The organism is Magnetospirillum fulvum (assembly GCF_900108475.1).
In the GTDB taxonomy this organism is placed as follows: Bacteria; Pseudomonadota; Alphaproteobacteria; order Rhodospirillales; family Magnetospirillaceae; genus Phaeospirillum; species Phaeospirillum fulvum_A.
Window position 1 is genome coordinate 57,672 of sequence record NZ_FNWO01000006.1, and the last position, 57,671, is coordinate 115,342.

General features: G+C 67.4%; 45 protein-coding genes (1 of these 45 only partly in view). 22 read left to right on the forward strand and 23 right to left on the reverse strand.

Annotated elements, in window-relative coordinates; translation table 11 throughout:
• Positions 1 to 255: 255 nt before the first annotated feature.
• From BLW40_RS08510 to lpxC, 16 genes are all read left to right on the forward strand, one after another.
• Positions 256 to 729 carry a division/cell wall cluster transcriptional repressor MraZ gene (locus tag BLW40_RS08510; RefSeq protein ID WP_074767566.1) on the forward strand — a complete coding sequence of 158 codons (474 nt, stop codon included), beginning with the start codon at positions 256 to 258 and terminating at the stop codon, positions 727 to 729.
• Positions 726 to 1,697 (forward strand): 16S rRNA (cytosine(1402)-N(4))-methyltransferase RsmH, encoded by a 972-nt coding sequence (rsmH, locus tag BLW40_RS08515; protein ID WP_074767568.1) that lies wholly within the window; start codon positions 726 to 728, stop codon positions 1,695 to 1,697. The genes BLW40_RS08510 and rsmH overlap by 4 nt, the downstream gene beginning before the upstream one ends.
• The gene (gene ftsL / locus BLW40_RS08520) at positions 1,694 to 2,302 is read left to right on the forward strand and encodes a cell division protein FtsL (RefSeq protein ID WP_074767570.1); all 609 of its coding nucleotides are present in this window, start codon (positions 1,694 to 1,696) and stop codon (positions 2,300 to 2,302) included. Before rsmH ends, ftsL begins: the two co-directional genes overlap by 4 nt.
• Entirely contained in the window at positions 2,299 to 4,083 is a 1,785-nt protein-coding gene (locus BLW40_RS08525) for a peptidoglycan D,D-transpeptidase FtsI family protein (protein WP_074767934.1), read from the forward strand. Before ftsL ends, BLW40_RS08525 begins: the two co-directional genes overlap by 4 nt.
• Positions 4,067 to 6,934 carry a UDP-N-acetylmuramoyl-L-alanyl-D-glutamate--2,6-diaminopimelate ligase gene (locus BLW40_RS17930; protein ID WP_074767572.1) on the forward strand — a complete coding sequence of 956 codons (2,868 nt, stop codon included), beginning with the start codon at positions 4,067 to 4,069 and terminating at the stop codon, positions 6,932 to 6,934. The genes BLW40_RS08525 and BLW40_RS17930 overlap by 17 nt, the downstream gene beginning before the upstream one ends.
• Positions 6,924 to 8,012, forward strand: coding sequence for a phospho-N-acetylmuramoyl-pentapeptide-transferase (gene mraY / locus BLW40_RS08535; RefSeq protein ID WP_074767574.1), 1,089 nt, complete (start codon positions 6,924 to 6,926; stop codon positions 8,010 to 8,012). The genes BLW40_RS17930 and mraY overlap by 11 nt, the downstream gene beginning before the upstream one ends.
• A 7-nt stretch (positions 8,013 to 8,019) precedes the next feature.
• Complete coding sequence (gene murD, locus BLW40_RS08540; RefSeq protein WP_074767576.1) at positions 8,020 to 9,417, forward strand: UDP-N-acetylmuramoyl-L-alanine--D-glutamate ligase; 1,398 nt, start codon at positions 8,020 to 8,022, stop codon at positions 9,415 to 9,417.
• A gap of 124 nt (positions 9,418 to 9,541) precedes the next feature.
• The gene (ftsW, locus tag BLW40_RS08545) at positions 9,542 to 10,672 is read left to right on the forward strand and encodes a putative lipid II flippase FtsW (protein WP_074767578.1); all 1,131 of its coding nucleotides are present in this window, start codon (positions 9,542 to 9,544) and stop codon (positions 10,670 to 10,672) included.
• Entirely contained in the window at positions 10,669 to 11,784 is a 1,116-nt protein-coding gene (gene murG, locus BLW40_RS08550) for an undecaprenyldiphospho-muramoylpentapeptide beta-N-acetylglucosaminyltransferase (RefSeq protein WP_074767580.1), read from the forward strand. The genes ftsW and murG overlap by 4 nt, the downstream gene beginning before the upstream one ends.
• 4 nt (positions 11,785 to 11,788) lie before the next feature.
• Entirely contained in the window at positions 11,789 to 13,225 is a 1,437-nt protein-coding gene (murC, locus tag BLW40_RS08555; RefSeq protein WP_074767582.1) for a UDP-N-acetylmuramate--L-alanine ligase, read from the forward strand.
• Complete coding sequence (gene murB, locus BLW40_RS08560) at positions 13,225 to 14,142, forward strand: UDP-N-acetylmuramate dehydrogenase (protein ID WP_074767584.1); 918 nt, start codon at positions 13,225 to 13,227, stop codon at positions 14,140 to 14,142. The genes murC and murB overlap by 1 nt, the downstream gene beginning before the upstream one ends.
• A complete protein-coding gene (locus BLW40_RS08565) occupies positions 14,139 to 15,056 on the forward strand; it encodes a D-alanine--D-alanine ligase (protein WP_074767586.1) in 918 nt (305 codons plus the stop codon). Before murB ends, BLW40_RS08565 begins: the two co-directional genes overlap by 4 nt.
• Positions 15,044 to 16,048, forward strand: coding sequence for a cell division protein FtsQ/DivIB (locus BLW40_RS08570; RefSeq protein WP_074767587.1), 1,005 nt, complete (start codon positions 15,044 to 15,046; stop codon positions 16,046 to 16,048). The genes BLW40_RS08565 and BLW40_RS08570 overlap by 13 nt, the downstream gene beginning before the upstream one ends.
• 1 nt (position 16,049) lies before the next feature.
• Positions 16,050 to 17,300, forward strand: a complete 1,251-nt coding sequence (gene ftsA / locus BLW40_RS08575) for a cell division protein FtsA (RefSeq protein ID WP_074767589.1) — start codon at positions 16,050 to 16,052, stop codon at positions 17,298 to 17,300.
• Positions 17,301 to 17,363: 63 nt separating this feature from the next.
• The gene (gene ftsZ / locus BLW40_RS08580; protein ID WP_074767591.1) at positions 17,364 to 18,914 is read left to right on the forward strand and encodes a cell division protein FtsZ; all 1,551 of its coding nucleotides are present in this window, start codon (positions 17,364 to 17,366) and stop codon (positions 18,912 to 18,914) included.
• A gap of 235 nt (positions 18,915 to 19,149) precedes the next feature.
• Positions 19,150 to 20,133, forward strand: a complete 984-nt coding sequence (lpxC, locus tag BLW40_RS08585) for a UDP-3-O-acyl-N-acetylglucosamine deacetylase (RefSeq protein ID WP_083386703.1) — start codon at positions 19,150 to 19,152, stop codon at positions 20,131 to 20,133.
• Between the two features lie 340 nt (positions 20,134 to 20,473).
• On the opposite strand, the gene BLW40_RS08590 is transcribed toward lpxC, so the two are convergent.
• On the reverse strand, positions 20,474 to 22,327 hold the full coding sequence (locus tag BLW40_RS08590; protein ID WP_074767593.1) for a lytic transglycosylase domain-containing protein: 1,854 nt from the start codon (positions 22,325 to 22,327) through the stop codon (positions 20,474 to 20,476).
• A gap of 266 nt (positions 22,328 to 22,593) precedes the next feature.
• Between BLW40_RS08590 and ahcY the strand changes: the two genes are divergently transcribed.
• The gene (gene ahcY / locus BLW40_RS08595; RefSeq protein WP_074767595.1) at positions 22,594 to 23,994 is read left to right on the forward strand and encodes an adenosylhomocysteinase; all 1,401 of its coding nucleotides are present in this window, start codon (positions 22,594 to 22,596) and stop codon (positions 23,992 to 23,994) included.
• A gap of 96 nt (positions 23,995 to 24,090) precedes the next feature.
• Here ahcY and BLW40_RS08600 read toward each other — a convergent pair whose 3' ends face one another.
• Complete coding sequence (locus BLW40_RS08600) at positions 24,091 to 25,353, reverse strand: methyl-accepting chemotaxis protein (RefSeq protein WP_074767597.1); 1,263 nt, start codon at positions 25,351 to 25,353, stop codon at positions 24,091 to 24,093.
• Positions 25,354 to 25,730: 377 nt separating this feature from the next.
• Here BLW40_RS08600 and mutS point away from each other — a divergent pair, with 377 nt between their 5' ends.
• Entirely contained in the window at positions 25,731 to 28,343 is a 2,613-nt protein-coding gene (gene mutS, locus BLW40_RS08605; protein ID WP_074767938.1) for a DNA mismatch repair protein MutS, read from the forward strand.
• Between the two features lie 132 nt (positions 28,344 to 28,475).
• On the opposite strand, the gene BLW40_RS08610 is transcribed toward mutS, so the two are convergent.
• The 7 genes from BLW40_RS08610 to BLW40_RS08640 form a co-directional block, all read right to left on the reverse strand.
• Positions 28,476 to 29,921: a cobyric acid synthase gene (locus BLW40_RS08610; protein WP_074767940.1), complete on the reverse strand. Its 1,446-nt coding sequence runs from the start codon at positions 29,919 to 29,921 to the stop codon at positions 28,476 to 28,478.
• Between the two features lie 20 nt (positions 29,922 to 29,941).
• The gene (gene nth, locus BLW40_RS08615; protein WP_074767599.1) at positions 29,942 to 30,571 is read right to left on the reverse strand and encodes an endonuclease III; all 630 of its coding nucleotides are present in this window, start codon (positions 30,569 to 30,571) and stop codon (positions 29,942 to 29,944) included.
• Positions 30,568 to 31,344, reverse strand: coding sequence for a histidinol-phosphatase (gene hisN, locus BLW40_RS08620; protein WP_074767942.1), 777 nt, complete (start codon positions 31,342 to 31,344; stop codon positions 30,568 to 30,570). Before hisN ends, nth begins: the two co-directional genes overlap by 4 nt.
• 81 nt (positions 31,345 to 31,425) lie before the next feature.
• A complete protein-coding gene (gene dnaA, locus BLW40_RS08625; RefSeq protein WP_170834549.1) occupies positions 31,426 to 32,874 on the reverse strand; it encodes a chromosomal replication initiator protein DnaA in 1,449 nt (482 codons plus the stop codon).
• A 580-nt stretch (positions 32,875 to 33,454) separates the two neighbouring features.
• A complete protein-coding gene (gene rpsT, locus BLW40_RS08630; protein WP_002725347.1) occupies positions 33,455 to 33,727 on the reverse strand; it encodes a 30S ribosomal protein S20 in 273 nt (90 codons plus the stop codon).
• Between the two features lie 92 nt (positions 33,728 to 33,819).
• The gene (locus tag BLW40_RS08635) at positions 33,820 to 34,278 is read right to left on the reverse strand and encodes a Spy/CpxP family protein refolding chaperone (protein ID WP_074767600.1); all 459 of its coding nucleotides are present in this window, start codon (positions 34,276 to 34,278) and stop codon (positions 33,820 to 33,822) included.
• Between the two features lie 14 nt (positions 34,279 to 34,292).
• Positions 34,293 to 34,973, reverse strand: a complete 681-nt coding sequence (locus BLW40_RS08640; protein ID WP_074767602.1) for a thiamine phosphate synthase — start codon at positions 34,971 to 34,973, stop codon at positions 34,293 to 34,295.
• Positions 34,974 to 35,038: 65 nt separating this feature from the next.
• Between BLW40_RS08640 and BLW40_RS08645 the strand changes: the two genes are divergently transcribed.
• On the forward strand, positions 35,039 to 35,704 hold the full coding sequence (locus BLW40_RS08645) for a YggS family pyridoxal phosphate-dependent enzyme (RefSeq protein ID WP_074767604.1): 666 nt from the start codon (positions 35,039 to 35,041) through the stop codon (positions 35,702 to 35,704).
• Between the two features lie 127 nt (positions 35,705 to 35,831).
• Here the strand turns inward: BLW40_RS08645 and BLW40_RS08650 are convergent, their stop codons facing one another.
• Positions 35,832 to 36,527 carry a CatA-like O-acetyltransferase gene (locus BLW40_RS08650; protein WP_074767606.1) on the reverse strand — a complete coding sequence of 232 codons (696 nt, stop codon included), beginning with the start codon at positions 36,525 to 36,527 and terminating at the stop codon, positions 35,832 to 35,834.
• Positions 36,528 to 36,832: 305 nt separating this feature from the next.
• Between BLW40_RS08650 and BLW40_RS08655 the strand changes: the two genes are divergently transcribed.
• The gene (locus tag BLW40_RS08655; RefSeq protein WP_074767608.1) at positions 36,833 to 37,927 is read left to right on the forward strand and encodes a branched-chain amino acid aminotransferase; all 1,095 of its coding nucleotides are present in this window, start codon (positions 36,833 to 36,835) and stop codon (positions 37,925 to 37,927) included.
• A 153-nt stretch (positions 37,928 to 38,080) separates the two neighbouring features.
• Here the strand turns inward: BLW40_RS08655 and BLW40_RS08660 are convergent, their stop codons facing one another.
• The 4 genes from BLW40_RS08660 to BLW40_RS08675 all read right to left on the reverse strand — a co-directional run bounded on the left by BLW40_RS08660 (position 38,081) and on the right by BLW40_RS08675 (position 45,083).
• Entirely contained in the window at positions 38,081 to 39,187 is a 1,107-nt protein-coding gene (locus BLW40_RS08660) for a Wadjet anti-phage system protein JetD domain-containing protein (RefSeq protein WP_074767610.1), read from the reverse strand.
• Between the two features lie 271 nt (positions 39,188 to 39,458).
• Positions 39,459 to 42,917 carry an SbcC/MukB-like Walker B domain-containing protein gene (locus BLW40_RS08665; protein ID WP_074767612.1) on the reverse strand — a complete coding sequence of 1,153 codons (3,459 nt, stop codon included), beginning with the start codon at positions 42,915 to 42,917 and terminating at the stop codon, positions 39,459 to 39,461.
• A 3-nt stretch (positions 42,918 to 42,920) separates the two neighbouring features.
• Positions 42,921 to 43,631 (reverse strand): DUF4194 domain-containing protein, encoded by a 711-nt coding sequence (locus tag BLW40_RS08670; protein ID WP_074767614.1) that lies wholly within the window; start codon positions 43,629 to 43,631, stop codon positions 42,921 to 42,923.
• Complete coding sequence (locus BLW40_RS08675; protein ID WP_139305543.1) at positions 43,632 to 45,083, reverse strand: Wadjet anti-phage system protein JetA family protein; 1,452 nt, start codon at positions 45,081 to 45,083, stop codon at positions 43,632 to 43,634.
• Positions 45,084 to 45,340: 257 nt separating this feature from the next.
• Here BLW40_RS08675 and BLW40_RS08680 point away from each other — a divergent pair, with 257 nt between their 5' ends.
• Positions 45,341 to 46,927: a helicase HerA domain-containing protein gene (locus BLW40_RS08680; protein ID WP_074767618.1), complete on the forward strand. Its 1,587-nt coding sequence runs from the start codon at positions 45,341 to 45,343 to the stop codon at positions 46,925 to 46,927.
• Between the two features lie 91 nt (positions 46,928 to 47,018).
• Here the strand turns inward: BLW40_RS08680 and BLW40_RS08685 are convergent, their stop codons facing one another.
• The 3 genes from BLW40_RS08685 to BLW40_RS08695 form a co-directional block, all read right to left on the reverse strand.
• Positions 47,019 to 48,389 (reverse strand): glycerate kinase type-2 family protein, encoded by a 1,371-nt coding sequence (locus tag BLW40_RS08685; RefSeq protein ID WP_211656747.1) that lies wholly within the window; start codon positions 48,387 to 48,389, stop codon positions 47,019 to 47,021.
• Positions 48,386 to 50,206 (reverse strand): DUF3574 domain-containing protein, encoded by a 1,821-nt coding sequence (locus BLW40_RS08690; RefSeq protein WP_170834550.1) that lies wholly within the window; start codon positions 50,204 to 50,206, stop codon positions 48,386 to 48,388. The genes BLW40_RS08685 and BLW40_RS08690 overlap by 4 nt, the downstream gene beginning before the upstream one ends.
• A gap of 203 nt (positions 50,207 to 50,409) precedes the next feature.
• A complete protein-coding gene (locus BLW40_RS08695) occupies positions 50,410 to 51,048 on the reverse strand; it encodes a hypothetical protein (protein WP_074767624.1) in 639 nt (212 codons plus the stop codon).
• 232 nt (positions 51,049 to 51,280) lie between these two features.
• Here BLW40_RS08695 and nikR point away from each other — a divergent pair, with 232 nt between their 5' ends.
• A complete protein-coding gene (nikR, locus tag BLW40_RS08700) occupies positions 51,281 to 51,757 on the forward strand; it encodes a nickel-responsive transcriptional regulator NikR (protein ID WP_074767626.1) in 477 nt (158 codons plus the stop codon).
• A 29-nt stretch (positions 51,758 to 51,786) separates the two neighbouring features.
• Here the strand turns inward: nikR and hypE are convergent, their stop codons facing one another.
• The 6 genes in view from hypE to hypA are tightly spaced (at most 13 nt apart) and all read right to left on the reverse strand, a layout consistent with a single transcriptional unit that may run on beyond the window.
• A complete protein-coding gene (gene hypE / locus BLW40_RS08705; protein ID WP_074767628.1) occupies positions 51,787 to 52,833 on the reverse strand; it encodes a hydrogenase expression/formation protein HypE in 1,047 nt (348 codons plus the stop codon).
• Complete coding sequence (hypD, locus tag BLW40_RS08710; RefSeq protein ID WP_074767630.1) at positions 52,830 to 53,972, reverse strand: hydrogenase formation protein HypD; 1,143 nt, start codon at positions 53,970 to 53,972, stop codon at positions 52,830 to 52,832. Before hypD ends, hypE begins: the two co-directional genes overlap by 4 nt.
• Positions 53,969 to 54,205 carry a HypC/HybG/HupF family hydrogenase formation chaperone gene (locus BLW40_RS08715; protein ID WP_074767632.1) on the reverse strand — a complete coding sequence of 79 codons (237 nt, stop codon included), beginning with the start codon at positions 54,203 to 54,205 and terminating at the stop codon, positions 53,969 to 53,971. The genes hypD and BLW40_RS08715 overlap by 4 nt, the downstream gene beginning before the upstream one ends.
• A 13-nt stretch (positions 54,206 to 54,218) precedes the next feature.
• A complete protein-coding gene (gene hypF / locus BLW40_RS08720) occupies positions 54,219 to 56,465 on the reverse strand; it encodes a carbamoyltransferase HypF (RefSeq protein WP_074767947.1) in 2,247 nt (748 codons plus the stop codon).
• Positions 56,462 to 57,400, reverse strand: coding sequence for a hydrogenase nickel incorporation protein HypB (gene hypB / locus BLW40_RS08725; RefSeq protein ID WP_074767945.1), 939 nt, complete (start codon positions 57,398 to 57,400; stop codon positions 56,462 to 56,464). Before hypB ends, hypF begins: the two co-directional genes overlap by 4 nt.
• Positions 57,400 to 57,671, reverse strand: the 3' portion of a protein-coding gene (hypA, locus tag BLW40_RS08730) for a hydrogenase maturation nickel metallochaperone HypA (RefSeq protein ID WP_074767634.1). It continues 70 nt past the right edge of the window; 272 of the gene's 342 nt are visible here — the last part of the coding sequence; its start codon lies off the right edge, out of view — the gene reads right to left on this strand; the stop codon is at positions 57,400 to 57,402. Before hypA ends, hypB begins: the two co-directional genes overlap by 1 nt.

Consider the following 57,671-nt stretch of genomic DNA (forward strand, 5'->3'; position numbering starts at 1 on the left):
CCGATTCTCCGGCCAAATCATGCATTTACAGCAATTTCTTACAGTACTTTACGAAAAAATTATGCACAACTTGTGACAACAGGCGAAGTGGGGGGTCATTACTATTTGATTCCATTGACGCCCATGTCATCCCATGGTATCCCATCAATACCCAATCGGCCACACCAGGGGAGTCGTGTGTCGAAACGAATACGGGTAATAGGGCGGACCTAACGCCCACGGGTTTCGGGCAATCTCAGAACAAGGCGGACGAGGGTGGCTCTGTTCCTCTCCACATTCGTCAATAAGGTTGATCGCAAGGGCCGGGTCTCGGTCCCGGCACCGTTCCGCTCTGCCCTGGCGTCGCTGTCCTTCCAGGGAATCGTGACCTACCGCTCGTTCACCCAGCCCTGCGCCGAAGGGTGCGGCATCGATTTCATGGAACGGTTGTCGGCCAGTGCCGAAAGCCTCGACCTGTTCAGCCCCGAGCAGGAGGAGTTGAGCGCCCTGATCTTCGCCGACGCCCGCCAGCTCGGCTGGGATGCCGAAGGGCGGATCCTGCTGCCCGAGGATGTGATCGCCCATGCCGGGCTGGACGAAACCGCCGCCTTTGTCGGCAAGGGACGAACCTTCCAGATCTGGCGTCCCGAAACCTACCGCGAGATTGAGGCCGACATCCGCGCCCGCGCCCTGAAGACCCGCCCGACCCTGCCGTTGCGCCCTCGCACCACCACTGGAGACTTATCGTGAGCGCCGCCGCCCCTCATCTTCCCGTCCTGCTGACCGAGGTGATCGCCGCGATCGCCCCGCAGGACGGCGGCCGCTTTCTCGACGGCACCTTTGGCGCCGGGGGCTATTGCCGGGCGATCCTCGCCGCCGCGCCCGGCTGCCACCTGACTGGAATCGACCGCGACCCCACCGCCGCCGAACGCGGGCTGGCGCTGGAGGCCGAGCATCCCGGCCGCTTCGCCTTTGTCGCCGGTCGCTTCGGCGAGATGGCCCGCCTGCTGGGCGAGGATGCCATCGGGACGCTGGACGGGATCGTGCTCGATATCGGCGTGTCGTCGATGCAGATCGACGAGGCCGAACGCGGCTTTTCCTTCTCGAAGGATGGGCCGCTCGACATGCGGATGGAACGAGACGGCCTCGACGCCGCCGATATCGTCAACACCACGCCCGAAGCCGATCTGGCCAACATCCTCTATCGCTATGGCGAGGAACGGCTGTCGCGCCGGATCGCGCGGGCTATCGTCGAGGCACGCAAGGCGCAGCCGTTCCGCCGCACCGGAGAGTTGGCGACGCTGGTCCGCAAGGTGGTGCCGCGCCATCCCGACGGGATCGACCCCGCCACCCGCACCTTCCAGGCGCTGCGGATCGCCGTCAATGACGAGTTGGGCGAACTGGAACGCGGCCTCGCCGCCGCCGAGACCCTGCTTGCCCCCGGCGGGCGGTTGGTGGTGGTGACCTTCCACTCGTTGGAAGACCGGATCGTCAAAGACTTCCTGCGCGACCGTTCGGGCGCTGGCGCCCTGCCGTCGCGCCATCTTCCCCATGGCGGAGTTGGGCCACGCCCCAGCTTCTCCCTGATTCAACGCCGCGCCGTCCGCCCCGGCGAGGACGAGTTGGCCCGCAACCCCCGCGCCCGCTCGGCGCGACTGCGTGCCGCCGCCCGCACCGAAGCCCCGGCCTGGCCTCAGACCACCGGGAGGGCAGCATGAAACGCGGCATCCTCGGAACCGTCCTGTGGATCGGACTGGCCGCCTGCATCGGGATCGGCCTGTTCCTCGTCAAGCATGAAGTCAAGGATCAGGAACGCCGCCTGACCGCGCTGAACGCCGAAATCCGCGCCAATCAGGAAAGCGTCCACGTCCTGCGCGCCGAATGGGCCTATCTCAACGATCCCACCCGGCTGCGCACCCTGGCCGAGCGTCATCTCGGCATGCACCCGGTCCAGCCGACCCAGATGGCCTCGCTTGACGCCGTGTTGCGCGACGGCCTGCCGGTTCAGCCGACCAAGCTGGCCGACAGCCGGGCCAAGCCCGCCGTGCTGAAGTCGGATGCGGCGCTGATCCGCACCGCCGCCGCCCGCCCGGCCGAGCGGCCCGCGCCGCGTCCGGTCCCGGTTACGCCGCCGCCCCACCCCCGCGCCGAGCCGGTGCTGGCCCGCACCGAGCCGATGATGCAGCCCCCGCCGCCCCCGATCGGTCCGTCCAGCCCGCTCCCGGCGGCGGTGCAACCCGCCCGCGGCGGCGGACATTCGATCGTGATCCGCTCTCCCGCCTTGGCCCAGGGCGATCCGGTGATCGACGGGGACAGCCGATGAAACTGTTCCCCTCCCGCCGCCGTCCCGGCTTTCATGCCGGGGACGATCTTCAAGCCGGGATCGCTGTCCGGCTTGACGGCGTCCGCAGCGAAGCGTTGGAAACCGGCCGGTCGCGATTAATCGCGACCGCTTTGGCTTTTGTGGTCGTGTTCGGCGTCATCGCGGTGCGGCTGGTCGATGTCTCGGTGCTCGACCAGCAGCCCGCGCGCCAAAGCGGACCGGCCAAGGCCCGCGCCGACGGGATCGAGATGGAACGGGCCGACATCACCGACCGCAACGGGGTGCTGCTCGCCTCGTCGCTGCCGACCGTGTCGCTGTTCGCCCGCCCCGACGATATCCGCGCCGCCCGCGTCGATGTCGAGCAGGCGGCGGTCCGGCTGACCGAGATTTTGCCCGAACTCGACGTCGCCGAGACCGCGGCGGCGCTGTCGTCGTCGCGCCAGTTCGTCTATCTGCGCCGCAACCTGACGCCGCGCCAGCATCAGGACGTCAACGCGCTCGGCATTCCCGGCCTGCAATTCGAAAAAGGCGAAAGCCGGGTCTATCCCCACGGCAGCCTGCTCGCCCACGTCGTCGGCATGACCGACATCGACAATAGCGGCATCGCCGGAATCGAAAAGCGGTTCGAGTCCACGCTGCACGAAAGCCGCGAACCGCTGATGCTGTCGATCGACATCCGGGTCCAGACCATCGTCCGCGACGAACTGGCCCGCGCCGTCACCGAGTTCCGCGCCATCGGCGCGACTGGGATGGTGATGGATGCCCGTACCGGTGAATTGCTGGCGATGGTCAGCCTGCCCGATTTCGACCCCAACGACCCGCCGCCGGGGACCGATCCCGCCTTGTTCAACCGCGCCACCAAAGGCGCCTACGAGATGGGCTCGACCTTCAAGCTGTTCAACACCGCGGTCGCGCTCGACAGCGGCCGGATCGGGATGACCAGCAGCTTCGACGCCACCAAGCCGCTGGTGTTCGCCGGGCACGTCATCCACGACGACCACGCCCAGAACCGCTGGATGAGCGTTCCCGAAATCCTGATCCATTCCTCGAACATCGGGTCGGCGCGGATGGCGCTCGACGTCGGCACCGAGGCCCAGCGCGCCTTCATGGCCCGGATCGGCATGCTGGCCCCCCCGGCGATCGAACTGCCCGAGGTCGGCGCGCCGCTGGTGCCCAATCCCTGGCGCGAGATCAACACGATCACCATCGCTTTCGGCCATGGACTGTCGGTGACGCCGCTGCAATTGCTGGCCGGAACCGCCGCGCTGGTCAATGGCGGCGAGTACCGCAACCCAACCCTGCTTGCCCACGTCCCCGACGAACAGATCCCCGGCGTCCGGGTCATCAAGCCCAAGACCTCGGCCCAGATCCGCGAATTGATGCGGATGGTCGTCACCGAGGGTACCGGCAAGAAGGCCGACGTGCCCGGCTACGAAGTCGGCGGCAAGACCGGCACCGCCGAAAAGGTCGGCCATGGCGGCTATCGTCGCAAGGCGGTGCTGTCCTCGTTCATCGCCGCCTTCCCGATGGACGATCCCCGCTATGTCGTCCTGGTGATGGTCGATGAGCCCCAGGCAACGCGCGAGACCTTCGGCTTCATCGCCGCCGGTTGGACCGCCGCGCCCGCCGCCGGTCGGGTGATTGCCCAGATCGCCCCGCTGCTGGGGCTGATGCCCAAACCCCCCGCCCCGCCCCAACCGGTCGCCGAGCGCAACCGCGACGGACGTCCCGCCACCGCCACCAGCCAAACGGGAGGCCACGACGTTGCCGCGGTTGACTGACCTGTTACCCAGCCATACCGGCCCCGATCCGATCGTCACCGGACTGACCGCCGATTCCCGGCAGGTCCGGCCCGGTTTCCTGTTCGCCGCCCTGCCCGGCAGCCGCGCCGACGGTCGCGCCTTTGTCCCCGCCGCGCTGGCCGCCGGTGCGGTGGCGATCCTGGTTCCCGACGGCACGATCGTCGATGGACTGCCCGAGACGGTCGCGCTGATCCACGCCCCCAATCCGCGCCGTCGGCTGGCGCTGCTGGCCGCCGCCTTCGCCGGAGCCCAGCCCGAAACAATGGTGGCGGTGACCGGCACCAACGGCAAGACCTCGACCGCCTGGTTCTTCCGCAAGATCATGGGAGTTCTGGGCCACCGCGCCGCCGCGATCGGCACTCTGGGCGTGATCGCCGAGGGCTGGGACGGGCCAAGCGGGTTGACCACTCCCGATCCGGTCGCGCTGCACACGATCCTGGCCAAGCTGGCCGGAATGGGGGTGACCCATGCCAGCCTGGAAGCATCGAGCCACGGGCTCGATCAGGAGCGGCTGGACGGAGTCGTGCTGAAGGCCGCCGCCTTCACCAACCTGACCCGCGACCATCTCGATTATCACCGCGACATGGAAGCCTATGCGGCGGCGAAGCGGCGATTGTTCAGCGAATTGCTCCATGGCGACAGTGTCGCCGTCATCGACATGGACAGCGACTGGTCGCCTTATTTCGCCCGTGCCGCGACCGAGCACGGCCGCCGCCTGATCACCACCGGCGCGGCTGGAAACGACATCCGCCTGATCGAATCCCGCCCGACTCCGTCCGGCCAGGATCTGCGCCTGACCCTGTTCGGCCGCGAGGTCTCGGTCGCCCTGCCGCTGGCGGGACGGTTCCAGGCCCATAACGCGCTGTCGGCGCTGGGTCTGGCGATCGCGATCGGCGAGGATGCCGACCGCGCCCTGGCGGCGCTGGAAAGCCTGGACGGCGTCCCCGGACGGCTGGAACGAGTGGCCGAGCGCGCCAACGGAGCCGCGATCTTCGTCGATTACGCCCACACCCCCGACGCGCTGGAAACCGTGCTGCGGGCGTTGAAGCCCCATGCCTCGCGGCGGCTGGTGGCGCTGTTCGGCTGCGGCGGCGACCGCGATCCGGGCAAGCGCGGGCTGATGGGCTCGATCGCCGGACGGCTGGCCGACGCCGCAATCGTCACCGACGACAATCCGCGCGGCGAAGCCCCCGCCGCGATCCGCGCCGCGATCCTGGGCGGCTGCCTGGGCGGGATCGAGATCGGCGACCGCCACGCCGCCATCCGCACCGCGATTGCCGGACTGGAAGCGGGCGACGTGCTGGTGATCGCGGGCAAGGGCCATGAGACCGGCCAGATCGTCGGCGAGTCCGTTCTGCCGTTCGACGATGCCGCCGAGGCCCGCGCCGCCGTCGCCGCCGTCGATGGCCATCTGGGTGGCGACCTGCCGCTGTGGACCGCCGCCGAGGCCGCCGAGGCCGCCTCGGGAACCTTGACGGGCCGCAGTTGGCTCGCCTTCGGGGTGTCGATCGACAGCCGCTCGCTGCGTCCGGGCGATCTGTTCGTCGCCCTGGCCGGTCCCCAGCACGACGGCCACGACCATGTCGCCGCCGCGCTGGAAGCCGGAGCCGCCGCCGCGATCGTTTCCCGCCGTCCCGAGGGCGTGGCCGAGGACGCGCCGCTGCTGCTGGTCGCCGACACCACCGCCGCTCTGTCGGCGCTGGCGCGGGCCGCCCGCGCCCGCTCCAAGGCCCGGATCGCCGCGATCACCGGCAGCGTCGGCAAGACCGGGACCAAGGAAATGCTGGGTCTGGCCTTGGCCGAGCAGGGGGCGACCCACACCACGGCGGGCAACCTCAACAATCATTACGGTGTGCCGCTGTCGCTGGCCCGGATGCCGCGCGACGCCGCCTTCGCCGTGTTCGAACTGGGGATGAACCATCCGGGCGAACTGACCCCGCTGTCGGCGCTGGTCCGGCCCCATGTCGCGATCATCACCGCCGTCGAAGCGGTCCATCTCGAATTCTTCGCCTCGACCGAAGAGATCGCCGACGCCAAGGCCGAAATCTTAAACGGTCTGGAGCCGGACGGGATCGCGATCCTGCCGCGCGACAACCGCTATTTCCACCGTCTGGCCGGGGCCGCCGCGATCCTGGGCCACAAGGCGCGGTCGTTCGGCAACCATATCGATTCGACCGCCCGGCTGCTCGATTGCGGCATTGATCCCGGCTCGACCGCCGTGTTCGCCTTGGTCGGCGAGCGGGCGATGGCTTATCGCGTCGGCGTGCCCGGCCAGCATTGGGCGGTCAATTCGCTGGCGGTGCTGCTGGCCGCCGAAGCGCTGGGGGCCGATCCGATCCGGGCGGCGCGCTCGCTCGGCGCGATGACCGCGCCCAAAGGACGCGGCCAGCGCAAACGTCTCCCCTTCGGCGGCGGCAACATCGAATTGATCGACGAAAGCTACAACGCCTCACCGGTGTCGATGGCGGCGGCGATCGCGACCCTGGCCTCGTCCCGCCCGGCCAAGGGGGCGCGGCGGATCGCGGTGTTAGGCGACATGCTGGAATTGGGAGAAGACTCGCCGGCTTTGCATGCCGGCCTTGCGGAAGCGATTGAGACCTGGGGCATCGATCTGGTGTACACCGCCGGGCCACTGATGAGTCATCTGCATCGCGCGCTCGACGCCTCGCGTCGCGGCGGTCATGCCGATTCGGCCGATTCGGTGACACCGCTGGTGCTGGCGGGCTTGCGCCCGGGCGATGTGGTGATGGTCAAGGGCTCGGCGGGCAGCCGCATGAGTCGTGTCGTTCAAGCTCTGACGGAAAGGGTGCCAGGGCAAGATGTTATATAATTTTCTATATCCCCTGGCTGATCAGATTGCGATCTTCAATCTGTTCAAATACATCACCTTCCGCACGGTGGGCGCGACGCTGACCGCGCTGATCGTCTCGTTCCTGCTCGCCCCGCGCCTGATCGTCTGGCTGCGGACCTGGCAGAAGCAGGGCCAGCCGATCCGCACCGACGGACCGGAAAGCCACCTGCTGACCAAGAAGGGCACGCCGACGATGGGCGGCCTGCTGATCCTGATGGCGCTGTCGGTCTCGACGCTGCTGTGGGCCGATCTGCGCTCGCCCAACGTCTGGATCGTGATGCTGGTGACGCTGGGCTATGGCCTGATCGGCTTCCTTGACGATTACCTCAAGGTCTCGAAGAAGAACCCGAAGGGCCTGCCCGGCCGCCTGAAGCTGGTCGGCGAGGTCGCGATCGCCCTGATCGCCGCCTATTGGGTGTTCACCTTGCAGCGCGAGCCGCTGGCCGGTGCCTTGGCCGTGCCATTTTTCAAGACGATGCTGGTCCAGTTGTCGTGGTTCTACCTCCCCTTCGCGGTGTTCGTGGTGGTGGGCGCGGGCAACGCCGTCAACCTGACCGACGGACTCGACGGACTGGCGATCGTCCCGGTGATGATCGCCGCCGGGGTGTTCGCGGTGATTTCCTATCTGGTCGGTCATGCCGTCTTCGCCAATTACCTCCAGATCCATTACGTCCCCGGTTCGGGCGAACTGGCGGTGTTCTGCGGCGCGCTGGTGGGGGCCGGGCTGGGCTTCCTGTGGTTCAACGCCCCCCCGGCGATGGTGTTCATGGGCGACACCGGCTCGCTGGCGCTGGGTGGCGCGCTGGGTGCGGTGGCGCTGGTGACCAAGCACGAACTGGTGCTGGGGATCGTCGGCGGGTTGTTCGTGCTGGAGACGGTCTCGGTGATCGTCCAGGTCGCCTCGTACAAGCTGACCGGCAAGCGGGTGTTCCGGATGGCACCCCTCCACCATCATTTCGAGAAAAAAGGCTGGGCCGAGCCGACGGTGGTGATCCGCTTTTGGATCATCGCCACCATCCTGGCGCTGGCCGGGCTGTCGACGTTGAAATTGCGATGAGGCGGGGATGATCGGGGTCACCTTCCTGAAGGGAAAGAACGTCGCGGTGATGGGGCTGGGGAAATCCGGCACCGCCACCGCGCGCGCGCTTCTGGCCGGGGGAGCAACCCTGCTGGCCTGGGACGATGACGAGGCGGCCCGCCGCACCGCCGCCGTCGCCGGAATTCCGGTGGCGAACCCGCTTCAGGACGGTGGTGTCGCCGCCGATCTGGTGGTGTGGAGCCCCGGCATCCCCCACACTCACCCCAAACCGCATCCGCTGGCCGAGGCCGCCCGCGCCGCCGGAATCCCGGTGGTGTGCGACGTCGCCCTGCTTGCCCGCGCCCGCCCCGACGCCCGTTTCGTCGCGATCAGCGGCACCAACGGCAAATCGACCACCACCACCCTGCTGGCCCATCTGCTGGCCCAGGCGGGCAAGCCGACCGCCGCCGGGGGTAATCTCGGCACCGCCGCGTTGGATCTGGCCGACCTGCCCGAGGGCGGCAGCATCGTGCTGGAACTGTCGTCCTATCAGCTCGAACTGTCCGATGGGCTGGCGCTGCAAGCGGCGGCGCTGCTCAACATCACCCCCGACCATCTCGGCCGTCACGGGGGCATGGCGGGCTATATCGCCGCCAAGCGCAGGCTGTTCGATTATCTGGTGCCGGGCGGCACCGCGATCGTCGCCGTCGATGACGAACCCTGCCGGGCAATCGCCGACGAACTGAGCGGACAGGGTCTGCGGGTGGTGCGGATTTCGGTTCTGGCCGCGCTGGCCCAGGGCGTGTCGGCCCCCGACGGGGTGCTGCTCGACAATGGGGTGCCGGTTGCCGACCTGAGCCGCTTCCCCCGCCTGCCCGGCCGCCACAATTGGCAGAACGTCTGCGCCGCCTATGCCGTCGCCCGCGCCGAGGGGGTGTCGCCCGAAACCATCGTCGCCGCGCTGGCCAGCTATCCCGGCCTGGCCCATCGTCAGGAACTGGTCGCCGAGCATGACGGCGTCACCTGGATCAACGATTCGAAGGCGACCAACGCCGACGCCACCGAAAAAGCCCTGGTCTGCCGCGACACGATCCATTGGATCGTCGGCGGACGGCCCAAGGAAGGCGGCATCGACGCGCTGGCCCCCTATTTCTCTCGCATCGCCCATGCCTATCTGATCGGCGAAGCGACCGAGGCGTTCGCCCGCACCCTGGCGGGCAAGGTGCCCTATACCTGCTGCGGCGAGTTGGGCGTCGCGGTCGAGATCGCGCACCGTCAGGCCAAGCCCGGCGCGACGGTTCTGCTGTCGCCCGCCTGCGCCTCGTGGGATCAGTTTGCCTCGTTCGAGCATCGCGGCGACGTCTTCCGCGAGATGGTTCAAGCCCTGTACGACGAGGGCGAGGACGAGGACGAGCGCCCGGCGACTGAGGGGGAGATGCCATAATGGCTGCCCTCACCCATCTGGGAACGCTTCCGGAGCGCAGCGACTGGCGCGTTGAGCGCCCGCGCTTTATAGCGCGAAAGCCAAGCGAACGGAGTGAGCGCCCGGCGACTGAGGGGGACACACCATGAGCGTCACCTTCGGCCGCACCGATACCTCTGTTCTCGGCCGCTGGTGGTGGACGGTCGATCGCTGGACCATCGCCGCGCTGCTGGTGCTGATCGCGGTCGGTGCGCTGCTGACGATGGCGGCCAGCCCGGCGGTGGCCGAGCGGATCAACGCGCAAAGCTTTCACTTCGTCCGCCGCCAGTTCATCTTCCTCGCCCCGGCGGTGGTTCTGATGCTGGGGATTTCGCTGCTGACACCGAAACAGGTGCGGCGGACGGCGGTGATCGGGCTGCTGGTCTCGCTGCTGCTGCTGGCGCTGGTGCCGTTGCTGGGGGCCGAGATCAAGGGAGCGCGGCGCTGGCTGTCGCTGGGCGGCCTGTCGGTGCAGCCGTCGGAATTCGTCAAACCGTTTTTCGCCGTCGTCGCCGCCTGGATGTTCGCCTCGGCCCGGCTGGAACCCGGCTTTCCCGGCCGGATCATCGCCACCGCCTTGTTCGGCCTGACCGCGCTGCTGTTGCTGGTCCAGCCCGATGTCGGCCAGACCGTGATCCTGGCGGCAGTCTGGGCGGTGCAGTTCTTCCTGGCCGGTCTGCCGATGCTATGGGTGGTGGTGCTGGGCATGGCCGCCCCGATCGGCGCGGTGGTGGCCTATCAATTCTTCCCGCATGTGCAGTCGCGGGTCGATCGCTTCCTCGACCCCTCGGCGGGCGACGCCTATCAGGTGACGACGGCGCTGAGCGCCTTTCGCAATGGCGGTCTGTTCGGACGCGGTCCCGGCGAGGGCAAGGTCAAGCTGGTGCTGCCCGACGCCCACACCGACTTCATCCTGGCCGTCGGCGGCGAGGAATTCGGTCTGCTGCTGTGCCTGCTGGTGGTGGCGCTGTTCGCCTTCATCGTGCTGCGCGGCTTCGCCCGCCTCGTCAAGGAAGACAATCTGTTCGTCGTGCTGGCGACCGCCGGATTGCTGGTCCAGTTCGGAATGCAGGCGATCGTCAACATGGCCTCGACGCTGCGGCTGATGCCCGCCAAGGGCATGACGCTGCCGTTCATCTCCTATGGCGGCTCGTCGATGCTGGCGCTGGCTCTCGGAATGGGGATGGTGCTGGCCCTGACCCGCACCCGCTATGGCCGGGAAGGATTGGACGCATGAGCGCGACCCGGAAATTGATCGTTCTGGCCGCCGGGGGGACCGGCGGTCACGTCTTCCCCGCCGAGGCGCTGGCCGGGGTTCTGCTGGAGCGCGGCCACCGGCTGGCCCTGGTCACCGACCGTCGCGGCGAAGCCTATGGCGGCACGCTGGGCCAACTGGAAACCCACCGCATCAGCGCCGGGGGACTGGCCGGACGTGGGCCGCTGGCCCGGCTGCGCGCCGTCGCCGAACTGGGGCTGGGGATCATCCAGGCCCGCGGGCTGTTAAAGCGGCTGGAGCCCTCGGTGGTGGTCGGCTTTGGCGGCTATGCCTCGGTGCCGGGGATGGTGGCGGCGACGATGGCCGGGCTGCCCACCGTGCTGCACGAGCAGAACGCGGTGCTGGGCCGCGCCAACCGGCTGCTGGCCAACCGCGTCGGCCGCATCGCCACCTCGTATCCCGAGGTCTCGCATGTCGATCCCAGCCTGACCGCGAAGCTGGTCCATACCGGAATGCCGGTGCGGGCGGCGATCGCCGCGTTGCGCGACACCCCCTATCCGCCGCTGGGCGAAAGCGGGCCGATTCGGCTGCTGATCCTGGGCGGCAGCCAGGGGGCGCGGGTGCTGTCCGAGGTGGTTCCGGCCGCGCTGGCGCTGCTGCCCGAGGGACTGAAGCAGCAGCTTGACGTCGCCCAGCAATGCCGCCCCGAGGATCTGGAGGCGGTCGAGGCCGCCTATCGCGCCAGCACGATCAAGGCCACCTTGCAAACCTTCTTCGCCGACGCCCCCGAGCGGATCGCCGGAGCCCATCTGGTGATCGCGCGGGCCGGAGCCTCGACCGTCGCCGAACTGACCGCGCTGGGCCGCCCGGCGATCCTGGTGCCCTATCCCTTTGCCATCGACGACCACCAGACCGCCAACGCCCATGCCGTCGAAGAGCATGGCGGGGCGTGGCTGATGCCCCAAGACGGCTTTAGCGCCGAAACCCTGGCGGCCCGGCTGGTCGGGCTGTTCCAGTCTCCCGAAACCCTGGCCCGGACCGCCGATTGCGCCGCGCGCGCCGGTCGTGCCGATGCTGCCCAAAGTCTGGCCGACCTGGTGGTCGCCCAGATTCCGACCGATACGAGGAATTAGTTTCATGCGGACCATGCCGTTGTCCATCGGCACCATTCACTTCGTCGGAATCGGCGGCATCGGCATGTCCGGTATCGCCGAGATTCTGCACAATCTCGGCTATGCCGTGCAGGGAACCGACATCGCCGATAATTACAACGTCGAGCGGCTGCGCAAGATGGGCATTCCGGTCCGGATCGGTCACAGCGCCGAGGCGTTGGGCGATGCCCGCGTCGTCGTGATCTCGTCGGCGGTCAAGCCCGACAATCCCGAAGTCGCCGCCGCCCGCTCGCGGCTGGTGCCGGTGGTCCGCCGCGCCGAGATGCTGGCCGAACTGATGCGGTTGAAGAACGCGATCGCGATCGGCGGCACCCACGGCAAGACCACCACCACCTCGCTGATCGCGGCGCTGCTGGAAGCGGCCCGGCTTGATCCCACCGTCATCAATGGCGGCATCATCAACGCCTATGGCACCAATGCCCGGCTGGGTGCCAGCGACTGGATGGTGGTCGAGGCCGACGAATCCGACGGCAGCTTCCTCAAACTGCCCTCTACCGCGGTGGTCGTCACCAATATCGACCCCGAGCATATGGACCATTACGGCACCTTCGACCGGCTGCGCGACGCCTTCCGCAGCTTCGTCGAAAGCATTCCGTTCTATGGCTTCGCCGCCCTGTGCATCGACCATCCCGAAGTCCAGACCCTGATCGCCCGCGTGCCCGACCGCAAGATCGTCACCTATGGCTTCTCGCCCCAGGCGATGGTCCGCGCCGTCAACGTCACCTTCGGGGGCGACGGCGCGCGCTATGACGTCGCGATCACCGACCGCGTCACCGGCCAGTCGCGCACCATCGCCGGACTAAATCTGCCGATGTTTGGCGAGCACAATGTGCAGAACTCGCTGGCGGCGATCGCGGTGGCGGTCGAACTCGGCCTGCCCAACGACATCGTCAGGAAGGCGCTGGGCGGCTTCTCGGGCGTCAAGCGCCGCTTCACCCGCGTCGGCGAAACCAACGGCATCACCGTGATCGACGATTACGGCCACCACCCGGTCGAGATCGCGGCGGTGTTGAAGGCGGCCCGCAGCGCCAGCGCCGGACAGGTGATCGCCGTGGTCCAGCCCCACCGCTATTCGCGGCTGGAAAATTTGATGGCCGAGTTCTGCACCTGCTTCAACAATGCCGATACCGTGATCGTCGCCGACGTCTATGCCGCGGGCGAGGCTCCGATCCCCGGCATCGACCGCGACGCCCTGGTCCGGGCTCTGCGCGAGCACGGTCACCGCAACGTGCTGGCCCTGCCCGAGCCGAAAGCGCTGGCCGGGATCGTCCACGAGGTGGCGCGGCCGGGCGACATGGTGGTGTGCCTGGGGGCCGGGTCGATCACCAATTGGGCCCATGCCTTGCCCGCCGATCTGGCGGCGCTGACCGTGGCCCCGGCGGAATTGGAGGACGGCGAATGATGGCCGCCCGCTCCCCCGCCGCCGATTGGCGCGACGCGCTGCCGCCGTTGCGCGGGCGGCTGACGTCCGACGCGCCGCTGGCCCCCTATACCTGGTTCCGCGTCGGCGGTCCGGCCGACCTGCTGTTCCGTCCCGCCGACGAAGCGGATTTGATCGCCTTCCTGACCGCGCTGCCGCCCGAAGTGCCGGTGACGGTGATCGGGGCCGGATCGAACCTGCTGGTCCGCGACGGCGGGATTCCCGGCGCGGTGATCCGGCTTGGTCCCGGCTTTGCCGCAATCACCCGGACCGAGAGCGGGTTCGAGGTCGGAGCCGGAGCGCTCGACCTCACCGTCTCGCGTCACGCCGAAGCCGAATCGCTGGGCGGGCTGGAATTCCTGTCGGGGATTCCCGGCACGATCGGCGGCGCGGTGCGGATGAATGCGGGCGCGTTCGGGCGCGAGATCAAGGACGTGATCGGGTCCGTCCGGGTGCTCGACCGCGCCGGACAGGTCCACCGTCTCGAGGCGGCGGCGCTGGGGCTGAGCTATCGTCGCTCGTCGCTGCCCGAGGATATGATCGTGCTGTCGGCCGCCCTGGCCGCCAGCCCCGACCGGCCCGAAGCGGTTGCCCTGCGGATGGACCAGATTCGCATCGCCCGCGAGGAGGCCCAGCCGCAACGGTCGCGCACCGGCGGCTCGACCTTCGCCAACCCGCCGGGCGAAAGCGCCTGGAAGCTGATCGACGGTGCCGGATGCCGGGGCCTGACCCGGGGCGGCGCGCGGGTGTCGGAGAAGCATTGCAACTTCCTGATCAATCTCGGCGAGGCCACTGCCGCCGAGATCGAGGATTTGGGCGAAGAGGTCCGCCGCCGTGTCTTCGAGACCAGCGGAATCGACCTGCATTGGGAAATTCGCCGGATTGGAGTGAGGGCATGAGCGCGCAACGGGTTTCCGTCCTGATGGGGGGCGCGTCGTCCGAGCGCGAGGTTTCGCTGCGTTCGGGTCAGGCGGTTGGCGCGGCGCTGGAGCAGGCCGGATACGCCGTCACCCTGGTCGAATGCGGCCACGATCCCGCCACTTTGATCAGCGATCTTCGCGCCTCTCGCCCCGATGTGGTGTTCAACGCGTTGCATGGCCGTTTTGGCGAGGATGGCTGCGTCCAGGGTATTTTGAATCTGTTGGGACTGCCTTATACCCATTCCGGCCTGCTGGCCTCGGCGGCGGCGATGGACAAGGCGTTCGCACGGCGGCTGTTCGCCGTCGCCGGTCTGCCGGTGGCCGAAGGACAGGTAGTGCACCGGGGCGAGCCCGCGCCGCTGCCCCGTCCCTATGTCGTCAAGCCGCTCAACGAGGGCTCGTCGGTCGGCGTCCATATCGTCCGCGACGGCGACGGCACCGACCCGCTGACCGAGTGGCCGTTCGAGGGCGACGAGGTGCTGGTCGAAGCCTTTATTCCCGGCCGCGAATTGACCGTCGCGGTGATGGGCGACCGGGCGCTGGGTGTGCTTGAGATCACATCCGAGCGCGGGTTTTATGACTACTCTGCCAAATATGCTCCCGGCGGTTCGCGCCACATCATGCCGGCGCCGCTGCCGCCCGAAGACACCGCCGAAGCCGGTCGATTGGCCCTGGCGGCGCATCGGGCCCTGGGGTGCCGTGGGGTGTCGCGGGCCGACCTGCGCTACGACGATACCCGACCGGGCGAGGCACCGCGGCTGGTGCTGCTCGAAGTCAACACTCAGCCTGGAATGACCGCAACCTCGCTGGTGCCCGATATCGCGGCCCACGCCGGGATCACCTTTCCCGAACTGGTCCGCTGGATGGTGGAGAACGCCCGATGCGACGCATGAGCGCCGCCGACATCGTGATCACCCCCGAAGACCGGCCCGGCGTCCGGTCGGGCGAGCCGCCGCACGCGCCCAAACCGCCGAAACAGCCGAAACAGCCGCGCGCCACGGCCCAGGCCGCCGCCCCGCGCGGACGCGGTCGCCGCCGCGCCCAGCGCTACCGGCTCGACCTCTCCCCGGTGCAGAAATTCGCCGCGATCGGCGTCGCGGTGACCGCTTTGTTCGTCGGTGGCGCCTCGCTGTGGCAATCGGGCGTGCTGCAACGGGCCTGGCGCGACACCGGAGACTCGGTGCTGCATCTGACCGCGCTGGCTGGCTTTCGCACCACCGAAATCACCGTTGCCGGACGCCGCCGCATTCCGACCGACCAGATCGTCTCGGCGCTGGGTGCCCGTCACGGCGACCCGATCCTGGGGCTCGACATCGCCGCCGCCCGCGACCGGCTGGAAGCGCTGCCCGGCATCCGCGCCGCAGTGATCGAGCGCCGCCTGCCCGGCAGCCTGCATCTGGTGATCGTCGAGCGTGAACCGGTGGCGCTGTGGCAGTACGAGGGCGTCTACACCCTGGTCGATCGCGACGGCAAGGTGATCCCCGGCAGCATCGAGGGCTTCGAGGATCTGCCTCTCGTCGTCGGCGAGGGAGCCGGGGCGCGCGCCGACGAATTGCTGACGATGCTGTCGTCCGAGCCCGACCTCGCGGCGCGGGTCAAGGCGGCGACCCGGGTCGGCAACCGCCGCTGGAACCTCACCCTCGACGACATCCGCACCGGGCTCGAAGTCCGGCTGCCCGAGATCGAGCCCGAGGTGGCGTGGACCCGGCTGGCCGAATTGGAGCGCTCGAAGGGACTAGCCAGCCGCCCGCTGGCGATGATCGATATGCGCGTGCCCGACCGGCTGGTGCTGCGGCCCGGACGCGACCTGCCGCAAAGCGCGGAGCGTCCGCCGCAGGCGTCGTCGCCGCTGCCGCCCGCGCCCGGTTTGGGAAAGGAGGACTGACGTGGCTGTACGCAACGGACTGATCGCGGCGTTGGATGTCGGCACGGCCAAGGTGTGCTGCTTCATCGCGCGCGTCCAGGACGACGGCACGCCGCGCATCGTCGGCATCGGCCACCAGCTGGCGCGCGGGATGCGCAACGGCGCGGTGGTCGATATGGAGGAACTGGAAACCTCGATCCGCGCCTCGGTCGATGCCGCCGAGGACATGGCGGGCGAGCGGGTCCGCGCCGTCGTCGTCAACATTTCGGGCGGACTGCCCGGCTCGGCCAACGTCAAGGTCGAGGTGGCGATGAACGGCCACCCGGTCAACGAAGCCGACATCCGCCGGATGCTCGATCACGGCCGCGCCCACCACGAAAGCCCCGACCGCGAACTGATCCACGCCATTCCGGTCGATTACACCATCGACGGCAATGAGGGGATCAAGGATCCGCGCGGGATGTTCGGCGACCGGCTGGGCGTCGCGATCCACGTCATTTCGGCAGCGGTCGGTCCGGTCCGCAACCTCGCCACCGTCGTCAACCGCTGCCACCTCGACATCGAGGCGCGCGTCGTCAGCCCCTATGCCGCCGGTCTGGCCTGCCTCGTCGATGATGAGAAGGAACTGGGCGTCACCTGCATCGACATGGGCGGCGGCACCACCTCGATCGCGGTGTTCCTGGCCGGGCAATTGATCCATACCGACGTGATTCCGATCGGCGGTGCCCACGTCACCAGCGACATCGCCCGCGGCCTATCGACCCCGGTGGCCCAGGCCGAGCGGATGAAGACGCTGTACGGCTCGGCAATCCCGACGCCGTCGGACGACCGTGAAATCCTGAAAGTGCCGCTGGTCGGCGAGGACGAGGACGGCGCCAGCAATCAGGTGCCGCGTTCGATGCTGATCCAGATCATCCAGCCCCGGCTGGAAGAGACGTTTGAACTGGTTCGCACCCGGCTCGAACAGGGCGGGTTCGACAAGATGGCTGGCCGCCGGGTGGTTCTCACCGGTGGGGCCAGTCAGATGCAGGGCGCCCGCGACCTAGCCGGTCTGGTGCTCGACAAGCAGGTGCGTCTCGGGCGGCCCGTCGGGTTGCAGGGACTGCCCGAAGCGACCGGAGGCCCTGCATTTTCGGGCTGCGCCGGTCTGATCCGCTATGCGCTGGTCCACTCCCCCACCCCCAGTCGGGGACGGCGGGCGGCGATCAGCGTCGGTGGCGACGGCGGCTCGGCCTGGGGCAGGCTGGGAGGCTGGTTGAAGCGTAATTTTTGACCCGGACGAAATCTCATCATACGGCCGAGGGTGAAGCGGCCGAAACAGCGCGGAGGACTACACATGCTGACCTTTCTTCCCGGAGCCAATGAAGAACTGAAGCCTCGCATCACCGTCATCGGCGTCGGCGGCGCCGGCGGCAACGCCGTCAACAACATGATCCAGTCGCGGCTGGAGGGCGTCGAGTTCATCGTCGCCAATACCGACGCGCAATCGCTGGGCCAGAGCCGCACCGAGCGGCGGATTCAACTCGGCACCCAGGTCACCCAGGGTCTGGGCGCGGGCTCGCGTCCCGACGTCGGCCGCGCCGCCGCCGAGGAAAGCATCGAAGACATCCTCACCCAGATCAACGGCACCAACATGGTGTTCATCACCGCCGGAATGGGCGGCGGCACCGGCACCGGCGCCGCGCCGGTAATCGCACGGGCCGCCCGAGAGCAGGGCATCCTGACCGTCGGCGTGGTGACCAAGCCCTTCCATTTCGAGGGCGCGCACCGGATGCGGACCGCCGAGCAGGGCATCGAGGAGATGCAGCAATATGTCGATACCCTGATCATCATCCCCAACCAGAACCTGTTCCGCGTCGCCACCGAGCGCACCACCTTCGCCGACGCCTTCAAGATGGCCGACGATGTGCTGTATTCCGGCGTGCGCGGCGTCACCGATCTGATGATCATGCCCGGCCTGATCAACCTCGATTTCGCCGACATCCGGACCGTGATGAGCGAAATGGGCAAGGCGATGATGGGCACCGGCGAGGCCGAGGGCGACAAGCGCGCGATCGACGCCGCCGAGGCCGCGATCAGCAACCCGCTGCTCGACGACACCTCGATGAAGGGGGCCAAGGGCGTCCTCATCAACATTACCGGCGGCATGGACATGACCTTGTTCGAGGTCGATGAAGCCGCCAACCGCATCCGCGACGAAGTCGATCCCGAAGCCAACATCATCTTCGGCTCGACCTTCGACGAGAAGCTGAACGGCCAGATCCGCGTCTCGGTCGTCGCCACCGGCATCGCCAGCGAAGCCGCCGCCCAGCCCAAACCGACGGTGATCTCGCTGGTCGGCACCCAGCAACCGCAGCCTGCGGCCCGGCCGGTCCAGCCCGCCGCCGCCCAGGCGGCCCAGCCCCAGCCCAGCTTTCGTCCGCAGAAGCTGACGGTGCCCCAGCCCGCTCAGGCCCAGACCACCGCTCCCCAGGCGACGGCGCGGGCGGCGATCCGCGACCCCGAAATCGATCAGCGCCAGACCGATCCGGTGATGCGGGCCGAGCCCGATCTGCGTCCCGAGCCCAGCTTCAACCGGGCGATGCCGAGCCGCTATGCCGACGAAGTCGAGCCGGATATGAGCAGCCTGCATCGCGCGGTGTCGGAAATCGCCGAATCCCCGATCAGCCAGCCGCAGCATCCGGTCCAGCACAGCGAACCGCCCCGTGCCGGCAGCCTGCTCAACCGTCTGGTCAATCGCGGCCGCCACGCGATCTCGCCCGCCCCGGCGGCTCCCCGTGCCCCCGAGGCGCCCGCGCCCCGGATGGAAGCCCGCCGCGAACCGACCGCGCCCCGGTCGGGTGAGGATCTCGACATTCCGGCGTTTCTGCGTCGTCAGGCGAATTAGAGCGCTCACGACCGTTTAGGGGGGCTTCGGCCCCCCACCCGCGCCACCTTGACGGGCCCGATCGGATTGCCCGGTCGGGCCCTTTTTTCAAGGCGTTAGCGGTGAAACAATCGGCAACAATGATTGATTTGAGGGCTCGACCCCGGGCTGGTAGAGATAGGAGCGTAGACATCAAGTTCCGCATCGCCTCGAACACTTAGACAGAGGCGGGCAAAACAGAAATAGGGGATCGCCCGTGAATCGGATCGTCGACGAACAGAATCCCGGCCTCGACACCCTGTCTTTCGTCTCGACTGCATTCCGGTCCCCGCAGCGGACACTCAAGACCGCGATCGGATGCACCGGGATCGGTCTTCATTCCGGTTCGCGCGTTACCATGACGCTGCGTCCGGCCGCCCCTGATACCGGCATCCGGTTCCGCCGCGTCGATATCGCTGGCGGCGGCGGCATCGTTCCGGCCCATTGGGCCACCGTCAACGACACCCGCCTCAACACCTGCCTGCGCAACAGCGACGGCATCGCCGTCGGCACCGTCGAACATCTGATGGCCGCTTTGTGCGGGATGCAGATCGACAATTGCCTGATCGACATCAACGGCCCCGAAGTGCCGGTGATGGACGGATCGGCCGCCCCCTTCCTGTTCCTGATCGAATGCGCCGGAACCCTGGAACAATCGGCCCCGCGCCGCGCCATCAAGGTGTTGAAGCGTGTCACCGTCCGCGACGGCGACAAGGTCGCCTCGCTCTCCCCCGCCTCGTCCTTCTCGGTCCGAGTTGAAATCGACTTCGCCAGCAGCGCGATCGCCCGCCAGGATTTCTTCCTCGGCCTGACGGAAAGCAGCTTCAAGGCCGAAGTCGCCCGCGCCCGCACCTTCGGCTTCGAACAGGAAGTCGCGATGCTGCGCGCCAACGGACTGGCCCGTGGTGGCTCGCTCGACAATGCGGTGGTGATCGACAGCACCGGGACCAAGGTGCTCAACGACGACGGGCTGCGCTACGGCAACGAATTCGTCCGTCACAAGGTGCTGGATGCGGTCGGCGACCTTTACCTCGCCGGTGGCCCGATCCTCGGCCATTTCAACGGCATCCGCACCGGCCACGCGCTGAACAACCAGTTGCTGCGCCAGTTGTTCGCCGACAGCTCGGCCTATTGCCTGGTCGATCTCGCCGCCGTTCCGGTCGAAATCTCCTCCCCCGAGCGGCTGCGCGCGGCGAGCTGAACAAAGTGAAACGACCTCCCTCTCCGATGGGGAGAGGGAGGCGGATCGCAAAGAACAGGGGACAGACCGCTTAGAAGTCTCCCGTGAAAAAGTCCCTCGCTGTCGCTCGGTGTACTTTTTCCCGTTGGATTAAAAGGAGAAAAATGGGCTAGGGGCGGCCCAGCGCCCATTTTTCGTGTTGTCTGTTTCACCAGCCTCCGAAGCCGTGGGCGTCGCCCATCGGCCTCGGAGGGAACCAAATCCATCCCCGCGCGGAAAGCTTGATTGAGCACGGGGATTCTTTTTGAACCGGGGAAAAGTACACTGAGGCCAAAGGCCGAAGGACTTTTTCACGACCGACTTAGAACCCGACGGTGCGGCTGGAACCGACGCGAAGCGGAGAGCGTTCCGGGGTGCCGTAGATCGGCCATGTGCCCGACGCCACCGCTTCCAGCGATGCCGAGGACTGACCCAGCCGGGCCTGATAGACCCAATAGCTGGTCATCACCCGCTGCACGAATACGCGGGTTTCCCGCGCGGGCAGGCTTTCGACGAACATCAACGGATCTTCGCCGTGACGGATGCCCTGAAGCCAGCGCCCCAGCGTGCCGGGACCGGCATTATAGGCCGCCGCCATCATCATCAAATTGCCGTTGACCGGATCGTCCGACAACAGCCGGGTGACATAGCGTTGCCCCACCCCGAGATTGACCGCCGGATCGGTCAATTGGTCGCGCACGCGCAGACCGCCGACCGCCTGGGCCGTTGCCGGCATCAATTGCATCAGACCGGCGGCACCCGAGGCGCTGCGGGCATCGGGATTGAACGAGGATTCCTGACGGACCAGGGCATAAACCAGAGCGCGGTCAACCTGCCAGCCGCCTTGCGGCATCCAATCGGGCAGCGGATAGGCGGCGGCATCATGGGTCCGCCCGTTTTCACGCGGCAACACGCCGCCCAGCCGAACCGCCAGACCCGGCATCTTCGCCGCCTGGGCCAGCACCAGCATCGACTGACGCACCGCCTTACCGGCGGACGGGTAGAGCTTGCGCAATTCTTCTTCGGCGTCGTCGCGTTCGCCCAACTGGATCAGGGCCAGGGCGCGCCGCGCCGCCGGAACCCGCATCAGCATGTCGGCATCGCCCTCGGTGAAGGGGGGCAATTCCCAGGCATAGCTGACCGGATAGCCCAGCCAGGAGCGGGCAAGCAGACCGTAGAAGGTGCGCGGATAGCTGGCGGCAACTTCCATCCAGTGATTGACCGCTTCGGGGCGATGGTTGACCAGATTGGCCCGGGCCGCCCAGAACGCGCCGCCCGCAGTCAGCCAATCCTGATTGAGGGCCGAGGTCGCGGTATCTTCGAAATGACGGCGGGCCTGATCGGGCTTGCCCGCCCGCCACAGCGCCAGACCGGCGATCCAGTGGGCGGCGGGCAGCGCCTCGCCCGAGCGTTCCGCCGAAGCCGACGCCAGATCGGCGGCGCGGTCGTCGCGGCCCCCGGCGAAATGATCGGACGCCACCATCAGCCGCAGCCGGTCCTGGTCGAGCGCCGGAAGCGACTGCACCTCGGCCGAGGCCAGCATCGCTTCGGCCCGGCCGGATTCGTTGTCGCGCAGCAATTGGCGCAGACGGGTCTTGATCGGCCGCGCCCGGGGAGCGGATTCGTCGGTATCGAACGCCACCTCTTCCCACATCGCGCCATCGGCGTCGGTGTCGATCCCGGTCCCGCGCAATGCGCCACGCTGGGGGGCGCGCAGGCCCTGAGCCCCGCGTCCGCCCTTGGCCGACAGGGCCAGACGGTGGATCGCCTCGGCCTGAGGCAGGGCCGCGTTTTCGGCCAGCCAGGCGCGCAATTCGGGGAAATGGGGCTTGGTGCTGGGGGCGAGCAGCCGCCGCGCCTGGACATAGCCGCGCAGCAGATCGTCTTCGACCTTGCCCAATTCGCGATCGGCACCGGCCCAATCGCCCCGGTCCTGAAGAGTCAGGATGCGGCGATAAAGATCGGCATCGGCCACCGACAGCGGCCGGGGCACGGGAGCCACCCTGGCTTCACGCTGGCCGCCGGGAAAAATCGCGGCGGTCTGCGGGCCTTCGGCGGCGGCAACCTGGACGGACCCGGCAAAGGGGGAGTTCGGACGGGCCGGTTCGCCCGCCGTGGCCGTGGACGTCGCAGCCAGAATCACCAGCATCGCTGCTGGGAGGAGCCTGTCGCGCAAGGCTGTTCTCCTCAGGTGGTTATCGACAATACCAATCGCGGTCACCGGTTTTATAAATGAATGGACCCCTCCTGTGGAAGAAAAAAATGCCCACACGCCCCAGGGGAAACTAACATTCCTTTTATATTCAGTGACTTAACCGAAAAGATTCCTCCCCCAACCCCGCCTCATTAACACATAAAGATATCTTTATATGATGTTGCGTTTTGCCGCCAAGCCCGCTACACTCCGCTCCAGCTTAACCTCCTGATATCCAGAGGAATCGCATGACCGCTTTCACCGACTATAAGGTCGCCGACATCGGGCTGGCCGCCTGGGGCCGCAAGGAACTGGACATCGCCGAAAGCGAGATGCCCGGCCTGATCGCCACCCGCGAGGAATACGGCCCGAGCCAGCCGCTGAAGGGTGCCCGCGTCGCCGGTTCCCTGCACATGACGATCCAGACCGGCGTGCTGATCGAGACGTTGACGGCGCTGGGCGCCGACGTCCGCTGGGCGTCCTGTAACATCTTCTCGACCCAGGACCACGCCGCCGCCGCGATCGCCGCCGCCGGTATCCCGGTGTTCGCCGTCAAGGGCGAGAGCCTGGAAGAATATTGGGATTACACCCACCGCATCTTCGAATGGGCCGATGGCGGCTGCCCGAACATGATCCTCGACGATGGCGGCGACGCCACCCTGCTGATCCATCTCGGCATGCGCGCCGAGAAGGATGCCTCGGTGCTGTCCACCCCCACCTGCGAGGAAGAGGAATATCTGTTCGCTTCGATCAAGAAGAAGCTGGCGGCCGATCCGACCTTCTATTCCCGCAACGGCACCGCGATCCGGGGTGTGACCGAGGAAACCACCACCGGCGTCCACCGTCTCTACGAGATGGAGAAGAAGGGCACCCTGTTGTGGCCGGCGATCAACGTCAACGATTCGGTCACCAAGTCGAAGTTCGACAACAAGTACGGCTGCCGCGAATCGCTGGTTGACGGCATCCGCCGCGCCACCGACGTGATGCTGGCGGGCAAGGTCGCCGTCGTCGCCGGGTTCGGCGACGTGGGCAAGGGCTCGGCCGAGTCGCTGGCCAGCCAGGGCTGCCGCGTCATCGTCACCGAGATCGACCCGATCTGCGCGCTTCAGGCCTGCATGGAAGGCTATGAGGTCCAGACGATGGAACAGGCCGCGCCGCGCGGCGACATCTTCGTCACCACCACCGGCAATGTCGATGTCATCACCCTCGACCACATGCGGGCGATGAAGGACCGGGCGATCGTCTGCAACATCGGCCATTTCGACAGCGAAATTCAGGTCGCCGCGCTGAAGAACTTCGCCTGGAACAACATCAAGCCGCAGGTCGACGAGATTAAGTTCCCCGACGGCAAGCGGATCCTGCTGCTGGCCGAAGGCCGTCTGGTCAATCTGGGCTGCGCCACCGGCCATCCCAGCTTCGTGATGAGCGCGTCCTTCACCAATCAGGTGCTGGCCCAGATCGACATCTACGCCAATCCGGGCAAGTACGAGCGCAAGGTCTATGTGCTGCCGAAGCACCTCGACGAGAAGGTCGCCTTGCTGCATCTGGCCAAGCTGGGCGCGACCCTGACCCAGCTCAACAGCAAGCAGGCCGAGTATATCGGCGTCGCGGTCGCAGGCCCGTTCAAGCCCGACACCTACCGCTACTAAGCGTCGGCCAAAGCGTGCGTCAGGTTTGGCGCACGATGCTCCGGGCCGAACGATCACGGACGGGACAGGGGGAAACCCCTGTCCCGTTTCGTTTGCTCAGACCGTGCCGACCTCGCCGAGGAAGCGGCTGACCACCCCGCGCAGGGCGGCAGCCTCGTCCACCAGCGAGTGGGACGAGGCCAGAACCTGTTCGGCCGCCCGCCCAGTTTCGGCCGCGGCCTGGGTCACGCCTCCGATCGTGGTCGATACCTGACGCGTCCCGCCTGCGGCGGCTTGGATATTGCGGGCAATTTCGGCGGTCGCGGCGGATTGCTCTTCGACCGCCGAGGCGATCGCGGTCGCAATGTGGTTGATATCCTCGATCCGGGCGACGATACCGGCGATCGCTCCGACCGCTTCCTGGGTCTTGGCCTGAACCGAGCCGATCAGAGCCCCGATTTCGTCGGTGGCCCGGGCGGTCTGGGTCGCCAGATGCTTGACCTCGCCCGCCACCACCGCAAAGCCCTTGCCCGCTTCGCCAGCGCGGGCCGCCTCGATCGTCGCGTTCAGGGCCAACAGGTTGGTCTGGCTGGCGATGTCGTTGATCAGGTTGACCACCGCGCCGATCTTGGCCGAACTGTCGGCCAAGCTCCGCACCATGCTGTTGGTATGGTCAGCCTCGGCGGATGCCGCCTTGGACGCGACGCTCGATTGCTCGACCTGCCGGGCGATCTCGGCAATCGAAGCCGACAATTCCTCGGCGGCGCTGGCGACGGTCTGCACGCTGCCACTCGCCTCGTCACTGGCGGCGGCGACGGTCGAAGCCTGACGTTTGGTCTGCTCGGCATTGGCCGACATCGTCTGAGCAACGCCATTCATGTCGGCGGCGGCATGGGTGACCGTTTCGAGAACCCCGGAGACGGCCTGATCGAACGCGCGGGTCATCGCCTGAAGCGCCTGCCCCCGCTCCTCACGCTGGAGAAACAACGCGGACAGGTCGGACAGACAGACGAACACCAGGGTCCGCCCCCCTTCCTGCGCCATGAACAGGGTTGCCGTGACCGGCAGGTCGCTGCCATCGGCGCGGCGATGCACCCATTCGAACCGGTTGAACCCCTTGCGGACGGCCTCGGCGATGAGCGGCTGGGCCTTGGCCTCGGAGCTTTGGCCGTCGGGTTGAAACGGAGGCGAAAGCTGGGCGGGGGTGCAATCGAGCAGCGCCGCCTTGTCGGCATGGCCGAACATCCGCGTCGCCGCATCGTTACACTCGATATAGACCCCGTCGCTCATGACCAGGATGGCATCGGGCGTACAGTCAAAAAATGTGCGCCGGATAGCGAGCCCCGCATCGGGGCGTTTGCTCCAAAATTGAAGAGCCACGACCGTTCCTTATACCTAAAGGGGTTTTGATTTCACACAAAACTTACTCTTTAGGTGTAGCACGCCGCCGCTCGGTGCTTAATATACAAATTAGAAATACGCATAAAGCAGTGTTTAAATCTATCGTTGGATTACGATACATAAATTCGATTCAAACAAGGATTATCAAATCTCCGCCAATCGGCTGAAAACGATACGACATTCCAGATTATCTATTTTCACGCGCCGTTATCCTGGCCGGAAAACCCGCGCGGTTTGCCGGGGAGGCCGGGCGTGCTACGGTGCGGGCCGACATCCCGCCCCCAGCCGAATGAAGCCCGCCCGTGACCGCCGCACCGTCCGAGTCCCTCGCCTCCCTTCCCGACGACGTCACCCCGATGATGGCCCAATATCTGGCGATCAAGCGGGCGCATCCCGATTGCCTGCTGTTCTATCGGATGGGCGATTTCTACGAATTGTTCTTCGACGACGCGGTCAAGGCGTCGGCGGCGCTTGATATCGCGCTGACCAAGCGCGGCAAGCATCTGGGCGAAGACATCCCGATGTGCGGCGTCCCCTTCCGCGCCTACGAAGCCTATCTGGCCCGGCTGGTGCGCCAGGGCTTCAAGGTCGCGATCGGCGAACAGATCGAAGACCCCGCCGAGGCGAAGAAGCGCGGCGCGAAGTCGGTGGTGGCCCGCGACGTCACCCGCGTCGTCACCGCCGGAACCCTGACCGAAGACACCCTGCTCGACGCCCGCTCGCACAATTATCTTGCCGCCGTGGCCGAGGCGCAGGGCGGGCTGGGGCTGGCCTGGGTCGATGTCTCGACCGGTGATTTCGCCACCCAGGCGGTGGCGACGGCCGGCCTGTCGGCGGCGCTGGCACGGCTGGCCCCGGGCGAGTTGCTGGTGCCCGAGCGTCTGCTGAGTACCCCCGCTCTGTTCGAATCCTGGGCCGAGTGGAAGTCGATCCTGTCGCCGCTGCCATCGGCCCGGTTCGATTCCGACAATGCCCGCCGCCGCATTGAAAGCCTGTTCGAAGTCGCTGCCCTGGACGGGTTCGGCGCGTTTTCCCGCGCCGAACTGGCCGCCGCCGGGGCGCTGGTCGATTATGTCGAACTGACCCAGAAGGGTAAGCTGCCCCGGCTGTCATCGCCCCGGCGGCTGGCCGAGGGCGCGGTGATGGAGATCGACGCGGCAACGCGGCGCAATCTCGAACTGGCCCAGACGATGGGCGGCGAGCGGCGGGGATCGCTGCTCGACACCATCGACCGCACCGTCAGCGGAGCCGGAGCCCGGCTGCTGGCGGCCCGGCTGGCCGCGCCGCTGACCGATCCGGCGGCGATTGCCCGGCGGCTGGACGAGGTCGCCTTCCTGGTCGAACAGGATTCGTTGCGGTCTTCGCTCCGCGCGACCCTCAAAAGCTGCCCGGATATCGAACGAGCTCTCTCGCGGCTGTCGCTGGGACGCGGCGGCCCGCGTGACCTTGCCGCGATCCGCGACGGGCTGGCGGCGGTGCCGACGCTGCGCCTGCAAGCCACCGGGATCGGTCCGCTGCCGCCCGCGCTCGAGGCGACGCTGCGCGATCTGGGCGAGCACAGCGCCCTGGTCGATCGCCTCGGCCGCGCCCTGATCCCCGAGCCGCCCCTGCTGGCCCGCGACGGCGGCTTCATCGCCGAAGGGTACGACGCGACGCTGGACGAGACCAAGGCGCTCAAAAGCGAAAGCCACACCCTGTTGATGCAGCTTGAGCGGCGCTATGTCGAGGCGACCGGGATCGCCGCTCTCAAAATCCGCCACAACAACATCATCGGCCACCATATCGAGGTGCCGGGCAAGCAGGCGGACAAGCTGGACGAATCCTTCATCCACCGCCAGACGATGGCCCAGGCCGCCCGCTACACCACGTCCGAGCTGATCGCACTGGCCGGGCGGATCACCGGAGCCTCGGAACGGGCGCTGGCGCTCGAACTGGCGCTGTTCGACGATCTGGTCACCGATGTTACCGCCCGCGCCACCGATATCGCCGCCGCCGCAAGCGCCTTGGCCGCGCTTGACGTCGCCTCGGCCCTGGCCGAACTGGCGGCATCGCGGCGCTGGACCCGACCCCAGGTCGAGAGCGGCACCGCCTTCGAGATCAAGGGCGGCCGCCATCCGGTGGTCGAAGCCGCACTGGAAGCAACCCATGGCGGCGCCTTCGTCGCCAACGATTGCGACCTGTCCGAAGGGCAGCGTCTGTGGCTGATCACCGGCCCCAACATGGCGGGTAAGAGCACCTTTTTGCGCCAGAACGCGCTGATCGCCCTGCTGGCCCAGACCGGATCGTTTGTCCCCGCCGACTCGGCCCGGATCGGGGTGATCGACCGCCTGTTCTCGCGGGTGGGCGCCGCCGACGATCTGGCGCGGGGTCGTTCGACCTTCATGGTCGAGATGGTCGAGACCGCCGCGATCCTCAATCAATCCGGACCCGGCGCGCTGGTGATCCTCGACGAGATCGGGCGCGGTACCGCCACCTTCGACGGTCTGTCGATCGCCTGGGCGGTGGTCGAGCATCTGCACGAGGTCAATCGCTGCCGCGCCCTGTTCGCCACCCACTATCACGAACTGACCCGGCTGGCCGCCACCCTGCCCTCGCTGGCCTGCCACATGATGCGGGTCAAGGAATGGCAGAACGAGGTGGTGTTCCTCCACGAGGTCGGCGCCGGAGCCGCCGACCGCTCCTACGGCATCCATGTCGCCCGGCTGGCCGGTCTGCCCACGGCTGCGGTCGCCCGCGCCGAGGAAGTGCTGACCGTGCTGGAAAGCTCGGATCAGGCGTCGGGAATCGCCCGGCTGGCCGACGATCTGCCGCTGTTCGCCGCAATCGCGGCCAAGCCCAAGGCAAAATCGGCCGCCCCCGCCGCACCCATCGCCTCGGCGGTCGAAGAGCAATTGCGCACGATCAATCCCGACGAACTGACGGCGCGTCAGGCGCTTGACCTGATCTACGAGATGAAGCGGCTGCTTTGATACCAACCGGCCAAAGACTTGGCCGGTTGTATTGTCCCTCGCCGGGCGCGGCCATCCGGCCGCTTGGCCGCCGCCGCAATGGCGGCCAGATACCGGCCAACAAACAAGGGTTGGCCGGTATGGTCGGACAGGCTACTCCCCCGCGATCCGTTCGATTGCAGTGATGTCGAGCGAGCGCTCGAGATGGGCGGCCAAGCGGTCGAGGATCGCCTCGATCCGGGGCTCCCACGCCATGCCGGACTCGCGGCCGGGGCGCAGGCCGCCCAGGAAAGCGGCGCGGAACGGGTCGGAGGCGAACAGCCCGTGCAGATAGCATCCGGCGACCCGCCCATCGGCCGAGCGGGCTCCCTCGGGGCGGCCCTCCAGACTCAGCAACGGCCGGGCGGCATCGGGGCCGGTGGTGCGGCCCATATGCATCTCATAGCCCCGCACCGGGTGGCCGTCCCCGTCATGACCGGCGATTTCGCACAGCACCTTGTCGCCCGCCATCACCGTCTCGATATCGAGCAGGCCGAGACCGGGCGCGACCGCGCCGGGCGGCCCTTCGACCCCTAGCGGATCGGCAATCGAGCGCCCCAGCATCTGGAACCCGGCGCAGATCCCCAGCACCCGCCCGCCGCGGCGGACATGGGCGGCAAGGTCGATGTCCCAGCCCTGGGCGCGCAGGAAGGCAAGATCGGCAATCGTCGCCTTCGAGCCGGGCAAGATCACCAGATCGGCATCGCCGGGCAAGGCGCGGCCGGGCGCGATCATCTCGAGCGAGACGTCGGGCTCGGCGGCGAGCGGATCGAAATCGTCGAAATTGGCGATGCAGGGCAAACGCGGCACCGCGATCCGCAGCGCCCGTCCGGTCGCGGCGGTGCCACTGCCCAGCGAGGCGGAATCCTCGGCGGGCAGCAAGGCCGCCTCGGCAAACCACGGCACGATGCCAAGGCAGGACAGCCCGGTATGGGCGGCAATGATGTCGAGCGCCGGGGTGAACAGCGCCGGATCGCCGCGAAAGCGGTTGATGACATAGCCCTTCAGCCGCGCCCGCTCATGTTCGGGCAACACCGCGACGGTGCCGACAATCGCGGCGATCGCGCCCCCTCGATCAATATCGACGACCAGGATCACCGGCAGATCGGCGGCGGTGGCAAAGCCCATATTGGCGATATCGCCCGCGCGGAGATTGACCTCGGCGGCGCTACCCGCGCCTTCCACCACCACCAGACCGGCCCCAGAAGCCAAGCGGTGATAGCTGTCCAGCACCCGGGGCATCAGGGTCGGCTTCAGCCGCTGGTAATCCCCGGCCCCGGCCTTGGTCAGCACCTGACCCTGCACCACCACCTGGGCTCCGGTCTCGGAATGCGGCTTGATCAACACCGGATTCATGTCGGCCAGCGGAGCGATCTTGCAGGCGCGGGCCTGCAACGCCTGGGCCCGGCCGATCTCGCCGCCATCGCTGGTGACGGCGGCGTTGTTGCTCATGTTCTGCGGCTTGAAGGGGCGGACGGCAAGGCCCCGCAGGGTAAACAGCCGACACAGCCCAGCCGCCAGCAGCGACTTGCCGACATCGGAGCCGGTCCCCTGAAGCATGATCGCTGGAACGCGGATCGTCATAGGGGTGAGGCGAAGGCACAGAGGTCGCGGATGCGGCAAGACTCGCAATCGGGCTTGCGCGCCTTGCAGACGTGGCGGCCGTGCAGGATCAGCCAGTGATGAGCGTGCAGCAGCCAGTGCGGCGGAATCACCGCCAGCAGGCCGCGCTCGACCGCCTCGACATCCTTGCCGGGGGCCAGCCCGGTCCGGTTGGCGACGCGAAAGACATGGGTATCGACCGCAATCGTCGGCTGGCCAAAGGCGATGTTGAGAACGACGTTGGCGGTCTTGCGCCCAACGCCGGGCAACGCCTCCAGCGCCTCGCGGTCGGCCGGGACCGCGCCGCCATGGCGCTCGACCAGCAGGCGCGACAGGGCAATGACGTTGCGGGCCTTGGTCCGGTACAGGCCGATGGTGCGAATCCGCTCGGCCAGCCGCTCCTCGCCCAGTTCCAGCATCGCCTGGGGTGTCGCCACCTCGGCGAACAGCGGGCCGGTCGCCTTGTTGACCCCGGCATCGGTGGCCTGGGCCGACAGCACCACCGCCACCAGCAGGGTAAAGGGATCGCGGTAGTCGAGTTCGCTGCGCGGCTCGGGATTGGCCGCCGCCAGCCGGGCGAAAAGGGCCTCGACCGCGTCGGGACTCATCCGGCCAGAACCGCCAGCGCCTCGGCATGGGTGCGGGCATCGCCGCTGGCGACGACCCGACCATCCGACCAGATTGTCAGGGGCCGACCCTGCCAGTCGGTCATCGTTCCCCCCGCCCCTTCGACCACCGGGACCAGAGCGGAATAGTCATAGGGCTTCAACCCGGCCTCGACCACCAGATCGACAAAGCCGGTTGCGACCAGGGCGTAGGCATAGCAATCGCAGCCATAGCGCACGCCGCGCGCACGCTGGGCGATGCGGTCCCAGCCGGGACGGGTGGCGGGATCGAACAATTCAGGGGCGGTGGTAAAGGCGCGGGCGTGGGCCAGATCGGGACAGGTCCGCACCGCGACCGGCTGGCCGTTCAGCGTAGTCGGGTGGCCCGCCACCCCCAGCCAGCGTTCGTCGGTGAAGGCCTGATCAATGATCCCCAGCACCGGGCGGCCGCGATGGGCCAGCGCGATCAAGGTGCCGAAACTGGGCTTGCCGGTGATGAAGGCGGCGGTGCCGTCGATGGGATCGAGCACCCACACCCATTCGGCGTCGCAATCGCGCTGCCCTTGTTCCTCGCCCAGGATGCCATGACCGGGATACTCGGCATCGAGAATCGTCCGCATCGCCGCCTCGACCTCGCGGTCGGCGATGGTGACCGGGCTGTCGTCTGCCTTGGTATCGACAGCGATCGGGGTGCGAAAATATTTCCGCACCACCGGGCGAGCCGCCTCGGCCAGACGCAAAGCGAGAGAGACGAATTCAGGAGGGCAGGCGTTCATCGGTTCGGACCCGGGCTTTGGCTTCATTTCCGCCAGTGTGGCCCGAAACCGAGCGGCTGAACAGGCCGGATGTCGCGACGATCAGCCCTGAAGCATCCGACGCAGCAATTCGACGTCCTCGGCGAAACCGTGATCGCTTTCCTTCAGTTCCTCGACCTTCTTGACCGCGTGCATCACCGTGGTGTGGTCGCGGCCGCCGAACTTGCGCCCGATTTCGGGCAGCGAGCGGCTGGTCAATTGCTTGGCCAGATACATCGCCACCTGACGCGGGCGGGCGACCTGACGCGAGCGCCGGGCCGAGGACATTTCGGCCAGCTTGATGTTGAAATGCTCGGCGACCTTCTTCTGGATCTCCTCGATGGTGATCCGGCGGTCCGAGGCGCGCAGCAGATCGTGCAGCACTTCCTGGGTCGATTCCAGGGTGATGGCGCGGCCGACCAGCTGGGCATGGGCGACGACGCGGTTCAGCGCGCCTTCCAGTTCGCGGACGTTCGAGCAAATCTTGTGGGCGAGGAATTCCATCACCTTCTGCGGCACCAGCACGCCCATCTGCTCGGACTTCGACTGAAGGATGCCGAGGCGCAATTCGTAGGTGGTGGCGTGGATGTCGGCGACCAGACCGCAGGCCATCCGCGAGCGCAGCCGCTCCTCGATCCCTTCCAGGTCGGACGGCGATTTGTCGGCCGAGATCACGATCTGGCGGCCCTGATCGACCAGGGCGTTGAAGGTGTGGAAGAACTCTTCCTGGGTCGCGTCCTTGCCAGCGATGAACTGAACGTCGTCGATCATCAGCACGTCGACCGAGCGGAACTGTTCCTTGAACGACATCGTGTCCTGGTGCCGGAGCGCCCGGATGAAGCGATACATGAACTTCTCGGCCGAGAGATACAGCACCGAGCGATGGGGATTGCGTTCGCGGATGTGATGGGCGATCGCGTGCATCAGGTGGGTCTTACCCAAGCCGACGCCGCCATAGAGGAACAGCGGATTGAACGAGACGCTGTCGGCCTCGGCGACGCGGCGGGCGGCGGCCCAGGCGAATTCGTTGGGCTTGCCGACGACGAAATTCTTGAAGGTGAAGCGGGGGTCAAGCAGCGCGCCCAACTCGTCCAGCTCGGCATTGGCGGCCCCGGACTCGGCCATCTGAGCGGCGGTCTGCATGGGCACCGGAGCGGGCTGGCTTGCCGGGGCGGCGGTCTGCGCCACCAGGGCGGGGGCCTCGGACGGCGCTTCCGGTCCGGCCTCGGGGACCGGGGCGGCAGGCTGGCTCGGCACCGCGGCGGCGCGGGCGGTCTCGACGACGATCTCGACATTGCGGATCGCCGGGTTCTCCGCTCCCCACAGGGTGCGGATGCGTTCGCCGTAATGGGTCGAGACCCAATCGCGCAGGAAGCGCGTCGGCAGCGCCAGACGCACGGCCCCGTCGCTGACGCCGTGCACGGTAATCGGCCTCAGCCAGGACCGATAGGCGGAATCGCCCACCTCGTCCCGCAACCTCGTCTTGACCCGATCCCACTCAGACTTCGCCATTGCCGATCCCCGAATCCCTGCCGTCCGCCCGACGGCACCCGCGCCTTCGGCGCCTTCGGCGCCGTCCCTCCGGAAATCCGGACTCATGGTGCGGGATACCTCTTTGTCACCGACCGGATCATTGCGATCGCGGCCTCACGTCCGGATGTCGTCCGCCGCAGGGCGGTGCCCTCGACAATACTGACGTGTCTCAGAGTCTTGCCCTCAACCTATCAAGTCAGTAAACCGCGCCACCGATGGTTATCACAAAATATCTAAATGCGATCTGTGTTCTGCATCACACAGAACCGACGCAACGAAGATGACCATCGATGTGATTTAGCTTGAAGACTCGCGGAACTCTTTGGACTGCCCGGCGAGCTTTGCCAGACTAGCCATCCGACCGAGCACTGGCAACAAGATCGGAACACGAACAACGAAAATTTTTCGCTTGCATTCCGCGACTCGCTGACGGGCCAAGGGGTTGGGTGAAGCGCATCGCAGCGAGGCAAATTCGCCTGTTTCATCCACCCAAAACCAAGGGCCGCGCCCGATGGGCGCGGCCCTTCACGTCAGTAAAAATCGTCCGGTCGAAGCGACGTTAAGCCTGGGGCTTCATGTCGCGGACGCGGGCGGAAAGGCGCGAAACCTTGCGCGACGCGGTGTTCTTCTGCACCACGCCGGCCTGGACGCCCTTCATCAGCTGGGGTTCGGCGGCACGCAGAGCGGCCAGAGCCGCGTCGGAATCGCCCGCCGAGATGGCGAGTTCCACCTTCTTGACGAAGCTGCGGATACGGCTGACGCGAGCGCCATTGACCTCGGTACGACGGGCGGTCTGACGGATGCGCTTCTTAGCCGAAGGATGATGGGCCATGGATGATAACCTTGCAGCTCGGTTGCAAATTCGAAGGCGCGTTTATATGTGCGGGTTGGCCCCGCGTCAACATAGAAATGACGAACGTTCCGTCACCGCTTCGGCGGCGGCGGCAGCGGCGGGGCGTCGCGGTCGAGGATCGCCCGCTGTTCGGACGTCAGCACCTGGGCCAGATCGGCGCGACGCCGGTTCAGTTCTTCATGGACCTGCCCCCCGGCGGCCTGACGGTCGGGCCGGGTCTCGATCCGCTCGGCCGGCGGCATTTCACGCGCCTGCATCTGCATCTGGCGGCGCAAATCGTCGGCGTTGGCGACGCCCTCGGCATAGGCGCTCCATTGCGGCTCCTGAGCGGGCGTGATGCCCAACTTGGCCTTCAACCCCGGCAGCGCCGCCGGATCGAGCATCATCCGCCCCGGTCCCATCCCCATTCCCATCCCCATCCCGGCTCCGCCGCCGGGGCCCATCCCTTGCGCGGCAACGTCGGCGGAAAGACAGAGCATAACCGCCAGAGCGGACAGCGATGCGGCAGCAGCGAGTCGATCGAAGTTCATGACGGTCTCCTTAATCAACCAATTACTAATGTTATCATACCACCGCCAACCTGTCCGCTTCGTGAATCACCTGATACGGGAGAGGCCAACCCTTCGATCGCCGCCAACCCGGCCACGGTGCCGGGCGGCAGACGCCGCGCCGTCGCCGCCGACACGCCCCCAAGAGCGATCAGGGCCAGCCGGGCACGGCGGTGCCACAGCCCCAGGCGCAGCGGCCCCACCACCGGCGCACCGGGATGGCTGCGGCTGGGAAACACTGGCGAGACCAGGGCGGCATCGCCCTCCAATTCCGCCGCCCGGCCCAGCGCCCGGGGCGAATGGGCGGCAACGGTCAGCAGGGCACGGCGACGGCGCACCCAGCCCAGCGCCGGAGCCAGCACGCCATGGCGGGCCAGCCCTTCGGGCAGATGCAGCCCGGCGGCTCCCAACCGGGCGGCCAGCCGCCAGTCCGCCGCGACCAGCAGCACGAGGCGGCGACGGCGGCAGAGCGCGGCCAGGGCGCAAGCACGGGCGGCGCGGGCGGGATCGCTGTAATGGCGCAGCAGCACCCCACTGCCGGGCGGCAGAGCGGCGGCGGCGGCCAGTGGATCGGGCAGCCGACCCTCGTCGGTGACCAGGATCAGCGGTGGCCCGGCCCAGCGCGTCAGGCCAAAGCGCGGGGACTCGAGGCGTCGGGAGGGGTTGGCGGAGGTCATCGGCGGACTATAATACTGCGGCGCGTCCCGCGCCCGACCGACTTGTTAAAAAGGGTATCCCCGCCTTGTCCGATATTGCCGCCGGTCTTGCCGCCATCCGTTCCCGCATCGCCGCCGCCGAGACCGCAGCAGGGCGCGCGCCCGGCTCGGTCGCCCTGGTCGCCGTCGCCAAGACCCACCCGGCCGAGGCCGTGATCGCCGCGCTGGCCGCCGGACAGCGTTTGTTCGGCGAAAACCGGGTGCAGGAGGCGAAGGCCAAATATCCCGACCTGAAGGCACTCCACCCCGATCTGCGGCTGCATCTGATCGGGCCGCTCCAGACCAACAAGGTGCGCGAGGCGGTGGCGCTGTTCGACGTGATCGAGACCCTCGACCGGCCCAAGCTGGCCCGGGTGCTGGCCGACGAAATCGAGCGGGCCGGACGCCGCCCCGACATCCTGATCCAGGTCAATATCGGCCGCGAGCCGCAGAAAGCCGGGATTGATCCCGATCAGGCCGACACCCTGATCGCGCTCTGTCGCTCGGAATACCGGCTGGAGCCGTCGGGGCTGATGTGCATCCCCCCGGCGGGCGAAGACCCTGCCCCGCATTTCCGCCGCCTGGGCGAACTGGCCGCCCGCAACGGCCTGCCGGTGCGAAGCATGGGGATGAGCGAGGATTTCCCCACCGCGATCGCCTGCGGCGCGACCCATGTCCGGGTCGGCTCGGCGATCTTCGGCCATCGCGGATAGAGTTTGCGAGACTTTGACGGTATCGCTTTTGGGGCCGTCACCCCCGGGCTTTGACCCGGGGGTCGATGGGACAGGGCCATGGGGATGGATGGCCGGGTCGGGTGTTTCCCCTTAACCCGGACAAACTCTAATCCTGGTCGAACCGTCCGTTGAAATCTTCGATCAACTGGTTGAGGACAAAGGGATCGGTGCAGGAATGATGCAGCCGCGCCGATAGCGGGATCAGCATCCGCTCGCCGTCAGCATAGCGTTGCCCGAAATAAAAGAAGCTCTGTCCGACCATCTGCGCCGGCCGCCAATGCAGGGTCAGGCCGGTAAAGCGCAGGTTGGACAGGTTGCCGATGAAATGGGCAAAGCGAAAGATCTCGTTGGCCCCGGCCTCTTCGCCCGCCTCGGCACGGACCCGGGCCAGCCGGTCGCGATAGCGGGCGGAAAAGGTCGCCAGATCCTGGCGATAGACATCGTCGAGCACCAGCGAGCGAAAGCGCTCGTCGCCCCCGACCGCGACCGGGATAAAGATCGGCGGATTGCCCAGGCGGTACCACACGCCGTCGATCTTGCGCAGATTGAACGAGGGATGGCGGGCCAGGGCCTGGGCCAAATGCCACACCAGGAACGAAAAGAACGAGTCCGCCAGCGGGGCCGCAGACGGCGCGGCGCGATAGCGGGCCCAGGCCCGGGTAACGTCGAGTTGCAGCGTCACATCGACATGGGGATTTTGCAAATCCGGGCCGCTGAAGAATTCCAGCGCCCAGCCGAGCCAGCCGGGCTGTTTGGTCGGTTCGATCCGATGGGGTTCGAAGCGGGCGGGAATGGCATTCATGGAGGTGACCTCGGTCCCGTTCTGGCCGGTTCGTCTCGCAATGATAGCATGGAGACCGGAGGGTGGCACAACCCACCTTCGACGCCAGAACATACGCCAGACCTTGAACCGCGGGCCGGGGCCGCGTAGCTTGGCACAGTGTGTCCGCCCGCCCTGCGTTTCGGAAGACTCTTCCACCAGCCAGCACACGGGCGGCAATAAAATTACGCGCGGGAGCCGTCGGCATCGCCGAAGATGTCGCACATCCCGCTATTTGCATGCGTTGACCCAACATGAGGCCGGCGAGAAGACAAGGAACGGTATCGATGAACGCTGAACAGGATCTTCCCTTCCACCATCACCCCCATCCTGAGCCGGTTGCCGTCGACGTGCGAACCGCCATGCTCGAAAATCCCGGCTTTGGCCGCGTCTTCACCGACCACATGGTGACCGTCCGCTGGACCGAGGGTCGCGGCTGGCACGATGCCGAGGTGCGCCCGCGCGAGGCGTTGACGCTCGATCCCGCCAACGCCGTGCTGCATTACGCCCAGGAGATTTTCGAGGGACTGAAGGCCTACCGCACCCAGGATGGCGGCGTCTCGCTGTTCCGACCCGAGCAGAACGCGCTGCGCTTCCAGGCCTCGGCCGAGCGTCTGGCGATGCCGATCCTGCCGGTCCCGGTGTTCCTGAAGGCGGTCGAGGAATTGGTGAAGATCGACGTCGAGTGGATTCCGGGCGGCGAGGGCAGCCTGTATCTCCGCCCCTTCATGTTCGCCAACGAAGCCTTCCTAGGCGTCCGTCCCTCGTCCGAATATCTATTCGTCGTGATCGCCAGCGCGGTCGGCGCGTACTTCAAGGGTGGCAAGAAGGCGATCAGCGTCTGGTTGTCCGACCATTACACCCGCTCGGCGGCGGGCGGCACCGGCGCGGTGAAGTGTGGCGGCAATTACGCCGCCAGCCTGATCGCCCAGGCCGAGGCCAGCCGCAACGGCTGCGATCAGGTCGTCTTCCTCGATTCCAAGGACCATCGCTGGGTCGAGGAACTGGGCGGCATGAACATCTTCTTCGTGTTCGAGGATGGCTCACTCCAGACGCCGCCCCTCAGCGGCACGATCCTCCCCGGCATCACCCGCGCCTCGCTGATCGCGCTGGCCCGCCGCGAGGGCCGCGAAGTGCGCGAGGAACGCTATAGCATCGACCAGTGGCGCGCCGACGCCGCCAGCGGCAAGCTGCGCGAAGCCTTTGCCTGCGGCACCGCGGCGGTAATCTCGCCGATCGGCGAGATCAAGGGCACCGACGGCAGCTTCACCATCGGCGACGGCTCGAGCGGCCCGGTGTCGGAGGCGTTGAAGGCGCAGTTGGTCGGTATCCAGCGTGGGCAGATCGCCGACACAGAGGGCTGGGTCCGCAAGATCGCCTGACCCACCCTGCCCTGTCGCGAAACAGCAAAGGCCCGGTCAAACGACCGGGCCTTTCGTTTAACAAGCCCCTCGCCGGGCGCCCGCCTCCGCAGGCTTGGCCGCGGCCTCAATGGCCGCTGATCGCGCCGTGCGTCAGGTTTGACGCTCGCCGCTCTAGCTCAAGCCCAGGGCGCACAGGGCGCGGATCGCCTCGGGCGGCACCCATTCCTGATCGATTCCACGCGCGGCGCACGCTTCGATCAGGGCTTGAAGCGCGGGATCGTCCGAGGACCAGGACCGCTGACCGGCCTTGTCGGTCGCGTCGGTATAAGGATGCCCCCCGCCCGTCGCCAGCAAATCCAGCATCGGCCGGTACAGGGCGCTGAGGGCGATCCGGGGCAAACGTTTGCGCGCCTCGGCAAAGATCATCAGCCCGGCCAGATCGAGATCGCCCCAATAGAACAGCCGTGTCCCCGCCAGCAGGGCGTCGAGCGGCGGGGGCGTTCCATCGACCGGAGCCCCCAGCCACGCCCCGTCAAGCGCGCGGGCGACCGAGGTGGCGACCAGCCCGTGAGTCGAGATCCAGGCGACCGGCAGATCGCGGGTGACGGCGAAGGCGCGTTCAAACGCGCGCGGGTTCTCGACCAGAATCACCGTCTCGGGCCGGGCCGCGCCCGCCGTCAGCAACACCACCGGCGGGGCGGGAAAGGCGTCGAGCCGAATGCCGATCCGGCGCAAGGCCGCCTGAGGCAGTCGGTCCAGCAGCTTTGACGATGCCAAAGGCCCGGCGGCGGCGGCGAGAAAGGCGGCCCGGTCGGGCGGCTCGGCGCGGACCCGCTTCAATTCGGCGACCAAGGCGGCAAGCGCCTCGGTTGGCCAGTCGGCCTCGACCGCCCGCGCAATCGCGATCCATCCGGCGCGTTCCCCGTCGCTGGTGGGCGCGGCTTCGGCGAGGACGGTCAGAATTGCGGGCGACAGCGCCGACGGGTCGGGCGGTTGACGCCCGAGAAAGGCATAGAGCGCCGCCGCGTCGCGCAACGTCACCTTGGCAAGATAGTCCCCGACCCTGTTCTTCTGCCAGGTCAGCGCGACCGCCCCACCCGCCCCGGCCGCTTCGACCATCCGCTGGTTGAAGCGGCGGCAGGCGAGGTCCGAGCCCATCCCGCGATAATCGGGATAGACGTGAAGGTCTTTGATCCGATCCGGCTGGCGCTCGTGCGCGGCCAGGAAGTGATCGAACGCCTGATCGGCGCGGGTGACCTCGACCCGGGCCCGGGCCATCGCCTAGGTCCTGTCCCCATAAACGTCACGGTCGCGACGCGAGGAATTTTGGCGGCCGGGCAGGCGGTTGACCCGCCGTGGACCGGTCGTCCACAAGGGGCAAGCAACGAACCCGGCCACCAAAAGGCCCGCGTCCCTTCGGGCTGCGGAAAAAACGACGCACTGGGGCGTCGAAACGCTTGTCCATAGCACCACTATGCCCATCGCGTTTCTCCTGCCATTGCGCCATTTTTTCCAGCAGCGCGGCGCGCGAGGTTTATGAGGACAGGACCTAGGGCCTTAACGACGCGTAGAGCCGTTCCAGCCGCTCGCGCGACCATTCGCTGGGGTCTTCGCTCATCAACGCCTCTTTCAGCGCCGTGCCGGGATGGGTGACGGTGATCGTCATCCGGCGATAGCTGGGCCGCGCCACCTTGACCAGGGTGTCCATGTATTTCTGCATGAACAGCTTGCCCCCCTTCGGCCCGGCCAGCACCGGCTGAAGCCCGATCTCGCGATAGAAATGCAGCACTTCGCGCTGGTTCTTGGGGTCCATCTTCATGAACGCCTCGTCGAACAGCGCCAGCCCCAGCCCACCCGGCTTTGACGCGGCATAGATTCCGTTGTGATAGGCGCTGGCCAGCGCGGCTCCGATCGCGACATAGAACGGCACCTGCTTCTCGGCGCCCGAGCCGACGCCCAACCGGTGGGCGAAGGTGGTGGCCTTGCCGGTCTCGATGTCGGTCATCACCAGACTGAAACGGAAATAGTTGCGGTAATCCTCATAGCGGGAATAGTCGAGGTCGTCCTCCATCAGGATCGCCTCGATCATCTTCAGGCTTTCGGCGTGGAGCGACGCCTCGATCGCGGCACCGCCGAACAGCGGCAGCAGGATCGTTTCGTCCTGGGTCGCCGCCGCGACCAGGTCGATCAGCCCGGCGAAATCGGCATCGGCCTCGACATCGAAGCGATAGCGCTCGTTATGGAAGGCGTGTTGCCGCAGCACGTTGTTCAGCAGCGCGATCGCGTTGGTCACCCGCTCGAAGCGGTCGCGCAGCATGTTGACGAAATTGCCCTTCAGCAGCTTTTGCGCCTCGTCGACCGCCTCGTCGGCGCGGCGGCGGTGCTGGGCCAAATCCTTGTCGGCAATGTCGCTGCGCAGCCGCGACGCCCACGGCACGATCTCCTCGCTGATCGAGGATTCCATCGTGAAGCCGAGGTCGCGCTGGCTGGTGCGGCGGAACTCGAAGATCAGGCCGAACACCGCCTTGTTGGCGCGGGGAATCTCCTCGGCCAGCCCGGCCAGCCGGTCGTCGCAGGCCCGGGCGATCGGCGGCAGCGCGCCGCGCGACCGGGCGCGTTCCGCCCGCCACAATTCCATCGCCGGAGCGAACAGAACCCGGCCCCGTTCCTCGCGATAGGAATTCAGCGCCACGACCAGTTCGGGCAGACCGGAATTGCAGCCGGTGATCGCGGTTCCCTCGGCCCGCAACGCCTCTTCCAGCAGCCGCTTGGCTCCTTTGCGCGAGTCGGAATCGAGTCCGTCGGGATCGCCCGACCGCTCCAGCTCCAGGATCAGCAGATCGCGGTCGATCTCGGCGATCCGGCGACTGATGTCGGGATTGACGTGATCGCGTAACAGGGTGACCTGCCCCCGCAGCCCGTCGATCTGGCGCTGCTTGTCGCGATAATCCTGCACCGCATCGACCAGCCCGACCGACTGCGCCCGCGCCGCCGCCAGCGGCCCCAGCCGCTCGGCCAGCCCGCGCAGACCCTGGACCAGCGCCCGGGTCTCGGTCTGGGCGTCCTGCGCCTGACGCAGGCGGCTTTCCAACTCGCGCCGCAACGCCCCGCTGGCATCGACGCCGATCTTGCGCTCGCCCGGCTGGCGGATTTCGGTGACCAGCCCGTCGCAATAGGCGCAATCCTTGGTGACGGCGCGGCCGCCCTCTTGCAATTCCGCTTCGGTCTCGACCAGACGGACGTTGCCGACCCGGTGCAGGATGAAGGCGGCGACCAGCGGGTCCTTGGCCCGCAGGATCGCGGCCAGGGTGCCCTTCTGCGCCCGTCCGCTTTCCAGCCGGGTGGTGTTGACGACGCGGCAGCCGCGATAGCGGCCGCTGTGGCGGTTCTGCCGCAACATCAAGATGGCGCGGCGGGCCTGATCGGGCGGCAGCACCACCGCCTCGCGGTCGCGGCCCAGGATCGCCTCGGCGGCGTCGCGCCAGTCGGGATCGAGCAGTTCGATCTCGGAGCAAACCAGCTTGGGAGCGAAGCCCTCGGCTTCGAGATCGAGCAGGAACGCCCCGGTCTCCAGCGAGATCGCCGCCCCGGTCTTGTCGATCGCGTCGAGGCGGCGACGCAGATCCTCGACCTCCTGATTGCCCAGCCCGCGCAGGCTTTCGTCGGCGAGATCGCGCAGGGTCCGACACAAAGCGTCGAGGTCGGGCATCTGGTCGATGACCCGGACCATCGCGTCGGGATCGGCGGGCCAGACCGGCAGGGTGTCGGCCCCGGTCAGCCGTTGCAGCGTCGAAAGCGCGGTCAGCAGCGCGGGCGAGCGCTCGCGCAGCAGGTCCAGCGCCGCCCCGGCCTGACCGGGGATCGTCGCGGCGCGGGTCACCGCCAGTTCCCATTGCTGCACCGGAGCAAGGCGTTCGGCCAATTCGCGCTTGGCCTGTTCGAGGCCCAGTTCGATCCGGGCCAGTTCGCCTGCGACCTCGCTGGTCCGCACCGAGCGTTCCAGCCCCTGCTTCTCCTCGCGCAGGTCAAGGGTCTGGCGCTCGCCATCCTCGATGATCCGCTTTAAGCGGGCGACCTCGGATTGGGCCTTGCGTAGCGCCTTGCGGTGCTTGCGGACCTCGCGGAGCGCGATCAGCACCCGAGCCCGGCGCAGCAACCACAACCGGTGGAACTTCTCCTCGACCAGGGTGGCGTGGGTGCTGGCGGCGGCAAGAATCGCGTCGAGATCTTTGACCTGTTGCAGCAGGCGGCGGATCGTGTCGGCGATTTCGCGGTAATTGCGCATCGATTCGCGCAAGCCCCGGATCGAAATCGGGTCGCGGTCCAAGACATAGGTGCGGACGAACTGGCTTTCGTCGTCGATCGTCTCGAAACTGACGGCATTGGCGAAGGCGCGGCGGAACTGGTCGATGCCGCCATGCTGCCCGGATTGCGAGCAAAAATGCAGCATGTCGCCGACATGCTCGCTCGGGCTCATATAGACCCGCACCTCGCCCCCCTCGGCGGCGCAGCGCGCCTCAAGATGAGCCTCCAGTTCGGGCCAGGAACGGGCGACGTCGCCGTCGGGGCCGGAGACGACCAGATCGGAACTATCGACCGTCAGCCCGGCGACCAGCCAGCGGGCGGTGGTGTCCTCGCGGGTTTCCGACTGGCGCGCCTCGAAGATCAGGCCGGTCGAGACCGCGCGTCCATCGACCGGATCGCGATAGGCCAGCGCGATATGCGAGCGGGCCGACTCGCGCAAGGGGGCCTCGCCCGCCCCACCCAGACGGCCCAGGCAATAGCCGTGGACGCTGCGCCGGTTCTTGCGCTTCTTCTCGGGATTGGCGGCGGCGTTCAGTTGCAGAGCGTTCTTGTCGTTGGACAGCATCGCGGTCTGGATCGCGTCCAGCAGGGTCGATTTGCCCGAACGGTTCTCGCCATAGACGCCGATCGCGCCGCGCATCGGAATGTCCTGGCGCCCCAGCAGGAACCAGTCGATCAGGGCGACGTTCACCAATTCGTACATCGGTCAGGCTTCCCCGTCTTCGTCGTCGGCCAGACCGGCCTCCTCGCGCGCGACTGCCGCGCGGTCCAGCCCGTCCAGAGTGCGGTCGCTTTCCTGGGCAAAGCGTTCGATCATCTGCACCTGAGCCTCGCCCGAAACAAGGCGGATCGTCGAGCGAATCCGCAAGATCACGTCGCGGGTCTCGGGGTCTTCCTCGCCGATCTCGACCAAAGCGCGGCGGCGCAGATCGAGCAGGATGTCCTGGAACCGGGCGCGGGGAATCCGCTCGCGCCCCAGGATCGCGGCGTGACGGGCGAACAATTCCTCGGAGGTGGTCGGCACGGTGGCGCGGTCCTCGGACAGGCCGGTATTCATTCCCTCCTGCCAGATCAGCCCCAGCAGCAGCAAGATGATCGTCTCGTCGATCCGCAGCCGCGCCCCGAACAGGGTGCCGCCTTCGTTGGGCACCAGCCCGACCCACTGGTCGGTGGTCTCGATCACCAGCGCATAGCCAAAGGCATCGAACACCCCTTCGACGATCTGGCGGGCATCGGGGCGCAGCAACGCCTCGTACAAAGGCGCCATGCCGCGGTCGCCGTTATAGATGAACTGGCGATCGAGCAGGACGTTCAGCGCCCGGCGCAGGGTCTCGACCGCGCGCTCGGCGGCGGCCTGGCCCTTGGCGGCGGCGACCTTGTCCTCGAACGCGGCCAGTTCTGCCAGAATTGCCGGCATTTAGCTCTCCTCGGCGGGGATGATGGTGAAGTTGGGCGCCTCGATCCACGCGCTGTCGTGCCGCCCCTCGGCCGGTTCAAGGCGGTATCGCCCGTCGATCTCGCTCGCCCCCGGCTCGTCCAGCCGCTCGATCAGGGCGTCGAACGCGGCGAATCCGGCCAGATCGGCAGGGGTCAGCCAGCGTCCCTCGGTCGGGCGGCCGGGGGCGACGGTGCGGTCGAGGAAGGCGGCCAGCGTCGCCTCGTCCGGCTCCAGCATTCCTTCGAACGCCTCGACCAGCAGATCGCGGAAATCCTCGACCGGATCGGCCTCGGCGCGTTGGACCGGACGAAGCCGGATCGGGGCCTTGGCCTCCCGAGGCTCGGCGAAGCCCTCGGGCGAGAACAGCCGGGGCCGCGCGATCAGCAGGGTCGGCGCGTCGAGGTCGAGCCCGTGCGGCTCGGCCCGCGCCCGCAGCCCGTCGAGGCGGCGCATCGTCGCCGCCAACCGCGCGGTGATGCTGTCGTCGCTGCGGTCCATATAGCGGATCGTGTTGCGCAGCCTGCGTTCCAGCCGGATGCGGAATTCCTCGATCCGGCTGACGAAGCTGGTCATTCCCTCGAAGATTTCGGCGATGGTGTCGAGCTGCTCGAACACCTCGCGCCGCGCCGTGGCGAGGTCGGGGCTGACCCCGTTCTTGACATAGGCCTGGGCGATATCGCCGACCAGGGCGGAATCGGCGGCATGGGCACGGGCCATCCGCGCCACGTCGGCGCGAAAGCGCAGCGGATGCTGGGCATAGGAAAAGGTCGCCTTGTAATCGGCGATCAGAATCCGGCCGATGAAATCCTCGAAGAAGGTGTCCAGCCGCGACTTGATGTCGGGACTGGCCATGATCGCCCGCTGTACCGCGCGCAGCGACGACAGGATCGCCCGCAGGCGGCGGGTGAAGCGGACGGCGTTGGCGGCGGCTTCGGGCAGGCCCAGCGCGTTGGCCGAGGGGTTCAGCGCAATCGCCTCGATGCTGGATTTGACATCGACGACGACGCCGCCGAACAATTGGGGCAGGCCGCGTTCGATCGCGTCGAACTGGTCGGCCAGCGCCATCGCCGCCGACGGCATCTCGACCACCGCGTTGAAACCGTGCGGTTCTTCCTCGATCCAGCCGCAGCGGAGCAGACGGCCATAGACGTGCTGGGCCTTGCGCCCGACCTCGTCGGCAGGGACCGGCAGCGGCTTGCGCCCGCGTCCGGCCGGAACCTCCTCGATCTCTTCCGCCTCCTGCCACAGTTCGGGCCGCTGCCGCACCAGCCGCGCCAGCGTCTCGACCACGTCGTCGCGCAAGGGGACGACGATCCGGCTGCCGCTGAAGAACTGGCGATAGACCGCCAGCACCGCCTCGGCGTAAAGATGCCGATTGCCGCGACTGAAGATCAAAAAGGCCGTGTCGTCGAGATGGCCGAACAGAGACACCGGTCCCGCTCCGATTGGTTTGTTTCGGGTCAACGCCAAGCCGGGGCCAGGCGGGGCGACCACACATCGCACGTCAAAGAGCCGGTTTCAATCGCAAGCGCGGCCCGGCCCCGGACGAAACCCGATTGAAGAAAGGGTTGGGGTTAGCGTAAGACTCGACCCCCGCGCGGTGGCTGGGGAACCGGCTCCGGTCCGTCGTCCCGCATGGCGCATCGCCCCTCGCCCCCCCTCCCGAACCAGAAGCAGAGCCTTTTGACGTGAATATTGTCCTCGGCACGACGACTTCCGGCGCTCCGGCCTTCCTCTCGATCGAAGAGCTGCTGTCGACCCGTCTGCTGGTCCAGGGCAATTCCGGCTCGGGCAAATCGCACCTGTTGCGCCGCCTGATCGAGCAAAGCGCCCAGGCGGTCCAGCAGGTCGTCGTCGATCCCGAGGGCGATTTCGCCAGTTTGGCCCAAGTCTTCAACCACATCGTCATCGACGCCGCCGCGCAGAGCGAGAACGGGATGCGCCAGATCGCCCGCCGCACCCGCCAGTCGCGGGTCTCGGTGGTGGTCACCCTCGAACATCTCGATACCGAGCGGCAGATGCGCTATGCCGGGGCGTTCCTCAACGCCCTGTTCGACATCGACCGCCAGTTCTGGACCCCGGCCTTGGTGGTGGTGGACGAGGCGCAATTGTTCGCCCCCGCCGTGGCGGGCGAGGTCTCCGACGAATCGCGCAAGACCTCGCTCGAAGCGATGACCAACCTGATGTGCCGGGGCCGCAAGCGCGGGCTGGCCGGGATCATCGCCACCCAGCGGCTGGCCAAGCTGGCCAAGAACGTCGCCGCCGAGGCCAGCAACTTCCTGATGGGCCGCACCTTCCTCGATATCGACATGCAGCGGGCCGCCGATCTTTTGGGGATCGACCGCCGTCAGGCCGAGATGTTCCGCGATCTCGAATGCGGCCGTTTCGTCGGCCTTGGCCCCGCTTTGTCGCGCCGTCCGGTCTCGATCAGCATCGGCGAGGTCCGCACCCACAGCAACGCCAACGGCGCCAAGCTGATGCCGTTGCCGGAACGCTCGCAGGAGGAAGCACGCGGACTGCTGTTCCAGGCCAACGCCCCCCAGATTCCCCGCTACACCCCGGAAAAGACGATGGGAACCGAGGCGCTGCTGGCCTCGATGAACGAACGTCCCTTGCCCGCGCCGATGGTCGGAGCGGACGACGACGAGGGGCCCGAGAGCGAGGCGGAGACGCAGACCGAAGCGACGGAAACGGACGCACTGCCCGAGGCGGACCCGCCGTCCCCTCCCCCTCCCCCTCCCCAGCCCCGCGCGGTCGAACGGCCCGAACCCAACGCGAAGGACGGGATCGAGGCCGTTCTCGACGGATTGTTCAGCGAGGCCGGGGCGACCGGACGCTCGGTCGCCAAATTGTACGACGAGTTCCTGGCGCGCTGCCGCAAGCGCCGCCTGTCCGGCCGGGTGCTCGACATCGTCCATTTCCGGCGACGGCTGGTGCTGGCCCAGGCCGGAATCACCCCGGCGGTCGCCGAACTGCCGGGCTGGCCCCAGGCGGTGGCGATCGCGGGCCGCCTCGACGAGGCGTTCCAGGGGCTGTTCCTCCACCTCGCCAGCGCGGCGATCCAGGATCTGCCCTGCCCGACCGATCAGATGATCGCCCAGGCCTGCGGCACCCATTCGCCCCGCCGCGCTTTGGGGCTGCTGGCGCGGATGCAGGCGCTGGGCATCGTCGAGCTTTACGAGGAACTGAACGGCCAGCGGGTCATCGTGCTGACCGAACTGCAATGGCGGACCGCGCCGGGCGATACCGGCGACGCCCCGGCCTGGATCAGCTGACCAGTCGGTCGTGAAAAAGTCCTTCGGCCTTTGGCCTCAGTGTACTTTTCCCCGGTTCAAAAAGTACACCGAGCGACAGCGGGGGACTTTTTCACGGGAGATTGACCAGGATCATCTGAAGATCGCAGACATTGGTCCGGGTCGGCCCCGTCTTCAGCAGATCGCCGGTGGCTTCGAAGAAACGATAGGATTCGTGGGCGCGCAAGGCGTCCGCGATCGACAGACCGGCGGCGTGGGCGCGGCCCAAGACCTCGGTCGAGGCATAGGCTCCGGCGGCGTCGGTGGGTCCGTCGCCGCCATCGGTCGCTGCCGACAGCAGAGAAATCCCCTCACCCCGACGCGGATCGCGCTCCATCTCGCCCAGAAAGGCCAGCGCCAGTTCCTGGTTGCGACCGCCCTTGCCCGAGCCGGTCAGGGTCACCGTGGTTTCTCCCCCGGCAACCAGAAACACCGGCGGGACAGCCAGCAGAGAGTGGTCGCGGACGTCGCGGGCGATCGCGAACAGAGCCTTGGCTACCTCGCGCGCCTCGCCGGTCAGGGTGCTGGTCAGCGGCACCGGGGCATAGCCCCGCGCGTGGGCCTCGGCGCAGGCGGCCCGCAGCGCGGCGAGATTGGTGCCGATCAGGCAATTGGTGGTCAGGGCCAGGACGGAATCGTCCGGCTTCACCGTCTCGGTCCCCCGCCCCGCCGCCCCCGCTTCGAGCCGGTGCAGCACGGTGGCCGGCACCCGCTCGCGCAGTCGAAAGGCGGCGAGAATCTCCAGCGCGTCGGCAAAACTCGTCGGATCGGGCGCGGTCAGACCCGAGGCGATGACGTCGAGCCGGTCGCCGACGACGTCGGACAGGATCAGGGCCAGCGAGCGGGCCGGGGCGAGGCGGCGCAGCAATCCGCCGCCCTTCAACGCCGACAGATGCTTGCGGACGCAATTGATCGCGCCGATCTCGGCCCCCGACGCCAACAGGGCGGCGGTGACCGCCTGCTTGTCGGCCAGGGTCACCCTCGGCTCGCCCTCCTCCGACGGCGCGCACAGCAGGGCCGAGCCTCCGCCCGAAATCAGGATCAGCACCAGGGTACGGGCGCAGGCCGCCTCGGCCAAGGCGGCGATGGCCCGCGCGGCGGCGACACCATTGCCATCGGGCGTCGGGTGCCCGGCCTCGACCAATTCGATCCGCTCCAGCGGCTCGCCATGGCCGTATTTGGTCACCACCAACCCGCCGCCGATACGGTCGCCCAGCACCTGCTCGACCGCGCGGGCCATCGGCGCCGCCGCCTTGCCCGCCCCCAGCACCAGGACGCGGTCATAGCCGTCGAGATCAAAATCGAGGCGCTGTCCATCGAACGACACGACCAGACGGTGTCCGTCCCGCCGCAGGTGATCGACAATCATCTGAAAGGGATCGACTCGCCCCAGCGCGGCTCGGAAGATCGCGTCGAGATCGGCCCGGATCGGATCGATGCTCACCGACGGGGCAATCCGGTTTCGAAGCGGCATTGCTCGGGCGGGCAGGCGCGCTCGATCCACAACACGCTGTCCTGGTCGAAGCGACGGCGATAGGCATCGACCGCCTCGGCCAAAGCGGGCAGTCCGGCCCGGCTGGTCATTACGATCACGTATTTGCAGCCCTCGCGGACCAACGTCCCGCCGCTGATCCAGCCGCCCTGGCAATCGAGCGCGGTAAAGCCGGGCGTCCGGGGAGCCAGCACGTCGGTAAGAAACGAATCCCACGCTCCCGGGGCGACATCGCCGCCGCGCCCGGTCGATAGACCGAACACCAGTTCGACGACGACCGGATCGGCGTCGGGCGCGGGTTGGGGCGCGCAGGCGGCCAGCAGAGCGATCAGTGCAACCGAAGCAATTCGCGTCGCCGTCATGTCTCCACCACCATCGGACGTCGTTTTCGGAGCCGATGATAGCACCGCCGGGACGGCAGGGAAATCCGCGCTCCGCACCCGATTGCGCCCGTCCGTCTTCGCCGCATAGAGCGCACTGTCGGCCCGATTGATCGCATCGGGCAGGCTTTCGCCCCCGCCGATCTCGGCAACGCCGATACTGGCGGTCAGCATCGCCATGGCGGTTCCGTCGCCGAGCGAAAGGGTGGCAACCGCCCGTCGCAACCGCTCGGATATTTCCAGCGCCGTCGTCAGCCCGGTATCGGGAAAGCAGACGACGAATTCCTCGCCGCCCCAGCGGGCGGTCAAGTCGCCGGTCCGCACCACACTCGTCAGGCACTCGGCGACCAGCAGAAGCGCCCGATCGCCGACGGCGTGGCCCTGGCTGTCGTTGATCCGCTTGAAATGGTCGAGATCGATCACCGCGACCGACAGCGACCCGTTGCGGCGGCGGGTTCTGGCCAATTCGGTTTCGGCCAGCGCGTAAAAGGTCATCCGGTTCATCAGCCCGGTCAGGCCGTCAATCGAGGCCAGCCGCTCGAAATAGGACCGCTCGGCCCGCAACACCTGGATGGCGGTGCCGACATAGGCGATCGCGCCGATCGCCAGCATCGCGCCCTGATATTCGAACGCGCCCTCGCCCGCCCCAAACAGCATCGCCCGCCCGACGAACAACAATTCGGTCCACGACACCAGCAAAGCGATCGAGATCGGAGACAGCCGATGCGCCGCCCATAAAAGCGGGATCAATTGCAGATAGGCCACCAGCGACAGCGGAATCTTCCCGGCCGAAAAGGTCACCAGGGAAGACGAGGCGCAAAACAGCGCGGTCGTCACCACCAGCCAGCGCAGCACCGCGACCTGAAGCGGATCGTCGAATCGGCGACGGTCGATCAGATAAAGAAGGGGAAGAGTCAGGGTGCAGACGGCAATCAAATCGCCGATCCACCACGCCGATATCAGCGACAGCGCCCGCTCCAACGTGAAATCGGCAAAGACGACGAGATTGAGCACGCCTCCAACCGCCGCAACGCCGCAAAACAGCGGGGCCGACAAAAACCCGGCTCCAACCCGATCGGTCTTGTCACGGGACGAATGGCCACGACCAAGCACCCAGGCGAAGCCGCCATAGCTGCAAACGTGGATCGCCCCATAGACGACGGCCTGGGCGATCTGGCTCCATCCCAACGGTTCGCCGGTGATCGCGCCGCCGAGAATCGTGGGCAACCCGGCTCCGATCCAGACCATCGGAATCGCCGCCCGACCAAAGCTGAGAAACAGGGCGACATCAAGGGCGGACGGGGGAAACCACAGGCTGGCATGCGGGGCATAGCCCAACACGCTGGAGACCGACCACAGCCCGACCCACGCCAACACGGCAAGGACCATCCGCCGCCCATACCGTTCGATGTATGCGACCATAGGCCCAATTGGCGACATACGAGCGGCTCTCCCAGTCGCGCCTCAAGGACAGTCAACCCCTATACGATAGCATGGGGCGGGACTGTTTGATGAGGGCGCTTATCGCCTCTGCATAAAAATAATTATAATTCCAACCAGTTCTGACAGGTTAGGCGCAACCGTCACTCGCGCTATTGCCTCATCAACCAGAGGGGGATCAGGAGTCCGTCGCGGAACCCGGCACTCCAGCAATCGCGCTCGGGCGGCAGACGGTAGGGATTGAGTGCCACCACCGTCGCCTCCAGCGACCCAAAGGCGGGGTCGATCTGATCGCGGCCGATCGTCCAGCCTTCGGCATAGATGCGACCGAAGAGCGACGATCCGATCAAATTGACCGGCAGGCTTGCCGCCGATTGCTCTGGCTGGAGGGCTCGTTCGGGGCTCGCTTTCGGCGCGGACAAGGCGGGGGGGATCGTTTCGCGCGCGATGGTGCGATCCAGCCAAACCCCCCGCTCGGGAGACACCGACAAATGGTCCGGGACGAAGGCCAATAAGTCCTCCGCCCCGATCGGCGCGTTGAACTTGCAGTGAATGCCGATCGGGTCCTTGCCGACAATCGTGCAATCATAGGTCTGGTTCTGCGCCTTCAGTCCGATCGCCATCCCTTCATCCGGACTTTTCGATCCGATCATCGACAGGTGCGTCCCGCCCTGGCCGAAATCGCGGATGATGCACAGCGCGTTGGCACCTCCCCGGTTCGTCATGATTCCCTTTTGTTGGGATTCATAGCGTTTGTAGCGCCGATTTTCCTGGAAGGAGAGTCTCGCCATCCTGGCCACCTTTCCCGATTTTGTCTGACTGGAGCGCCGAGGGGAATCGCTGCCGCCATCCACTATCGAGCTAGAAATGAGATATTAATAGAGACGGATAGTACACATCACGCCGATGCCACCCTGCCCTCACCGCCTCCGGGCGGGAGATCCCAGGCCAAGCGAGGGCCTTGATCTTCGCCGTTGCTCGCCATCACTGTGGGCTAACTCCGACTGACAGGGGATAGAACGGATGGACCGCTTCACCGTATCGCTCGACGAAGAGCTGCTGACCGAGTTCGACGCCTTCCTGCGGCGCAAGAGCTACAGCAACCGGTCGGAAGCGGTCCGCGACATCCTGCGCGACCGGCTCGATGCCGACCGGCTGGAACGGACCAAGGCGGCGGCCGACGCCGCGCCGTTCTGCATCGCCAGTCTCAGCTATCTCTATGACCACCACACCCGCGAACTGGCCCGCCGCCTGACCACGGCCCAGCATCGCCATCACGACCTGACGCTATCGACGTTGCATGTCCATCTCGACCACGAGACCTGCCTGGAAGTGGTGATCCTGCGCGGGCCGACCGAGGCGGTGCAGGATTGCGCCGACGGCATCCTGGCCGAAACCGGAGTCCGCCACGGCAAGCTGCATCTGGTCCCGGTCGAGCACGACCCGACCGACGGCCACCATCATCACCACGACCACGACCATCGTCACGAGCCGACATAGCGGCGACGCCGCCCGCGCGGGAAGAGGCGTCAGCAGATGCGGGGCAATTGCTCGCCCGCCAGCCAATCGACGATCCGCCCGCCGCCGAACGCGGTCCGCATCTGGACGAAATGCTGATCGTCCTCGCCGATGGTGCCGATCAGCGCCGCCTCGCGCCCGAGCGGATGCGCCCGCATCGCCGCCAGCAACGCCTCGGCTCCGGCCGGATCGACCACCGCGATCAGCTTGCCCTCGTTGGCGACGGTCAAGGGATCGATCCCCAGCAATTCGCACGCCGCCGCGACCTGCGGCTTGACCGGGATCGCCGCTTCCTCGATCACGATCCCGACCCCGGATTGATTGGCGATTTCGTTCAAGGTCGCGGCCAGCCCGCCCCGGGTCGGATCGCGCATCAGCTTCAGATGCGGCCCGGCGGCGGCGACCATCGCCGCGATCAGACCGTGCAGGGCGGCGGAATCCGACAGAATCGCCGTCTCGAACTCCAGATTCTCCCGCGACGACAAGATCGCGATGCCGTGATCGCCAATCGAGCCGGACAGGATCACCCGGTCGCCGGGGCGGGCGCGGTCGCCCGACAGGTCCAGACCCGGCGGCACCAGCCCGAGTCCGGCGGTCGAGATAAACACACCGTCGGCCTTGCCGCGCTCGACCACCTTGGTATCGCCGGTGACGACCGGCACCCCGGCGGCGCGCGACGCTGCCCCCATGCTATCGGCGATCCGGGCCAGATCGGCCAGGGGAAAGCCCTCCTCGATGATGACACTGACCGACAGATAAAGCGGAACCGCCCCCGACAGCGCGACATCGTTGATGGTGCCGTGGATCGCCAGCGAACCAATATCGCCGCCGGGAAAGAACAGCGGCGAGACGACATAGCCATCAGTCGACATCGCCAGCCGCCCCGGACCGGGCAGCGGCATCACCGCCTGATCGTTGCCCTGGGCCAGGAAATCGTTGGCGAGCGCGGGCTTGAAGATCGCCTCGATCAATTGGGCCATCGCCCGCCCGCCCGCGCCGTGGGTCATCTCAACCCGGCCGGACAGGTCAAGCCGGGGCTTGGCGTCGCGCGGGCTCATGCCGACACCCGTTCGGCGGCGGGACGGCGGAAGCGGCCATAGCTCCATTGCGCGGCGCAAGCGCCTTCGGACGAGACCATGCAGGCTCCGACCGGGCTGTCCGGGGTGCAGATGGTGCCGAACAGCTTGCATTGCTCGGGCCGTTTCGCCCCGCGCAGGATCGTTCCGCAGGCGCAGCCGGGATGGTCGGGGGCGGGGACGGTCTCGACCTCGAAGCGGGTCTCGGCATCGAAGCGGGCAAAGGCGGGACGCAGCCGCAGACCGCTATCGGGCAGCGCGCCCAGCCCGCGCCATTCGAACGACGGACGCGGCTCGAACATCGTGGCGACCAGGGCCTGGGCCTTGCGGTTGCCGGTGGGGGTGACGGCGCGGATATACTGGGTCTCGATTTCGTGGCGGCCCTGATTGATCTGGCGCACCAGCATCAGCACCGCCTGAAGCACATCGAGCGGCTCGAACCCGGCAATCGCTACCGGCTTGGCGAACTCGTCGGCGCAGAAGCGATAGGCCTCCGACCCGATCACGGTCGAGACATGGGCCGGGCCGATGAAGCCGTCGATCGCCACCCCGTCGCGGGCCGCCTCGGCTCCGGTGACAATCGCCCGGATCGCGGCGGGGGTCAGGACGTGATTGCAGAAGATCGAAAAATTGGTCAGCCCGTTCTGCTCAGCCTCGCGGATCGCGACCGCCGTCGGCGGCGTCGTCGTTTCGAACCCGATCGCGAAGAACACCACCTCGCGTTCCGGCTCGCGCGCGGCGATCGCGACCGCGTCCAGGGTCGAATAGACCATCCGGATGTCGGCCCCGGCGGCTTTCGCCTTCAGCAGGCTGTCGCGGTTCGAGCCCGGCAACCGCATCAGATCGCCATAGGTGCACAGCGTGATGCCGGGCCGGGCGGCCAGCCGGATCGCGGCGTCGATCCTTCCTACCGGCAGCACGCAGACCGGACAGCCGGGGCCGTGGATCAGCCGGACCGGCGGCGGCAGCAAATCTTCCAATCCATAGCGGGCGATGGCGTGAGTATGCCCGCCGCAAAATTCCATCAGACGATAGGATCGGGCAGGATCGGCCTCGGCCCTAATCGCGGCGGCCAACCCCTGGGCCAGCGCCCCGTCGCGATATTCCTCGACATGTTTCATCGCGCCGCCTCCGCCGCCATCTGGCCCATTTCGGCGATCAAGGCCAGGGTCCGCCGCGCCTCGGCCTCGTCGATCCGGGCCAAGGCGTGGCCGACATGAACGACGACGTAATCGCCGACCGCCACCTCGTCGAGCAGCCCGACCGAGATCGTCTTGACGATGCCGTCGAGACTGACCCGCGCCATCTCGTCGGGGAGCAGGTCGATCACTTCGGCGGGAATGGCAAGACACATCGTCGCTTCTCCTTTACCGGGCCGATCCGGCCCAAATCCGCGCCATCGCGGCTTGGCCCAGCGACAGACCGCCATCATTGCACGGCACCTGACGCGCCAGCAGCGGCGAAAGCCCCTGACGCGCCAGCGCGACACTCAGCCCCTCGGCCAGGACCCGGTTCATCAGACAGCCGCCGCCCAGCGCGACCGCATTGGTCCCCAGACGGGCGGCGGCTTGGGCGATCCAGGCGGCCAGCCCGGCGATCAGGGTACCGTGGAACAGCTCGGCCCCGGCCCGGCGGTCGATCCCCGGCGCGGCCAGCACCGCCAGCAGCGGGGTGAAATCCAGCACATCGTCCGCCAGGACATAGCCGTCGGGAAGTTGTTGCGGCTCGGATACCAGCGCCTCTAATTCCATCGCCGCCTGCCCCTCGTATTCCTGATGGGTGCGCAGGCCGAGCAGAGCAGCGGCGGCATCGAACAGGCGGCCGAGGCTGGTGGTGGTCGGGGCCGAGGCAACCCGCCCCACCAGCGCCGCCGCCAGCGGGATATCGGCAAAGCGCGCCGCCGCACTCTCGGCCTGCCCGATCGCATACAACGCCGCCACCGCCATCCGCCAGGGCTCGCGGGCGGCGCGGTCGCCACCCGGCAGCGCCAGCGGGCGAAGGTGGCCGATCCGCCGCCACGAGGCACCTTCGACGATCATCAATTCGCCGCCCCAATTGCCGCCATCGTCGCCCAGCCCGTGACCGTCGAGCGCGGCCCCCAGCACCGGGCCGGTCTGGCGATGCTCGGCAGCAATCGCGGCGAGATGAGCGGCATGATGCTGCACGCGCACCAGGGGACGGTCAAGGCTCTCGGCATAGCGGGTCGAGGCGTAATCGGAATGCAAATCGCAGGCGACGATCTCGGGCGAAACGTCGAGCACCCGCGCCAAATGGGCGATTGTCTCGCGGTAGAATCGCAGCGTCTCGGCGGTGTCGAGATCGCCGATATGCTGCGAGACAAAGGCTTCACGGCCCCGGGTCAGCGTCACCGTCGCCTTCAGATGCGCCCCCACCCCCAGCACGCACGGCCCGTCGCCGCCCAGATCAATCGGATCGGGGACAAAGCCACGGGCCCGGCGCAAAAACACCGGCCCGCCCGCCGCGATCCCCATTACCGAATCGTCGGCCCGGATCAGGATCGGGCGGTCGTGGGTGACGATCAGATCGGCGATCCCGGCCAGACGGTGCCGCGCCTCTTCATCCTCGACCACCAGCGGTTCGCCGCCGGGATTGGCACTGGTGGCAATCAGCGCCATCGGCTGGGCCTGATCCCGCCAGTCCCGTCCCTCGGGCCGCCCGGCCAGATCGTGAAAGATCAGATGATGCAGTGGGGCATAGGGCAGCAGGAAGCCGCCCCGCGCCAGCGACGGCGCGACCGAGGGAGCCAGGGTGCCGGGCCGCAGCCTCATCAACACGATCGGCCGCGACGGTGCCGCGATCAGGGTCCGCTCGGCCGCCTCTGGGATCGCGAAGCGGTCGAGCGAAGCCGGATTGGCGACCATCACCGCGAACGGCTTGGCATCGCGGGATTTGCGGCGACGCAGGGCGGCGACGCTGTCCTCGTTGCGGGCGTCGCACATCAGGTGAAAGCCGCCGATCCCCTTCACCGCGACGATCTGCCCGGCCCGCAACGCCGCCCCGATCGCGGCGATGGGGGAACTTAACTTCGGCCCGCAGATTGGGCAGGCCAGCGGCTCGGCATGAAAGCGGCGGTCGTGGGGATCGCGGTAAGCCCGCTCGCAGTCCGGGCACAGGGCAAACCCGGCCATCGCGGTGTTGGGACGGTCATAGGGGACGGCGCGGGTGATGGTGAAGCGCGGCCCGCATTGGGTGCAGGTGACGAAGGGATAGAGGTAAAACCGGCTGGCTGGATCGAACAGATCGTCCAGGCAGGACTCGCACATGGCGGCATCGGCGGGAATCGCGGTGGCGACCGCGCCGCCGTCCCGGCTGGCGGCGATAACAAAGCCGGTACCGCCGCAGGCGTGGAGCGGGCGGCGCTCCACTGCGTCGATCCGGGCCAGCGGCGGGGCCTCGGCCCGTAGCGCCGCCGCGAAGGCGTCAATCGCCCGGCCTTCGACCTCGATCGCCACCCCTTCGGCATCGTTGCAGACGAATCCGGCCAGCCCCAGCCGCTCGGCCAGACCGAACACGAAGGGGCGCATCCCGACGCCCTGGACCCGCCCACGGAGCCGGATTGCTTCCCGCCTCACCGTCGCATCGCGTCGGGTCACGCTGGCGCGGCGGCCTTCGCCGTGGCCCGAGCCATCGCTACGCCAGCCCCGATCCAATCGAGAAAGGCGCCTAATCCCTCGCCGGTGCGGGCCGAGACCTGGAGTATCTTCAGCCGGGGATTGACCCTGAGCGCGTTGGCGACACAGGCGGCGACGTCGAACTCAAGATGGGGCAACAGATCGGACTTGTTCAGCAGCATCAGATCGGCGGCGGCGAACATGTCGGGATATTTCAGCGGCTTGTCCTCGCCCTCGGTCACCGACAGCACCACCACCTTGTGGGCCTCGCCCAGATCGAACGCCGCCGGGCAGACCAGATTGCCGACATTTTCAATGAACAGCACCCCGCCCGCCGCCAGCGGCAGATCGTCCAGGGCATGGCCGACCATGTGGGCGTCGAGATGGCAGCCCTTGCCGGTATTGATCTGGATCGCGGCTACCCCGGTGGCGCGGATGCGGGCGGCATCGTTCGAGGTCTGCTGATCGCCCTCGATCACCGCAAGCGGGAGCTTATCGGCCAGATCGGTGATGGTGCGAACCAACAGGCTGGTTTTACCCGAACCGGGGCTGGACACCAGATTGAGCGCGAACACCCCCAACTCCGCCAGCCGGACCCGGTTGGCCGCCGCCAAGGCATCGTTCTTCGACAAGATATCGCGCTCGATCCGGACGATCCGCTCCTGGCTGAGGCCCGGCACATGCACCCCCGCCGGGCCACGGCCGTAATCGTGGGGATGGGTATGGTCATGCCCATGATCGTGGTCGTGATCGTGGCTATGGTCGTGCGTATGCTCATGAGCGTGATCGTGGCTATGACCGTGCCCGTGCTGATGCGGGTGGGAATGGGAATGCGTGTGGTCATGGGTGTGGGCATGGCCCGCTTTGTCCTTGCCGGTCTCGACCGACGCTTCGCCGCAGCCGCAAACGGTGCACATCATCCCACCTCCACTTCCTTGACTCGCATTTCGTCTCCGACGGTCATCTGGACATGATGCCGCCCGCATTCGGGGCAGGCCCCAAACCGCTCGGTCAGCGGAACGGTCTTGCCGCAATCGAGGCACCAGCCCGCCCCCGCCACCGCGACGATCTCCAGCCGCGCGCCTGCGGCAACGCTGTCGCGGCTGACCGCGTCGAAGCAGAACAGCAGCGCCTCGGGCGCGACGTGGCTAAGAGCACCGATCTCGATCACCACCGTCTTGATCCGCG

Coding starts and splice junctions, on each gene's coding strand:
- dnaA (WP_170834549.1), bottom strand. CDS start 32,874: ATGGCGAAGTCTGAGTGGGATCGGGTCAAGACGAGGTTGCGGGACGAG.
- hypB (WP_074767945.1), bottom strand. CDS start 57,400: ATGTGCACCGTTTGCGGCTGCGGCGAAGCGTCGGTCGAGACCGGCAAG.
- nth (WP_074767599.1), bottom strand. CDS start 30,571: ATGAGTCCCGACGCGGTCGAGGCCCTTTTCGCCCGGCTGGCGGCGGCC.
- rpsT (WP_002725347.1), bottom strand. CDS start 33,727: ATGGCCCATCATCCTTCGGCTAAGAAGCGCATCCGTCAGACCGCCCGT.
- BLW40_RS08565 (WP_074767586.1), top strand. CDS start 14,139: ATGAGCGCGCAACGGGTTTCCGTCCTGATGGGGGGCGCGTCGTCCGAG.
- BLW40_RS08695 (WP_074767624.1), bottom strand. CDS start 51,048: ATGGCGAGACTCTCCTTCCAGGAAAATCGGCGCTACAAACGCTATGAA.
- BLW40_RS08635 (WP_074767600.1), bottom strand. CDS start 34,278: ATGAACTTCGATCGACTCGCTGCTGCCGCATCGCTGTCCGCTCTGGCG.
- mraY (WP_074767574.1), top strand. CDS start 6,924: ATGTTATATAATTTTCTATATCCCCTGGCTGATCAGATTGCGATCTTC.
- ahcY (WP_074767595.1), top strand. CDS start 22,594: ATGACCGCTTTCACCGACTATAAGGTCGCCGACATCGGGCTGGCCGCC.
- nikR (WP_074767626.1), top strand. CDS start 51,281: ATGGACCGCTTCACCGTATCGCTCGACGAAGAGCTGCTGACCGAGTTC.
- BLW40_RS08660 (WP_074767610.1), bottom strand. CDS start 39,187: ATGGCCCGGGCCCGGGTCGAGGTCACCCGCGCCGATCAGGCGTTCGAT.
- BLW40_RS08525 (WP_074767934.1), top strand. CDS start 2,299: ATGAAACTGTTCCCCTCCCGCCGCCGTCCCGGCTTTCATGCCGGGGAC.
- murC (WP_074767582.1), top strand. CDS start 11,789: ATGCGGACCATGCCGTTGTCCATCGGCACCATTCACTTCGTCGGAATC.
- ftsW (WP_074767578.1), top strand. CDS start 9,542: ATGAGCGTCACCTTCGGCCGCACCGATACCTCTGTTCTCGGCCGCTGG.
- BLW40_RS08715 (WP_074767632.1), bottom strand. CDS start 54,205: ATGTGTCTTGCCATTCCCGCCGAAGTGATCGACCTGCTCCCCGACGAG.
- BLW40_RS08655 (WP_074767608.1), top strand. CDS start 36,833: ATGAACGCTGAACAGGATCTTCCCTTCCACCATCACCCCCATCCTGAG.
- BLW40_RS08610 (WP_074767940.1), bottom strand. CDS start 29,921: ATGCTTCAGGGGACCGGCTCCGATGTCGGCAAGTCGCTGCTGGCGGCT.
- hisN (WP_074767942.1), bottom strand. CDS start 31,344: ATGAACGCCTGCCCTCCTGAATTCGTCTCTCTCGCTTTGCGTCTGGCC.
- BLW40_RS08570 (WP_074767587.1), top strand. CDS start 15,044: ATGCGACGCATGAGCGCCGCCGACATCGTGATCACCCCCGAAGACCGG.
- murB (WP_074767584.1), top strand. CDS start 13,225: ATGGCCGCCCGCTCCCCCGCCGCCGATTGGCGCGACGCGCTGCCGCCG.
- murG (WP_074767580.1), top strand. CDS start 10,669: ATGAGCGCGACCCGGAAATTGATCGTTCTGGCCGCCGGGGGGACCGGC.
- murD (WP_074767576.1), top strand. CDS start 8,020: ATGATCGGGGTCACCTTCCTGAAGGGAAAGAACGTCGCGGTGATGGGG.
- BLW40_RS08650 (WP_074767606.1), bottom strand. CDS start 36,527: ATGAATGCCATTCCCGCCCGCTTCGAACCCCATCGGATCGAACCGACC.
- BLW40_RS08690 (WP_170834550.1), bottom strand. CDS start 50,206: ATGGTCCTTGCCGTGTTGGCGTGGGTCGGGCTGTGGTCGGTCTCCAGC.
- ftsL (WP_074767570.1), top strand. CDS start 1,694: ATGAAACGCGGCATCCTCGGAACCGTCCTGTGGATCGGACTGGCCGCC.
- hypD (WP_074767630.1), bottom strand. CDS start 53,972: ATGAAACATGTCGAGGAATATCGCGACGGGGCGCTGGCCCAGGGGTTG.
- ftsZ (WP_074767591.1), top strand. CDS start 17,364: ATGCTGACCTTTCTTCCCGGAGCCAATGAAGAACTGAAGCCTCGCATC.
- BLW40_RS08670 (WP_074767614.1), bottom strand. CDS start 43,631: ATGCCGGCAATTCTGGCAGAACTGGCCGCGTTCGAGGACAAGGTCGCC.
- BLW40_RS08640 (WP_074767602.1), bottom strand. CDS start 34,973: ATGACCTCCGCCAACCCCTCCCGACGCCTCGAGTCCCCGCGCTTTGGC.
- mutS (WP_074767938.1), top strand. CDS start 25,731: ATGATGGCCCAATATCTGGCGATCAAGCGGGCGCATCCCGATTGCCTG.
- hypE (WP_074767628.1), bottom strand. CDS start 52,833: ATGAGCCCGCGCGACGCCAAGCCCCGGCTTGACCTGTCCGGCCGGGTT.
- BLW40_RS08665 (WP_074767612.1), bottom strand. CDS start 42,917: ATGTACGAATTGGTGAACGTCGCCCTGATCGACTGGTTCCTGCTGGGG.